Source organism: Staphylococcus lugdunensis, assembly GCF_001558775.1.
GTDB classification, from domain to species: Bacteria; Bacillota; Bacilli; order Staphylococcales; family Staphylococcaceae; genus Staphylococcus; species Staphylococcus lugdunensis.
Genome location: NZ_CP014022.1, coordinates 749,729 through 807,399, shown reverse-complemented (window position 1 = coordinate 807,399; position 57,671 = coordinate 749,729). Strand labels below are relative to the sequence as shown.

The following is a 57,671-nucleotide window of genomic DNA, read 5'->3' as shown; positions in this document are numbered from 1 at the left end:
TCATTGTCTTCCATGCTAACCAAAAGGATGATTATGTTAAACGCGTTATAGGCACACCAGGTGACAAAGTATACTATCGAGATGATCAACTTATTATAAACGGAAAAAAAGTAAAAGAACCTTATCTCGAATACAATATGAAACGTAAGCAAGGAGAGTATATTACTGGATCTTTAGATATAAAAGATTTGGCCGGTGCAAAACATAATTCTAATGTCATACCTCAACATAAATACCTCGTGTTAGGAGACAATCGTGAGGTAAGTAAAGATAGCCGTGCTTTTGGACTTATCGATGAAAAGCAAATTGTCGGTAAAGTGTCTTTAAGATTTTGGCCATTAACTGATTTTAAATTTAATTTTAACCCTGATATGAGCTAATGATATAGACAAGAGATGATTGCATTTCAATGCGCAACGTCTCTTTTTATTTATCATAAAAAGTATTTTCGATTATCTGCGAACAACCTCATAAAATCACTATATAGAAACGTATGTTCTGTGTTAAAATGAATTTAATAAAGGAGCGTGGCTATATTTATGGAATTTAATACATATATCGGAAGAGCTGGGACCGGCAAATCCTATCAAATGATTAGTGACATTAAATCAGAAATGAAACGCCAACCTCTTGGAGACCCGATTGTACTCATAGCCCCTACTCAAAGTACCTTTCAGTTGGAACAAGCTTTTGTAAGCGACCATGAATTGTATGGAAGTCTTAGAACAGAAGTACTACATTTTGAGCGATTAAGCCATCGTGTGTTTCAAGAAGTAGGTGGCTTATCAGAAGAACGCTTATCTAAATCAGCCATGGAAATGATGATTTATGATATTGTTCAAAATCACCAACAGGAATTAAAGCTTTATCATTCTCAAGCTAAATATTATGGCTTTAGTGAGAAATTAGCAGAACAAATACAAGATTTTAAGAAATATGTTGTAACGCCTGAGGATTTGCAATCGCTTGTGACACAACATTCATTACCTACACGCACGCAACATAAATTAGAAGATATTGCATTAATTTATAATGCGTTTGAGCGTCAAATTGCTGGACGTTATATCACATCAGAAGATAAGCTGAAACAATTCATTAATGTTATGCCACAGTCACAATGGTTGAAGCGTGCTGAAATTTATATAGATGGTTTCCATAACTTTTCATCATTAGAGTACGACATTATCAAACATTTAGTGAAGTATGCTAAGAAGGTAACTGTACTTCTAACAACTGATGGAAATACTGATCCATTTAGTCTATTTAGAAAGCCATCTGAAGTATTACAACATTTAGAAGAAATTGCAGCAGAATTAAATATAACTTTAAATCGCAAACATTTTAACCAACAACATCGATTTACTAATCATGATTTAGTGCACTTAGAACAAGAATTTGATGCTTTACAAATTAATCCAATCCAACAACAAGGTCACATTCAAATACTTGAAGCAGCAAGTATACGAGAAGAAGTCAATGAAGTTGCACGACAAATTATTAAAGCGACGCGTGAGCAACACTTAAGGTATCAAGACATAGCTATACTGTATCGAGATGAAAGCTATGCATATCTATTAGCATCTATCCTGCCACAATTTGACATCCCATTTCATATTGATATAAAGAAATCTATGACACATCATCCTATCATGGAAATGGTGCGTTCATTAATAGAAGTTATGCGTACAAATTGGAGTACAGATGCTATGCTGCGCTTATTTAAAACAGATATCTTAACATCCCAAATAAAAAACAGCAGTTATCTTATTGATTTATTAGAAAATTTTGTATTAGAACGCGGTATCACTGGGAAACGTTGGTTTGATGAATCTCGATTTCAAATAGAACATTTCCAGAAAATGGGGCGTAAAGAACATCAGCTTACACCTGAAGAACAAGAAACCTTTGAAAAGGTTGTGCGACTAAAAGATGATGTGGTTCATAAAATTCTCTATTTCGAACAGGCGATGAATGATGCGCATACTGTCATTGATTATGCTACGGCATTTTACGAAAGCATGGAATATTTTGAACTGCCTAATCAATTAATGACTATACGTGATACGTTAGAGGCTGATCATCGGTATGAAGAAGCAGAAGAAATTGATCAAATTTGGAATGGCATCATTCAAATTTTAGATGATTTAGTCACAGTATTTGGAACGACTGAGATGTCATTACAACGTTTTAACGAAGTACTAGATATTGGTTTAGAACAGTTAGAATTTGCCATGATTCCTCAAACGCTAGATCAAGTATCAATAGGGAGCATGGATTTAGCTAAAGTAGACAACAAGGCTAAAGTATTTATGGTTGGTATGAATGATGGCGTGATACCTCAACCGATTGCTTCTACGAGCTTAATATCTGATGAAGAAAAGAAATTTTTTGAAACACAAACTCATATTGAGTTGAGTCCAACATCAGATGTTTTGCAGATGGATGAAGCATTTGTATGTTATATAGCAATGACACGTGCGACACAACAAGTAACTTTTTCGTACAGCTTAATGGGTAATTCTGGCGATGAAAAAGAAATCAGTCCATTTTTGTCTCAAATTAAGCAGCTTTATACAAACATGCAGATAGATAATTTAAATTATGTTCATGCGCAACAACCATTATTACTCGTTGAACATGGCCATCAAACTAAAATTCATTTATTTGAAGCTTTACGTGCATGGCTTGATGATGAAATCGTTGCAGATACATGGATAGATACGTATCAAGTCATGCGAGATGATGCACAATTAAATGATGGACTTGATTATTTATTAACGTCATTAACTTATGATAATCACACTGTACAATTGAGTGATCCATTGGCACAGCAATTATATGGTAAAGCGATTAATGCCAGTGTGTCACGTTTTGAAGGATATCAACAATGTCCATTTAAACACTATGCTTCTCATGGGTTACGCTTAAATGAGCGTACGAAATATCAATTGCAAAACTTTGATCTTGGTGACATTTTTCATTCTGTATTAAAGTACATTTCTGACAGAGTTAATGGTGATTTTAAACATTTAAACGCTAAGACAATCAAACAGCTGACTTCTGAAGCACTTGAAGAAATTTTACCGAAAGTTCAATTTAATTTATTAAATTCTACAGCTTATTATCGCTATTTATCGCAGCGTATTGGCGCCATTATAGAAACGACACTTGGCGCATTAAAATACCAAAGTAGCTATTCTAAATTTAAGCCACAACGCTTTGAAACCGGATTTCGTCGCAAGCCTCATCAAGATGAACTTATGGCCGAATCACTTCAAACAACTCAAGGCATTCCGATTAATATAAGAGGACAAATTGACCGCATAGATACCTACACTGAAGATGATCAAAGTTATGTGAATATTATTGATTATAAATCGTCAAAAGAAAGTGCAAAGCTAGATTTAAAGAAGGTTTACTATGGTTTACAAATGCAGATGATGACATATATGGATATTGTCTTGCAGAACCATGAACGGTTAGGATTATCAGACACAATTAAACCAGGGGGATTGCTGTATTTTCATGTGCATGAACCTCGCATCAATTATAAACATTGGACTGATATTGATAATGTTCAGTTAGAATTAGATTTTAAAAAAGCGTTTAGAATGAGTGGATTAGTAAATAGCTCAGAAGAAGTGTTAAATGCTTTAGATTTAAGAATGGAACCAAAATTTGTGTCTGATATCATACCCGTGGGAAAAACAGCTAAAAACACTATAAATCAGCGAGGCAGTCAAGTCGCTGATGAAGCGACAATCATGAAGTTTATTGAGCATAATAAGCGTAACTTTATTGAAACCGCATCTAATATTATGGCAGGACATACAGAAGTGGCGCCATTAAAATATAAACAAACTTTACCTTGTCAATATTGTAGCTATCAGTCTGTTTGTCATGTTGATGGCATGATTGATAGTAAACGATATCGTACAGTTGATGAAACAATTAATCCTATTGAAGAAATCCAAGAGGCGGTTAAAGATGGAGGTGACGATGCATGATACCAGTCAAGCCCGAAGGGGTAATTTGGACAGATGCGCAGTGGCAAAGTATATATGCTAAAGGTCAAGATGTGTTAGTTGCGGCCGCTGCCGGCTCAGGGAAAACGGCAGTTTTAGTAGAAAGAATTATTCAACGTATCATCAGAGACAATGTTGATGTTGATCGATTATTGGTGGTTACTTTTACTAATTTAAGTGCACGTGAAATGAAACATAGGGTAGAACAACGCATTCAAGAAGCAGCACTTGAAGATCCTAATAATACGCATTTAAAGAATCAACGCATAAAGATACACCAAGCTCAAATTTCTACATTGCATAGTTTTTGTTTAAAGCTAATACAACAGCATTACGATGTGTTAGATGTTGATCCTAATTTTAGAACGAGTAGTGAAGCAGAAAACATCTTACTGTTAGAACAGACCATAGATGAAACTTTAGAACACTACTATGATGTGTTAAACAGCGATTTCATTGAACTAGCAGAGCAATTGTCTAAGGATAGAAATGACGATGACTTTAGAACAATCATTAAATCTCTTTATTACTTTAGTATTGCGAACCCCAATCCTTTTGAATGGTTAACCCAATTAGTGAAACCATACCAAAATGAAGCACAACAAGACAACTTGTTACAATTGTTGACAGATTTGTCGCGTATTTTTTTACGTGCTGCACAAGAGGCTTTAAGTAAAAGCTATGAAATATTTACTTTAGCTGAAGATACGGACAAGCAAATAGCTGTCATTGAAGATGAAATGGCTTTTATGACTAAAGCCTTTGATGGAGATATGATACAAAGTGATGTAATTGCAAATCATGAATTTGTCAGTAGATTTCCTGCATTGACTAAAAAGATAAAAGAAGTAAATGAAACTATGGGTGATGCACTTGTTGAAGCTAAAGCATATTACGATAAATATAAATCGCTTGTATCCAAAGTCCAAGCAGACTATTTCTCACGCAGTGCGCAAGATTTAAAGCGAGATATGCAAAGGTTGGCACCACGAGTAAATATATTAGCAGACATTGTTAAAGACGTTATAACTGCATTTGGTCAAAAAAAACGAAGTCGTAATATCCTAGACTTTGCTGACTATGAGCATTTTGCGTTACAAATATTAACAAATGATGATGGCTCACCTTCTCATATCGCGGAGATGTATCGCGAACAGTTTGCTGAAATATTAGTAGATGAATACCAAGATACCAATCGCGTACAAGAACAAATATTATCCTGCATTAAGACCGGTTCAGAAGCAGACGGTAATTTATTTATGGTAGGGGATGTCAAGCAATCTATTTACAAATTTAGACAAGCAGACCCAAGTCTATTTATTGAGAAATATCAACGTTTTAATGCAGAGGGTAACGGCACAGGTATACGCATTGATTTGTCGCAAAACTTCCGATCTAGAAAAGAAGTGTTAAGTACCACTAACTATTTATTTAAGCACATGATGGACGAAGAAGTTGGTGAAATTAGTTACGATGATGCTGCACAATTGTACTATGGTGCGCCATTTGATGAGGTGGATCATCCAGTAGAGCTGCGTACATTGATTGAAGCAGATAAAGAACATAGTGAACTAAATGGCTCAGAACAAGAAGCTGAATATATTGTTAAACAGGTGAAAGATATTTTAGCAAATAAGCGTATATTTGATATGAAAACGGGTCACTATCGTCAACCAACATATAAAGATATTGTTATTTTAGAACGTAGTTTTTCGCAAGCTAGAGACTTGCAACAAGCGTTTAAAGATCATGACATACCCTTTCACGTGAACAGTAGACAAGGCTATTTCGAACAAACGGAAGTGCGATTAGTTTTATCATTTTTAAGAACAATAGATAATCCTTTACAAGATATTTATTTAGTAGGATTGATGCGTTCGGTCATCTATCAATTTACCGAAGATGAATTAGCTAATATACGTGTCTTCAGTCCTAATGATGACTATTTCTATCAATCTGTTGTGAACTATATTAACCATGATTTGGCTAATAAAAAATTAGTAAAGAAACTACAAAATTTCATAGCTGATATTAAAATGTATCAGATTTATAGTCAAAGTAATCCAGTTTACCAACTCATAGATAAGTTTTACCATGACCATTATGTTATCCAATATTTCAGTGGTTTGATTGGTGGTAAAGGACGACGGGCCAATCTTTATGGATTATTTAATAAGGCTATCGAATTTGAAAATTCTAGTTTTAGAGGACTTTATCAATTTATTCGTTTTATAGATGAACTGATTGACCGCGGCCAAGATTTTGGCGAAGAAAATATCGTAGGTCCTAATGATAATGTCGTTAAAATGATGACTATTCATAGCAGTAAGGGATTAGAATTTCCATTTGTTATTTATTCAGGATTAACAAGGGAATTTAATAAGAAAGATTTACGGGAACAAGTTATCTTAAATCAAAAATATGGTTTAGGTATCGATTATTATGATATTGATAAAAACATGGCATATCCTTCACTGTCATCTGTTGCTTATAAAGCAATAACAGAAAAAGAAATGATATCAGAAGAAATGCGTTTAATTTATGTGGCATTGACACGTGCAAAGGAACAACTTATTTTAATTGGCAGACTTAAATCCACAAAAAAACTTGAAGAGTACGAAAAATTAGCTATTTCAGGTTCACATATAGCTATTAATGAGCGTTTGACGGCAGAACATCCTTTTGAACTTATTTATGGTATTTTGTCGAAGCATAAGTCCTATGAACTGACACCGGATTTAATGTTCGAAAATGATATTGCAAATTTAGCAGAAAACATAAGACCAAACGTAAATATCATTATTGATTATTTTGAAGATATTATTGAAGCTAATCATCAAGATATGAATGAGCAGCGTTCTATTTCGGATCTTAATACGTTGGATACAGGAAACGATGATATTAAGGCGAAAATTACGCAACAGCTTAAGTTTAAATATCCAAACGTGATTAATACCACTAAGCCTTCTAAGCAATCCGTATCTGAATTAAAACGACAACTGGAAACTGAAGAAAGCAATACGAACTACGATCGCGTTCGACAATATCGCATTGGTGTTGCGACATATGAACGGCCAAGATTTATGCGTCATGTTACGAAGCGTAAAGCCAACGAAGTAGGAACATTAATGCATACTGTCATGCAACATTTGCCTTTCAAACCTGAGCGTATGACAGAGGAAGCATTGGAGCAATATATTGATCATTTAATCACACAACAAATTATTGAACATGATGCTAAGAAAGACATTAAATTTCCAGAAATAATGACGTTTATTCAAAGTGATTTATATCTTGAAATCGCAGAAGCTGAACAAATTTATCGTGAATTACCTTTTGTTGTAAATCAAGCAAAAGTTGATAATATATCAGATAACCATGAAGACGTAGCGATTATTCAGGGTATGATTGATCTAATTTATAAGAAAGATAATCAATATTACTTTGTTGATTATAAGACAGATGCTTTTAATAGACGAAAAGGTATGACAGATGAAGAAATAGGAGAACAACTTAAAGAAAAATATCGCATTCAAATGCAATATTATAAAAATGCTTTAGAAACCATGCTCCATACTGAAGTAAAAGGTTCTTTATATTTCTTCCAGTTTGGTAGATTATCCATATAGTTCAGTCCAATCAAGATTTTTAAAGCGAAATTATTTGAACAAGGTTTGTCATAATGTATGAGCTAACTTTTGAAATTTTCGGACATATATATTTGTGATTTTAAGAAAATTATAGTTATAATATGAGTTAAGATATAGATGAGGAGTTGATAATGAATGAAATTCTTGTCATTCAAACATGAAGACGTCACATCTTACGGCGTGAAAGTAAAACGTGAAGATGCGGTTTGGGATTTAACAAAAGTATTTGCTGATTTTGCAGAAGGGGATTTTCATCCTAAATCATTATTAGCGGGCTTACAACAAAACCAAACGTTAGATTTTCAAGAACAAGTACGAAAAGCTGTTGTTGCTGCAGAAGATAGTGGCAGAGCAGAGGATTATAAAATAGCATTCAAAGATATTACATTTTTACCACCAGTGACACCGCCAAATAATGTTATTGCTTTTGGGAGAAATTATCAAGATCATGCGAGCGAACTTAATCATGAAGTCCAACGCCTCTATGTATTTACAAAAGCAGCTTCATCGTTAATCGGCGATAATGCTACAATTCCGAATCATAAAGATATTACAGATCAATTGGATTATGAAGGTGAACTTGGTATTGTTATTGGTAAATCAGGTGAGAAAATTCCTAAAGCTTTAGCGCTAGATTATGTCTATGGGTATACTATTATCAATGACATTACAGATCGTAAAGCGCAGGATGCTCAAGACCAAGCATTTTTATCTAAAAGCTTAACGGGTGGTTGCCCTATGGGACCATTTATTGTGACTAAAGATGAATTACCAACACCGGAAAATGTAAATATAGTGACTAAAGTAAATAATGATATCCGTCAAGATGGTAATACAGGAGAAATGATTTTAAAAATTGATGAATTAATTGAAGAAATTTCAAAATATGTCGCATTACATCCAGGTGACATTATTGCAACTGGTACACCGGCTGGGGTTGGAGCTGGAATGGAGCCACCACAATATTTACAACCTGGCGATGAAGTAAAAGTAACAATTGACAATATTGGTACGTTAACAACATATATTGCAGAATAAGTTAGTGTGTAAACATATAGTTATAGAGGTTAAGATATAAATCGTCTCTTACTTAATAACAAATCAGTCTGGGACATCATTATGTTTTAGGCTATGAAATATATATTAGCAGTCGTTGACTGGATTAAAAATACGCTTATACTAAGCTTTTTTCAATCCTAGTCAACTTGCTGGGGCGGGACTACGAATTCATTATGAATTCTGTCCCGCTCACATTTTTGTTATTGAAATTATCGTTTTAACGTGAAAAATTCATATTCTGTATTTAGTGATGAATTGTAGAATGAATGGTTCCATGAATATTATACTTTAGTCTACGATTTCAAAGGCTTGTTTCCGCTGTTGTGCAGGTGCAAGGCTTTTTTAATTATGATTTGATGCACATGTATTGTTATAAATGTAAATGATGATGAATACAGTAGAGTGGTAAATATGTTATATTTATTTAAGTAATTATTGATATTTTTTAGTGGGGGGATAAAGTTTTGTTACATGTACATATTTTAAGCTGGGTGCTTGCGATTATAATGTTTATAGTGACATATCTTAATTATTCGAAAACACAAGGTGGAACGCCTACAGCTAAACCATTACATATGGTGTTGAGGGTTGTTATTTTGCTAACGTTAATCTCTGGATTTTGGATAATTATTAAAGAATTTGCAAGTGGTGGAGGCAACCACATGTTATTGACACTCAAAATGGTATGTAGCATAGCAGTAGTTGCTTTAATGGAAGTAACGATCATAAAACGTAAAAAGCATGAATCAACACAAGGATTATTTTGGACGACAATTGCATTAATTGTGATTACAATCATTTTAGGAATTATTTTACCGCTTGGTCCATTAACTAAAATGTTTGGATTAAGTTAAATAATCATTTGATAGAAGAGATTGGTACATTATCTCTAGAAAACAGGATAGGATATAAATCTCAAGATAATAAGCACAAAGATGGTTTGAAATTCAACATCATCTTTGTGCTTATTTTTAGCTTCAATACTTCGTAATAATGGCTCGCTTTATATGCTAGATTTAATTAATCGTTGCCTAAAATTTTTAAAGATTACGTGCTTTGTAGCCCAACATATTTATTAAATCTTTGGGATGACTATATGGTGGCGCATAGGCGACTTCAAATTCGGTAAGTGCATCAATTGTTAAGTCATTCATCATGGCCATTGACAGTACGTCGATGCGTTTATCCACACCCTGTTTTCCTACTGCAGAAGCACGAATGATTTTACGATTATTTGTATCAAAATAGGCACGTAGATGCAATTTATCATTTCCTGGGTAATAGCCAGCATGTGTTCCACCAGTAATTTCAACCATTTTATAGTCAAAATACTTCAATTCATTAGGCTTTATACCTACACTGGCGAATGAATAATCAAAAAATTTAACAATATTTGAGCCTAAATAGCCCTTAAAAGTAATATTTGAATTCCCAGCAATTTGTTCAGCAATAATACTAGCCGCACGATGGGCTCCCCAAGCCAATGGGACTTGTGCAGGGAGATTTACATGGCGATAATGTGATTTTATCACATCTCCAAGCGCATAAACATTGCTAATATTTGTCTCAAATTTATCATTTACTGGAATAAAACCTTGTGTATCTAGTTGGATATTTGAAGACTCAAGGAATTTAGAATTTGGATGTGTTCCTACGCCTTCTATAACAATATCATATTGTTCAGAGTGACCTGATTTAAAGTGAACGATTGAGCCGTCAATATCATCGATTTCTTCATTAAATCGATATGGTATTTTATGTTTGTTCAGCATTTCCAAAATTGGTTGATTCATGTCGCTATCCATCAGTTTATTAATTTGTTCAGAGCGATGGATTAATGTGACATCTAAACCACGATGATATAAATTTTCAAGAATTTCTAAAGCAATATAACCCGCACCAACTATAAGTGCACGTTGTGCGTGATGTTTTTTAATATATTTGTCTATTTGGTCAGTATCTTCCATATTGCGAAGTGTAAAAACCATAGGACTATCGCTGTTGAGTTTGTTAGCATTTGCACCTGGGCTGAGAATCAATTTATCATACGCTGCTTCAAAGGTTTGATTTTTCTGTCGATCTCGGACAGTTACAATATTGCGTTGCGTATCGACGGCGACAACTTCATGGTATGTTTTAACATCAATGTTTTTATCTTCTTTAAATGAGCTTGGGGTAATAGGTAATAATTGATCTCGAGATGAAACGATTTGACCTAGATAATAGGGTAAGCCACAATTAGCAAAGCTCATATCACGATCTCGCTCAAATATTGTAATCTTACAGTCATTATCTAATCTTCTAATTTGACTTGCACAGGTAGCGCCACCAGCTACAGCACCTACTACAATCATTTTTTGCATGTCTTCATTCTCCTTAAATATAGTGTACTGAATGCATTATCCTTTATAGTTATATCCTAAATCAAAAAATTCATTTAAATAACGACCAATGCCATCGCTATTGTTGTCATGAGTAACGTGGTTTGCAACATGTTTTAATTCATCTAGTCCATTATCCATGGCAACACCAAATTTCGCATATTTAATCATTTCTAAATCATTATCTTCATCACCAAAAGCGATAATTCGAGATGTTGGCACATTCAAATAGTCTTTAACAACATCAATGCCACGTGCTTTACTTATACCCCGTTTTACTATTTCAATGACAGGGAATGGTGCACCCCAACGACGATGTTCAATATTTTCAGCATAAAAACGTGTTAACATTTGCTTAATGCGATTAATATGAATTTCCTCAGCTTCCACAAGTAGAGATGTTGGCGGTGTGTCAAGAGAATTTAATAGATTACCCGTTTTTATTTTAGGATTACCCATAGAAAAACCTTCGAATAATCGAGGATCTTCATTATTGATAAAAACATGATCTTGTACTTCGGCAATAATATTTGTTACGTTTGCTTGTTGTAGTACCTCGATGACACTTTTAGCGATGTCTAAATCTAAAACTTCATGAATTGTGTCAAATTGAGCATCTTTTGGATGATGTACGAAAGCACCATTGAAATTAACAATAGGTGTTTCTAAATTAAGTTCATGATAATAAATTTGACTTGCGCGATAGGGACGACCTGTCGCGATCATGATATGGTGTCCAGCCTTTTGCAATTCCGTTAAAATTTCCTTTGTATAAGGGCTGATTTCTTTATCATCTGTTAGTAATGTGCCGTCCAAATCGAGGCATATTAAATAAGGTTGCATATAGTTCTCCTCAAACATTTTTCATTTTATTAGTATCATAGCATTTTATTGGCGTTTTGTCGGATATTTGATATATTAGTATACAGACAAATATTGAGAGGTGATACTCGTGGAAGAAGCTTTAAAAGATAGTATCCTAGGTGCTCTTGAAATGGTAATCGACCCTGAATTAGGTATTGATATCGTGAATTTAGGTTTAGTATATAAAGTAGATGTAGATGAAGAAGGATTATGTACAGTTGAAATGACTTTAACATCGATGGGGTGTCCTTTAGGGCCACAGATTATTGATCAAATTAAAACCGTGTTAGCAGAAATTCCAGAAATCCAAGATACTGAAGTTAATATTGTATGGAATCCACCATGGAATAAAGACATGATGTCTCGCTATGCCAAGATTGCCCTTGGTGTGGGTTAATTGAGATATAAATTAAATAAAGAACACTAATTTCTTGATGTTATGAAGTTAGTGTTCTTTTTCTTTAAATACTAGTAAAACTGATATCAAACGCTACAAGCAAAAATTAAAACCAAAAAGTTGAGTGTAATAGTTGCGTAAAGGCAAAAGAGCGACTATAATATAGTTAAGGTCAAAGAAAGTCAAAGTCAAAATTTGGCCAACTCTGATAATGTAGGGGTGAAATAATTGGACATTAACCAAATGACACACGCAATTCAAGGTGCGTTACAACGTGCTGTTGAATTAAGTAAAACACATGAATTACAAAATATTGAAATAGAAGCCATTTTAAAAGGCGCATTAGAACAACCGGACAGTTTAATCAAAAGCATCTTAGAACGTGCAAATATCGATGTTGATAAGCTTGAAGCAGATTATGCTGAAAAGTTACAAAGCTATCCAAGTGTACAAGGTGACAATATACAATATGGTCAATATATTAGTGCAAAAGCCAATGAATTAATGACTAAATCTGAACATTATATGAAAGTATACGAAGATGACTATATCTCTATGGAACATCTACTCAGAGCCGCTATGGATATAGATACAATCATGCAACAAACAATAGAGAATAAACAAGATGTCATTAAAGAAATAATAAAAAAAATTAGAGGGGGAAATCACGTGACTTCTCAAAATCCTGAAGTAAATTATGAAGCATTAGAAAAATATGGTCGTGACCTTGTAGAAGAAGTTCGTCAAGGTAAAATGGATCCTGTTATTGGTAGAGATGAAGAAATTCGTAATACAATTCGAATTTTAAGTCGTAAAACTAAAAACAATCCGGTATTAATTGGTGAACCAGGGGTAGGTAAAACTGCTATTGTAGAAGGTCTTGCCCAACGAATAGTCAAAAAAGATGTACCTGAATCTTTGTTAGATAAAACGATTTTTGAGTTAGACTTAAGCGCATTAGTTGCAGGGGCAAAATATCGTGGTGAATTTGAAGAACGTCTTAAAGCTGTATTAAAAGAAGTAAAAGATTCAGATGGACGTATCATATTATTTATTGATGAGATTCATATGCTTGTTGGAGCTGGAAAAACAGATGGCGCCATGGATGCTGGTAACATGTTGAAACCAATGCTAGCTCGAGGCGAATTACACTGTATTGGTGCTACAACCTTAAATGAATATAGAGAATATATTGAGAAAGACTCAGCATTAGAACGTCGTTTCCAAAAAGTAGGCGTGAGCGAACCAGACGTAGAGGACACAATTTCTATTTTACGTGGTTTGAAAGAACGTTATGAAGTTTATCATGGTGTTAGAATCCAAGACCGTGCACTTGTAGCTGCAGCGGAATTGTCTGACCGTTATATTACAGATCGTTTCTTACCAGATAAAGCTATAGATTTAGTCGACCAAGCATGTGCAACAATTCGCACAGAGATGGGATCAAATCCGACTGAATTAGATCAAGTGAATCGCCGCGTTATGCAGTTAGAAATTGAAGAAAGTGCCTTAAAAAACGAATCTGATAACGCAAGTAAACAGCGATTGGAAGAATTACAAGAAGAATTATCAAATGAAAAAGAAAAACAAGCGTCATTACAATCACGTGTTGAACAAGAAAAAGAAAAAATTGCCAAAGTGCAAGAAAAACGTGCCGAATTAGATCGTAGTCGTCAAGCTTTAGAAGATGCACAAACTGAAGGTAATCTTGAAAAAGCTGCCGAATTACAATACGGTAAAATACCACAACTAGAAAAAGAATTACAAGAATTTGAAGATGCTTTCCAAGACGAACAAGGCGATAGCGAGCGCATGATTCGCGAGGTTGTGTCTGATGAAGAAATTGGCGATATAGTAAGTCAATGGACAGGTATACCGGTATCTAAATTAGTAGAAACAGAAAGAGAAAAATTATTAAGTTTAAGTGATATCTTGCATGAACGTGTTGTAGGTCAAGATAAAGCTGTTGATTTGGTATCAGATGCTGTTGTAAGAGCACGTGCAGGTATTAAAGATCCTAATAGACCAATTGGTAGTTTCCTTTTCTTAGGACCTACTGGTGTTGGTAAAACAGAATTAGCTAAATCACTAGCAGCATCATTATTCGACTCAGAAAAACATATGATTCGTATTGATATGAGTGAGTATATGGAGAAACATGCTGTATCTAGATTGATTGGTGCCCCTCCAGGCTATGTAGGACATGATGAAGGTGGACAATTAACAGAAGCGGTTAGACGTAATCCTTATTCAGTTATTTTATTAGATGAAGTTGAAAAAGCACATAGTGACGTCTTTAATGTGTTATTACAAATCTTAGATGAAGGTCGGTTAACTGATTCTAAAGGACGTAGCGTAGATTTTAAAAATACAATTATTATCATGACTAGTAATATTGGTTCCCAAATTCTTCTTGAAAATGTAAAAGACACAGGTAGCATTACTGAAGAAACTGAAAAAGCGGTTATGGATAGCTTGCATGCTTTCTTTAAACCAGAGATTTTAAACAGAATGGATGATATTGTATTATTTAAACCATTATCAGTTAGTGATATGAGTATGATTGTTGATAAAATCTTGACGCAATTAAACATTCGCTTAATGGATCAACGCATTTCAATCGAAGTATCAGATGCGGCTAAACAATGGTTAGGAGAAGAAGCATACGAGCCACAGTTTGGTGCTAGACCATTAAAACGATTTGTCCAACGGCAAATTGAAACACCTTTAGCACGTATGATGATTAAAGAACACATGCCGGAAGGTACAAACGTGTACGTTGATATCAATGACCAACAAGAATTAACATTCGATGTTCAACGACCAACAGATAAATAAAGAGTTAAATATTAAAGCCGAGAAAGTGAAAATTAAGTCACTTCCTCGACTTTTTTATTATAGATTTAGTTAGATGATTTGCTAGTTTTAAATAATAATGTATAAAAAAACGACAAAGTCCAGAACCTTGTCGACAATTGAGATATAACGGTATTATTTTTTTGAATGTTCTAATTCACGTGGTGCTTCATTCATAGAGCTAATAAGAATTACAAATAAAGTGAAAATAACTGCAATAATTACTGGTGTAATGAAATTTAGCGTACCACCACCATTTAAACTATTCAATACAAAATTAACCATTTGTAATAAAATTAAAGACCAAATCAATGTTACGAGGTGTCTCATGAATGTTTCTACCTCCACTCTTAATATATAATACTATTGTAGTCTATCATTGATTATTTGTATAGTGACAATCATATGATACCGTTGCATTTTTTGAATAAAATGATGTAATTTTCGATATAACGTGATAGCAATAATCGCATTTTGAATGATTTTAATATGATTTAAAAGGTATCTGCTTGAGTTTAATAGAGACAAATGTTAAATTAATACCTGGTATTAAAAAATGAAGTAAGAGGGTGTCATCCATGAACGTGGGTATCAAAGGTTTTGGGACATACTATCCTGAAAAAGTAATCGACAATGCCTATTTTGAGCAATTCTTAGAAACATCAGATGAATGGATTTCTAAAATGACAGGTATTAAAGAAAGACGTTGGGCTAGAGAAGATCAAGACACATCTGATCTAGCATATGAAGCAAGTAAAAAAGCTATTGCAGATGCAGGTTTAGAACCGTCAGATATAGATATGATTATCGTAGCTACAGCTACGGGGGATATGCCTTTTCCATCTGTAGCAAATATACTGCAAGACAAACTAGAAACAGGTAAAATACCAACTATGGATCAATTAGCTGCTTGTTCTGGTTTTATGTATTCAATGATTACCGCAAAACAATATATACAATCAGGAGATTATCATAATATCTTAGTTGTAGGTGCTGATAAGCTATCAAAAATTACTGACTTAACAGATCGTTCAACAGCTGTATTATTTGGAGATGGTGCCGGTGCTGCCGTTATTGGTGAAGTTTCTGAAGGTAGAGGCATTATCAGTTATGAAATGGGTTCAGATGGTAGCGGTGGAAAATACTTATACCTAAACCAAGAAAATGGTAAATTAGTAATGAATGGTCGTGAAGTATTTAAGTTTGCGGTTAGAATTATGGGTGAAGCGTCAAAACGTGTGGTTGAAAAAGCAGGATTAAAATCTGAAGATATTGATATGTTTGTGCCACACCAAGCAAATATTAGAATTATGGAATCAGCACGAGAACGTCTAGGTCTCGATAAAGACAAAATGAGTGTATCTGTTAATCGATTTGGTAATACTTCCGCAGCTTCCATACCTCTTAGTATTAATCAAGAATTAGAAAATGGCAGAATTAAAGACGATGATACATTAGTATTAGTTGGTTTCGGTGGCGGTCTAACTTGGGGCGCTATGGTTATCAAATGGGGAAAATAGGAGGAAATAATGTATGAGTGAGAAAAATAGAGTGGTCATCACTGGTATAGGTGCACTATCTCCAATTGGTAATGATGCACATACTTCTTGGAATAATGCACTTAAAGGGGTAAACGGTATCGATGAAATTACTCGAATTAATACCGACCCGTATAACGTGAAATTGGCTGGAGAATTAAAAGATTTTAATATAGAAGACTACTTAGATCGCAAAGAAGCGCGTCGAATGGATCGCTTCACCCAATATGCAGTTGTAGCAGCACGTCAAGCATTGGAAGATGCACAATACGAAATTAACGATGATAATGCGGCGCGTATTGGCGTATGGATTGGTTCGGGTATCGGTGGTATGGAAACGTTTGAATATGCGCATAATCAATTATTAGAAAAAGGTCCTAGACGTGTAAGCCCATTTTTCGTACCGATGCTAATTCCGGATATGGCTACTGGACAAGTTTCGATTGATACTGGTGCAAAAGGTCCTAACGGTTCAACAGTGACCGCATGTGCTACAGGTACAAACTCAATTGGTGAAGCATTCAAAATTATCCAACGTGGTGATGCAGATGCAATGATTACTGGTGGTACAGAAGCGCCAATAACTGACATGGCAATTGCAGGATTTAGCGCTAGCCGTGCATTATCAACAAATAATGATAGAGAGACTGCTTGCCGACCTTTCCAAGAAGGGCGCGATGGTTTTGTCATGGGTGAAGGTGCAGGCATTCTGTTTATTGAATCATTAGAATCTGCACAAGCGCGTGGCGCAAATATTTATGCAGAAATTGTAGGTTACGGAACAACTGGCGATGCTTACCATATTACTGCGCCAGCACCTCAAGGTGAAGGTGGATCAAGAGCAATGCAAGCTGCATTAGATGATGCAGGTATTGAAGCAAAAGATGTTCAATATTTAAATGCACATGGTACAAGTACGCCAGTAGGTGATTTGTTTGAAGTTCAGGCAATTAAAAATACCTTTGGTAACGCTGTGAACAACTTGAAAGTAAGTTCAACTAAGTCAATGACTGGACACTTATTAGGTGCTACGGGTGGCATTGAGGCAATATTCTCAGCGTTGTCTATTAGAGACTCTAAAGTTGCACCAACAATTCATGCAATGACACCTGACCCTGAATGTGATTTAGATTTTGTACCAAATGAAGCACAAGATTTAGAAATTACGCATGCTATGAGTAATAGCCTTGGATTTGGTGGCCATAATGCTGTACTTGTATTTAAAAAATTCGAAGCATAAAAATTAAAATAAAAAGCTTTCTTGTTATGAGATAATAGCAAGAAAGCTTTTTATAGTAATAACGATATAATGATTGAAATAATAATATAAATAAGGGAAATGATTAACAGAGGGACGAGCCAATCAAATATTGGGTAGTCTTCTTTTTTTACGTGCTGTGGATTGAAAAATTCATCATCTTCAATCATTGTACGCTTTTTCTTCGAAGATAATTGGTATTTTAGTCTTCTAAATCCAAAACTTGTTGCATCAAAAATGCCTTCTTGAATGATTAAGAGAAGAAATAGCGTGATAAAACATATGGTAGCAATGATGAATAAATTATTTAAATAATTGATTAGTGTGTGCTGACGACATAACCAGACAATGAATGAAATTAAAGGAATAAGTAATAGTCCCATTCCAAAAGTGTATTTTTGTTTCATCTTTTCACTCCGCTTTCGTATGTTATATCAGTTTACCGCACTTATTCACAAAGATAAATACATAATACATATTTAGAAAAGCTAACGTTATTTAAAGTTACCAGTTAAAAGATTTTCTTAATAAATTGTGAAACTATATTGCAATTATATGAAAAAAGTATATATAATGTTATTAAATATTTCTGAATATTTTGAAGGGAATGTTAATTTCGACAATTAATTAGGGGGGATTAGATGTCAAAGTATGTATTAAAACGATTAATGTATATGTTTATTGCGCTCTTTATTATTATCACGATTACCTTTTTCTTAATGAAATTAATGCCGGGTTCACCATTTAATGATGCTAAATTAAATGCTGAACAGAAGGCGATTTTAAATGAAAAATATGGTTTGAATGATCCAGTAGCGGTGCAATATTTACATTATTTAAAAAATGTTGTTACTGGCGATTTTGGCTATTCATTTCAATATCATAATCAGCCTGTATGGGATTTAATAGGGCCACGATTAATTCCATCCATGGAAATGGGGATAACAGCTATGATTATTGGTGTACTGTTAGGTCTTATTTTAGGTGTAGCCGCAGCAACAAAGCAAAATACATGGGTTGATTACACAACAACAGTTATTTCTGTTATTGCAGTATCAGTTCCTTCTTTTGTGCTGGCTGTATTACTTCAATACGTTTTTGCAGTTAGATTGCGGTGGTTTCCAGTTGCAGGCTGGGAAGGATTTTCAACAGCCGTATTACCGTCTCTTGCATTATCTGCGAGTGTGATGGCAACAGTAGCGCGCTATATTAGAGCAGAAATGATTGAAGTATTAAGCTCAGATTACATATTGTTAGCGCGAGCAAAAGGTAATTCATCTATGCGTGTGCTTTTCGGACATGCATTACGCAATGCTTTAATACCGATTATCACGATTATTGTGCCAATGTTAGCTGGGATTTTAACTGGCACACTTACAATAGAAAATATTTTTGGGGTACCTGGATTAGGGGATCAATTTGTTAGATCTATAACTACAAATGATTTCTCAGTTATTATGGCCACTACTATTCTATTTAGTACACTATTTATAGTATCAATATTTATTGTGGATATTTTATATGGAATGATAGACCCACGAATTCGTGTTCAAGGGGGTAAAAAACAATGACACAAAATATAGACAAGTCACTTGATGATCAATCTAATGCTGCTATGACGCATACGTCAGAAGGTATTATGGCCACTGATTTTGTTATGCGTGACATCGATTTGAACAAAGAACCAGAAATGCAACGCGAGAGTAAGAATTTTTGGCAAGATGCATGGGCACAGCTTAAGCGTAATAAACTTGCGATTGTAGGAATGATTGGGCTGATTCTCATTGTTATACTTGCGTTTATTGGACCGATGTTAAGTCATCATGATTATGCGGAACAAGATGTTAATCGCCGTAATCTACCAGCTAAAATTCCAGTGTTAGATAAAGTATCTTTTTTACCATTTGATGGCACAGGTTCTGACGGGTCAAATGCATATGATAAGGCAAAAGTGAACGAAAACTTTTGGTTTGGTACAGACCAACTCGGTCGTGATTTATGGACCCGCACATGGAAGGGTGCCCAAATTTCCTTGTTTATTGGGATTGTCGCTGCTATTTTAGATATTTTCATAGGCGTTGTATATGGTGCCATTTCGGGATTTTTTGGCGGTAGAGTAGATAATGTTATGCAACGTATTCTTGAAATTGTTGCTTCTATTCCTAATTTAATCGTAGTTATTTTGTTTGTATTGATTTTTGAGCCTTCTATTTGGACGATTATTTTAGCAATGTCGATTACAGGATGGCTAGGCATGAGTAGGGTTGTGCGAGGAGAATTTTTAAAATTAAAAAATCAAGAATTTGTGATGGCTTCAAGAACACTTGGTGCTTCAAAATTCAACTTAATATTCAAACATATTTTGCCTAATACATTAGGAGCTATTGTTGTTACATCAATGTTTACAGTTCCTAGTGCTATTTTCTTTGAAGCATTTTTAAGCTTTATAGGAATTGGAGTGCCTGCCCCACAAACGTCACTAGGTTCACTAGTCAATGATGGTCGTGCGATGTTGCTCATACATCCACATGAATTATTCATACCAGCCACAGTACTAAGTTTATTGATTTTATTCTTCTATTTATTCAGCGATGGATTACGTGATGCATTTGATCCTAAAATGCGTAAATAAAGGAGGCATATGAGATGTCAGAAAGAGTATTAGAAGTGAATGATTTGCATGTTTCCTTTGATATTACCGCTGGGGAAGTGCAAGCCGTTAGAGGTGTAGATTTCTATTTGAATAAGGGCGAAACTTTAGCCATCGTAGGTGAATCAGGTTCTGGAAAATCTGTGACTACAAAAGCAATTACGAAATTGTTCCAAGGGGATGCCGGAAGAATTAAACAGGGCGAAATTATTTTCTTAGGGGAAGATTTAGCACAAAAGTCAGAAAATGAGTTGATAAAATTACGAGGTAAAGATATTTCGATGATCTTTCAAGATCCAATGACATCACTGAACCCTACAATGCAAATAGGCAAACAAGTCATGGAACCACTAATTAAGCATAAGCATTTTAGTAAATCGCAGGCAAAGAAACGCGCGCTAGAAATACTCAATTTAGTTGGATTACCAAATGCAGAAAAAAGATTTAAAGCATATCCTCATCAATTTTCAGGTGGACAACGACAAAGAATTGTTATAGCTACCGCTTTAGCATGTGAGCCTAAAGTATTAATTGCCGACGAACCAACAACGGCTTTAGACGTAACAATGCAGGCTCAAATTTTAGATTTAATGAAAAAGTTACAACAGAAAATTAATACGTCAATTATATTTATTACTCATGATTTAGGTGTTGTAGCGAATATTGCTGATAGAGTTGCCGTGATGTATGGTGGTCAAATGATTGAAACTGGGGATGTGGATGAAATATTTTATGATCCTAAACATCCTTATACATGGGGGTTGTTGTCATCAATGCCAGATTTAGATACTAAAAATGATACACCATTGGTTGCAATTCCAGGCACTCCACCCGACTTATTAAATCCACCACAAGGCGATGCGTTTGCGCGTCGTAGTCAATATGCATTAGATGTTGATTTCAAAGCCGAACCACCATGGTTTAAAATTTCTCCTACGCATTTTGTGAAATCGTGGTTGTTAGATGAGCGCGCGCCTAAAGTTGAACCACCAGAAATGGTTCAGAAAAGGGCTCATAACATGCCTAATAATTACGACAAGCCACTAAAAGTAGAAAGGGTGTCGTTTAATGAAAAATAAAGATATTTTACTAGAAGTTAAACACCTTAAACAATATTTCAATGAGGGTAAACGAAATGAAGTAAGAGCCATAGAAGATATTTCATTTAATATTTATAAGGGTGAGACATTAGGGCTTGTTGGAGAATCAGGTTGTGGTAAATCAACGACTGGAAAAGCAATTATTAAATTAAATGAAATTACCAGTGGTGAAATTATGTATGATGGCGTAGATATTCAAAAAATAAAAAATAGGAAAGACTCACTACGATTCAATAAGAAAATTCAAATGATTTTTCAAGATCCATATGCATCATTAAACCCACGTTTAAAAGTTATGGATATCGTAGCAGAAGGCATAGATATTCATAAAATGGCAGTAAATAAACGTGATCGCAAGAAACGTGTCTATGATTTGCTTGAAACGGTAGGGTTAAGTAAAGAACATGCGAACAGATATCCACATGAATTCTCTGGTGGTCAACGCCAACGTATCGGCATTGCTCGTGCATTAGCAGTAGAACCAGAATTTATTATTGCCGATGAACCAATATCAGCACTGGACGTATCTATTCAAGCACAAGTCGTAAATTTAATGCTGAAGTTACAACAAGAACGAGGTATTACATTCTTATTTATTGCACATGATTTATCGATGGTTAAATATATTTCAGATCGTATTGCTGTCATGTATTTTGGGAAAATAGTTGAATTAGGACCTTCTGAAGAGATATATCATCATCCACTACACGATTACACAAAATCTTTACTTTCAGCTGTTCCTCAACCTGATCCGGAAAGTGAAAGAACAAGAGAACGTGTTGCTTATATCGCTGATGATAACCTTGATAATGATAGAACATTAATGGAAATACGGCCAGAACATTATGTTTTTGTGACAAATGAAGAAGCAGAACAGCTCAAGACACAGTCAATGGTTAGTCATACTTAAAATTAGGGGAAGGGGGAATAAGAACATGAAAAAGTTGATGTCGATACTTGCATTTTTCTTAGTTACAAGCACTGCACTTACTGGGTGTGGCAATAAAGAAAGTTTATATTCTGACAAAGGAAATGTGTTTAGAAAAGTTTTAACTCAAGATATGTCTTCACTAGATACAGGATTAATTACAGAAGAAATATCATTTGAAGTTACAGCGCAAGCCTTTGAAGGATTATATGTACTTGGACGTGGAGACAAAGCAGAATTAGGGGTAGCCCAAGATTTTCCTAAAAAATCAAACGGCGGAAAGACATTGACAGTTAAGTTGAAAAAAGATGCGAAATGGTCAAATGGAGATCCTGTCACGGCGCAAGATTTTGTTTATGCTTGGAGAAAGGTAGTTAATCCTAAAACAGGGTCAGAATTTGCGTATATTATGAATGATATCAAAAATGCATCACAGATTAATACAGGAAAAAAGCCAGTTAAAGACTTAGGGATTAAAGCTTTAGATAGTCATACTTTAAAGATAGATTTAGAAAAACCAATTCCATATATTAACCAATTGTTAGCTTTAAACACATTCGATCCACAAAATGAAAAAATTGCCAAAAAATATGGTGAAAGTTATGGAACAAAAGCTAACAAAGCAGTTTATAACGGACCTTTTAAAGTTGATCAATGGAAACCAGAAGATAAAATAATGTTGTCAAAAAATGATAAATATTGGGATAGAGATAAGGTTAAACTAGATAAAGTAAATTATAAAGTACTTAAGGATCAACAGGCTGGTGCTTCCTTATACGATACGGGTTCAATAGATGATACAACGATTACTGCTGATCAAGTTAATAAATATAAAAAATCAAGTGGTTTAAAATATCGTTTAACTTCAGGCACCTTTTTTATTAAAATGAATGAAAAAGAATTTCCAGCTTTTAAAAATAAAAATTTAAGGTTGGCTATCGCACAATCTATTAATAAACAAGGCTTTGTAGATTCAGTTAAAAACAACGGTTCTACACCTGCTAATACTTTTACTGCTAAAGGCGTTGCAAAATCCCCAAACAATAAAGATTTTGCAAGTACTATAGATTCAGAATTAAAATATAATCCAAAATCTGCTAAGTCACATTGGGATAAAGCTAAAAATGAATTAGGAAAAAATCAAATTGCTTTTTCAATGAACACAGAGGATACACCAGATGCTAAAATAGCAGCTGAATATATAAAATCACAAGTTGAAAAAAACTTGCCAGGTGTAACACTAAAAATAAAACAATTGCCATTTAAGCAAAGAGTAAATTTAGAATTAACTGAGAATTTCCAAGCATCATTAGGTGGTTGGTCTGCAGATTATCCCGATCCAACCGCATATTTAGAAATTATGACGACAGGAAACGCACAAAACAATACAGACTGGGGTAATAAAAAATATGATAGTTTGATAAAATCGGCTAAAGGTGATTTATTGCAGAAAACAAATGAAAGATATCAAGCAATGAAGCAAGCAGAAGAATTATTGTTAGATGATGCGCCAGTAGCACCAATATATCAAAAAGGAGAAGCACACTTGATGAATCCTCAAGTGAAAAACTTTTACTTCCACAAAGTTGGCCCAAACTATTCATTAAAACAAGTATATATTGATAAATCGATTGATAGAGAAACAGGTAAGAAGAAATAAATAATAGTTACCTATCATTATCTATAAATTGAAGTTCTACTAGGAAAAGTTGTGAAATTAATATGATAAAGGCGAGAATAGTCCTAATGACTAAATTATCGCCTTTTTCATATTAATTACATTATTAGCTGTAATGCCAGGTTTTAAAAGGCTATTATATCTTATTTGTTCTTTGTTATAAATTTCACTTGCTAATTCAACAAATAACTTATTTGGTGGCTGCATGTACGATGTAATTTAAATCTGATTTATGATTTTTAAATGTGATAAACATGCGTTTAAACATAGAGCGATTGTCTTTTTTTAGTGCATTTTTAATTATTTTAATTGTACCAAATATACCTTCGTCATAAATCATACCTTTTGGTGTCATTAATGTCATAGGTCCATAGTGATTATGTACGCTACTAAATCCAGCTTCTTTGTAAAGTTGTGTCCAATGCTCTGGTGTAAGCGGTGTTACATTGACATTGATTGCAGACGATAGGTGTTGAATTACTTCTTTTTCCTTATCATCATTCATAACAGCAACATCTTGAGTGAGTAATATACCTCCTGGTTTTAGCACTCGAAAGTATTCTGCTACTGCTTGTTGTTTTGCTTTCATTGGTAACATGGTAAGCATCGCTTCATTTAAAACAATATCGAATTGATTATCTTCGAAAGGAAGGCGGATAGCATTTGCTTGCTGTAGCTGTATGAGATGTTCTAAATGAGCTTTTTTAACATTTAAACGACCTTTATCAAGTGCTTTTTTATTTAAATCTACGGCTGTAATGTGGCATTGATATGTTTTGGCTAAATAAATGGAGGTCGTACACATATTACAAGCTACTTCTAACACTTGTTTTTTATAACTAAATTGTCCTTGAGTAATTAACCAGTCTGTTGCTTTTTTACCTCCGGGGCGTAAGCGTGTTTTACCTAATTTTGCTAAAAAAGTGTGTCCAGGTTCTTTTGACATGATGTATAGCCAGCTCCTTAATGATAATTACTATTAATCAAATTTTATCACGTTAATTTGATAAAGGTTATGGCTATTTAATGAAAAATAAAAGGGAGAGAGACTACGAATTCATAATGAATTCGTAGTCTCTCTCCGGCAAGATTGTTTTCAAGTACTTTGAAGCGGGTACATTACATTTAGTTATTAACGTTTACGTCCCAATCCCATAGCTTTTTCCATCTTTTTCAATGTTTTCATTGACGCTTTATGTGCTTTATCGCGACCTTTATCTAAAATAATATCTAGTTCTTCAGATTGATAAAATGCATTATATTTTTCTTGGAAAGTAGTAAGGAAATCTTTGACAATTTCCGCTAAGTCAGATTTTAATTTGCCATAACCTTCACCTTCATATTTCTGTTCAATATCTTGAATAGATTCATCTGTAAGACTGGAATATATAGATAAAAGATTAGAAATACCAGGTTTATTATCACGATCAAATTTGATAATTCCATCAGAGTCGGTAACTGCACTTTTGATTTTTTTAGCAGCAATATGAGGTTCATCTAATAATGAAATAAAGTTTTTTTGATTATCATCACTTTTGCTCATCTTTTTAGTTGGTTCTTGAAGACTCATTACTCGTCCACCTATTTTAGGCATGCGAATTTCAGGTTTAGTTAACACATCATTATAGCGACTGTTAAATCGTTCAACTAAATTACGCGTTAATTCCATATGTTGTTTTTGATCTTCACCAACAGGAACAATGTTTGTGTTATATAAAACAATGTCTGCTGCCATCAATGGAGGATAAGTTAGTAAGCCGGCTGGTATACCATCTGTGCGCTTTTGCGCTTTATCTTTGTATTGAGTCATTCGCTCTAATTCACCTACAGATGCAATTGTAGTTAGCATCCAACCTGCTTGGACGTGTGCAGGTACTTCAGATTGAATGAATAGCGTTGATTTGTCTGGGTCAATACCTGAAGCTAAGTAAATCGCAGCTAATTGTTTAATTTGTTTACGTAACTTTAAACGATCCTGAGGGACTGTTATTGCATGTTGATCAACGATACAAAAAAAACAGTCATAGTCATCTTGAACTTCTACAAATTGCTTTAAGGCTCCAATGTAGTTACCTAATGTTGGTATACCACTTGGTTGGATTCCAGAAAATAAAGTTTCCATATGTATGCCTACTTTCTAAAATAATAATTTCGTTTTTAACTATTATAACAGTATTTCTTTAAAATGAAAGTTATGTTAAACTATGTACGTACCTGATTTATAAGACGTTTCGGCATATTGAAAGAATTTAAAGATTTCTCAGAAAAATGAGGATTTTCTCATTTAATTTTAATGTTAGATGTCTATAATAAGTATTGTAAGATTAAGAGAGATAAAAAAGTGCAATATCTTAATCATTAAATTATAAAATCAATGAATAATATTCATTCTATAGGAGAGTGAGATGTATGGTAACATTATTTACTTCACCAAGTTGCACATCTTGCCGTAAAGCGAAAGCATGGTTACAAGAACATGACATTCCATATACGGAGCGTAATATTTTTTCTGAACATTTAACAATTGATGAAATTAAACAAATTTTAAAAATGACTGAAGATGGAACAGACGAAATTATTTCTACTCGTTCAAAAACATACCAAAAATTGAATGTAGATATCGATTCTTTACCATTACAAGATTTATATTCTATTATTCAAGATAATCCTGGATTGTTACGTCGCCCAATTATTTTAGATGACAAACGATTACAAGTGGGTTATAACGAAGATGAAATTAGACGTTTCTTACCAAGAAAAGTTCGTACTTTCCAATTGAAAGAAGCTCAACGTTTAGTAGATTAATATTTAAACGGTCTTAACTTATCAAAGTGTTAATTATGATATTTTAAATGTACAACAGCGCTGCGTGACGTAGTGCTGTTTTTTGTACTTAAATTAGGGAATGTGTTATTATAGGGAATCGATAGTGAGGCTTTGATCATTCAGAACAAATCAATTGTATTTTTACAGACGTTTTAATACAATATGATTACGATTCATCGACTGTAAGGAGTGAGATGATATGAGAATAGAACGCGTAGATGAAACAACTGTTAAATTGTTTATAACTTATAGTGATATTGAGGCTAGAGGTTTTAGTCGTGAAGATTTATGGACAAACCGTAAACGCGGAGAAGAATTCTTTTGGTCAATGATGGATGAAATTAATCAAGAAGAAGAATTTGTGGTCGAAGGTCCATTGTGGATTCAAGTGCATGCATTTGAAAAAGGTGTAGAAGTACTTATTTCAAAATCTAAAAATGATGAAGCCATGGATGAAGCTATGAACATGTCTGACGATGATGCAAATGATCAATTTGACCAGCAGTTAAATGAATTACTTGCAGCTAGTGCGTTAGATAAAGACCAAAAAGCAGACGATATGTTTGAACAACGTGCCAATAATAAATCTACTAATAAATCAGATACGGTCCAAAGTCAACGTGCCAATATGAGAACAATTATTGTTAAATTTGATGATTTGGAACATGTGATTGATTATGCTTATCATCATAATCAAGCGACTGACTCATATGAAGACTTGCTTTATATGCTTGATTCTAATTACTATTATGCAATTCACTTCGATGAGAAGGTTGAACAAGAAGACATCAATGATTTTTATAGTCAATTATTAGAATATGCTTATCCTACTGATAAGACTGAAGTATATTTAGATGATTATGGAAAAATTATTATGAGTTACAATGTAACTGCTCAAGTACGTCGTTATTTTCCAGATACAGCTGAATAATGAGTTGTTATAAGTTACCAAGATACGTTAGCGTGTCTTGGTTTTTTTGTTGAAGTAATTTGAAGATAATGTACGTTTAATATTTATGAGGTGTTGACATTTGTTAAGTGCATTTAATAACAAAAGACAACTGATAAAGGCAGTAGACGCAATGAATTCCGAGCATTATTACTGTCCCAGCTGTAGGGAGTTAGTGATTTTAAAGAGAGGTTATAAAGTCAAGGCACATTTTGCCCATCGTTCCCACAGTTTATGTATACATGCTAAAGGAGAATCACAATTACATTATCAAATGAAATATCACATTGCTCAATCATATCTTTTGCATGGACAGAAGGTAGAAATAGAACCTTTTTTAACTGATATTCAGCAATACCCTGATCTTTTAATAAATGACAAATTTGTTATTGAATTACAACTTTCTACAATTCCATTTAATATCATAAAGCAGCGTACAAAAGGATTAATGTCTGTAGGAAAGCATGTAATTTGGTTGCTTCAAGGTCTACAATTTAGCCGAAATCAATTGACTCTAACACAGTTTCAAAGTAGTTTTATCCATCCAGAACAGCGCACACTTTATGAATGGGATGATAGAGAAAAGTCATTTTATTGTTATCATCACATTCAACATCTTGGAGGCAAGCGCTTTAGTGCAAGGAAAACACAGACTTCTCCACTTAATATATTAAAGTTACAATCACCATGCCCGTCAGTTTCCTTTAAATTAGCTAATCATCATATAAAATATTATATTCAACAATGTCGAAGACAAAATTCAGTTTTAGAACCAACTTTAAGTGCAATATATCAATTACGACTATCAGATGATCAAGCTACTCAATTTTTAGGTTATATTTTTCCCAATCAAATTTATATCAATTCTCATCCAATCGCGTGGCAAGCACAGTTATTGTTGTATTTAACACATAAAATTAATTTTAATTACTTTAAATCAAGCGTTAAATTTAGGAATTTACTTTTTTCGAATGCAACAGAGGAAGATATTTTAAACATGTTAATTACACAATATAAACAAACATTTGATTCGATGTTTAAACGTGCAAAATAAGCTAGAACGTGAGAAAATTAGAAATATCACATTCACAAGGAGGTATATATAATGAGTCAACAACTAACTCGCGAAGAACAAGAACAACAATATCCTCAATATACTTGGGATTTAACTACTATTTTTGAAAGTGATGAAGCGTTCGAACAAGCGTTTAAATCAGTTGAAAATAAAATTGGAGAAGAGCAACGATATCAAGGACATCTTGGTGATAATGCACAAACATTATATGAGGCTTTGGCCTTTGAAGATGAACTAGGAAGTCAACTTGAAAAAGTATATGTTTATGCCCATTTAAAACAGGACCAAGATACTGCCAATGATAAATATACTGGTTTCGAGTCACGTGCGCATCAACTAATTATTAAGTTTAGCTCAGCTTGGAGCTTTTTAATTCCTGAAATTTTACAAATTGATGAAGCTAAAATTCAAACGTTCATCGATGAAAATGATAATTTAAAGCGATACGCGTTTGATTTAAAATTAATCAATGAAAAGCGTGAACATATTTTAGATGCAGATACGGAAAAATTATTAACTGAAGCTCAAGATGCATTATCAACACCGTCAAATGTCTATGGTATGTTTTCAAATGCAGATTTGGAATTTGAAGATGCAATTGATAAAGATGGTAATACACACCCATTAACACAAGGTACATTTATTAAATATCTAGAGTCAGATGACCGGAAGTTGCGTGAATCAGCATATAAAAATGTCTATAAAGCATATGGTTCTCATAATAATATGTTAGGCGCAACATTAGCTGGTGAAGTGAAAAAGAATGTATTTAATGCAAGAACGCATCATTATAAATCTGCACGTCAACGTGCATTAAGTAACAATCATATTCCAGAAGAAGTCTATGACAATTTAGTGGATACAGTTCACAAATATTTACCGTTATTACACAGATACACTAAATTACGTCAAGAATTACTAGGTTTAGATGACTTGAAAATGTACGACTTATATACACCATTAGTAAAAGATATTAAATTTGAAATGCCTTATGAAGAAGCGAAATCATGGATGCTTAAAGCACTAGAACCTATGGGCGAAGAATATTTAAATGTCGTCAAAGAAGGCTTAGAAAATCGTTGGGTAGACGTATATGAAAATAAAGGTAAACGTTCAGGTGGCTACTCTTCAGGTGCGCATTTGACGAATCCGTTTATTTTATTAAACTGGTCTGATACTATATCGGATTTGTATACATTAATTCATGAATTTGGTCATTCAGCTCATAGTTATTTTAGTCGACAAAATCAACCTTCAAATGCGAGTGATTACTCAATATTTGTGGCAGAAGTTGCTTCTACATGTAATGAAGCGCTTTTAAGTGATTATATGGATAAGCATCTTGATGACGAACGTCGTTTACTATTATTAAACCAAGAGTTAGAACGTTTTAGAGCAACATTATTCCGTCAAACGATGTTTGCAGAATTTGAACACAAGATTCATCAAATTGAAGAAGCGGGAGAACCATTGACACCTACTCGCATGAACGAAGAATATGCAGCTTTAAATAAACAATATTTTGGAGAAACTGTGGAAACAGATGAAGATATCAGTAAAGAATGGTCTAGAATTCCACATTTCTATATGAATTATTATGTTTATCAATATGCAACAGGTTATAGTGCCGCTCAAAGTTTAAGTCATCAAATATTGACAGAAGGTAAACCGGCCGTAGAACGCTATATCAATGAATTCTTGAAAAAAGGTAGTTCAAATTATCCAATTGAAATATTGAAAAATGCCGGTGTTGACATGACTTCACCAAAACCAATCGAACAAGCATGTGAAGTATTTGAACAAAAATTAGATGCATTTGAAAAATTAATAAAAGCATAGGCTGTGGTGAATGTTCGTATTGGTCACGCTTACAATTTGTCAAGTTTGTGACAAATTGAATGAAACAAGAATTTCTTATTGAAACACCTTGTTGTGCGTGTTATATTATGAACATGAAATTAATCACATAACAAACATACCCCTTTGTTTGAAGTGAAAAATTTCTCCCATCCCCTTTGTTTAGCGTCGTGTAATCAGACACGGCGTTTTTTTATACCCAAAAACAAAACATTCAAACGAGACACAAAAAATCAAACAAAGCAACCAAAAACACAAATAAAAAACGAACAGGGCCCCAGCACAAAGAAATTCCGTAAGAAATTCAACAGAAACGTGCAAGCTGGGGAACGGGGCCCCAGCACAAAGAATTTCCGTAAGAAATTCAACAGAAATGTGCAAGCTGGGGAAACAGGACCCCAACAAAGAGAAATGCCCAAGTATTTCAACAAAAACGTGCCCCAGTAAGGTATTTAAAAAACAATTATATTTTTATGTATAGAAATGGGAGTTATCAAAGTAGCAGGGCGTTAATTGATTTCTTTGTTGGCAAAAAGCCGAACATTATTATCAGTAAATACAAAAACCACACATCAACTAGTATTAGATGCGTGGTTTTATATATGTGTAGATAAAGTATAAAATCTCCTACAATTTTGGCATTTTAGATTTCCAAAAATGTCCTTCAGGATAATATAATTTTTCGATTTTTTGTTGTAAAACGAGTTTTTTCAATTCTTTATTAAGCAATTTTTCTGGCCATTCATAAATGGTTAATAATTCTTCCATCGTGACAAGTTGTTTTTTCTGGATATATATTTCCAATTTAGGTGGAAGTTGCTTTTCAATCGGAGTGCCCATTAATTCGTTAATAATATACGTATATATATGGTATGGATATAATCCTTCAACTTTCAGACCTTCTTCATGAATGTTCTCATTGAAGAATACAAGTGAAGGAGATTGTTCAATTTCCATTTCTCTAGCAATATGAAGATCTACTTTCAGACTTTCAGTTAATTTACTAGTTTGTAAATCCTCTTTGAACACTTCATAATCAAGCCCAGCATTTTTAATACAATTACAAATCATATCTTCTGTAATAATATCGCATTTAGGGACAATCTCATTTTGCATTAAATGTATAAAGCGTTCAGCTCTGAGCCGACCTTGTAATTCTGCAGCTTTATATGCTAAAGCAATATTATCAAACTCTGATGTACTTTGAGCTTGGCATTTGGTCAAGACGCGTAATGAAGGATTTAGTATATGTCTTATTCTAATGTATTGATTATATTCAATTCGAAGTTTAGAAATCAATGCAGATAATTTAAAGCAATCTGAGTCAAATGGGTCAAAAAATGAATAGATTTCAATTTTGCTTACAGGTGACAGATTTGCATCTTCACGACTCTCATTGTGCATTAATTTTAATTCTTCAGCCATGTTTTTCACCTTCAATGTCTAGTTAAGCATTTACCATATGGTTCGCAGTTAAGCGAAGTCGCTCATATAAGTATTCACCAACACCGGCTGGAAATTGTGCGGCTTGGATTGCTATATACATATTTTCCAACCATGCGTCACGTTCATATGTTGTAATTTTAAATCTTAAGTGTCGCTTCTTAAGCATTGGATGTCCATGTTCAGCTGTGTATAAATTAGGACCACCCAGAAATTGCGTTAAGAATTGCTTTTGCTTTCGACTTGTTTCTTGAAAATCTCCAGGAAATAAGTGATTAATTCTGTCGTCTTGTTCTACGAGAGTATAAAAATGATCTATCATCTTGTAAAGCGCTTCTTGACCTATAATGTCGTAAGGTGTTGATGTCATGTAATCACCTATTTCTTGTAATTATATATCTAATATAACATGAATTTTTACATTTAAAAGTATTTCGCCTTCCAGTACAACGCTTTAATATTTATATAATCATTGTGCTTTGTAATCGAAGAATCGCTGTACTTTGTTCTTAGGTTTAACATAGTCAATTGCACATTCTTGAAGAAAATTTAGAAAAATTTGCTTGCCTTGTTCGTAATCATTAACCTCAAATTCAAGTTCATAGTCTTCAGTTCCCAAGTATTCACTATGGTCAAGAACAAGAAGTTGATGTTTAAAGTATATTTCCATGCGATGTGTTGTTAGGGAACCTAAAATATTTAATTCATCATCAGTTATACCGAATTGCATCAATTGATGTTGAATATCTTCAGGAAATTGTTGTAATGTCAAAGTTTTACCAATTTCAGGTATAAGACTGGTGGAATGATTATATTCAGTTAATCCAACAGTTGCAGGTACTTTTAAAGTAAGTTCATAGCTGTCATCTTTGACACGGATGCGCAAAGCACTATGGTTAGCTTTCAGTTTAAAATCGCTAGTATCTATATAAAAATTTGTTTGTGAAAAAGGTATAACATTTTGAAAATACTTTTGACGGATATCATCATATTGTGAAGCAGTTAATAACTGTTTAAATTCAATTTCGTGATTTGTTGACATGGATTGACACTCCTTTAACACATGCTGTGATAATAACATTAATATTATGCAGTAATTCATCAAAAAGTTAAAGTAAACGTGTGCGCTGGGATATTATTAAACCACTGTGGTTTCTTTTGCAAGTACTAGTTTGAAACATGTGTTATGTATGAGATTTATGTTAAAATAGTAACGAAAATAAGGAGGAACAGGCATGCGTATTTATGTAAATGAAATTAAAGTTAAAGATGATGGCATTTATTGCTACTCAGATGACCCAACAGATGGTTTGGAAGAAGTAGGACAAATGCTTGTAGATAGTGATAATTATGGATTTGCTTACATATTAGATGATGGACAGTCCTATTCATACCTCATTTTTGTAGAAGAAACATGGTCAATGTTGCATGAAAATAGAGATAAAACCATTATTGTAAATGATGATTTGAAATTAGAACATTTTCAGGAAGAATTCGATTTTATACTAGATAATATCGTTGGCAATAATAATTATGGTAAGGAGTTTGTAGCAGCAGTAGAAAAAACTTTTGAACTAGAGTGAAGCGGAGTGAAGTAATATGAATCAATGGGATCAATTTTTAACACCTTATAAGCAAGCTGTAGATGAATTAAAAGTAAAACTTAAAGGATTACGTAAGCAATATGAAGTTGGAGAACATGCATCGCCCATTGAATTTGTCACCGGCCGTGTTAAGCCAATTACTAGTATAATCGATAAAGCGAATAAGAGAGGTATACCCTTTGATCGCTTGCAACAGGAAATGTATGATATCGCTGGATTAAGAATGATGTGTCAATTTGTAGATGACATTGATGTTGTCGTTAAGATGTTACGACAAAGACAGGATTTTAGAGTGATTGAAGAGAGTGACTATATTAATAATACAAAACAAAGTGGCTATCGTTCGTATCATGTAATTATCGAATATCCAATTGAGACATTAGATGGTCAGAAAAAGATTTTAGCTGAAATTCAAATTCGTACTTTAGCGATGAATTTCTGGGCTACGATCGAACACACATTACGTTATAAATATGATGGCGATTATCCAGATGAGATACAGCACCGATTAGAACGTGCTGCTGAAGCGGCTTATTTACTTGATGAAGAAATGTCTGAAATTAAAGAAGAAATACAAGAAGCACAAAAATATTATTCACAAAAACGAGCTAAAAAACATGATAATAATTAATGAGGTGTAAAGTAATGCGTTATACGATTCTATCCAAAGGTGACTCGAAGTCGAATGCATTAAAGCATAAAATGATTAGTCATATGAAGGACTTTCACATGACACAAAATGATGAGAATCCAGAAATAGTTATATCTGTTGGTGGAGATGGTACTTTACTTCAAGCATTTCATCAATACAGTCATATGCTTTCCCAAGTCGCTTTTGTAGGGGTGCACACTGGTCACTTAGGATTTTATGCTGATTGGTTACCTCATGAAGTGGAAAAATTAATTATAGAAATTAATAATTCTGAGTTTCAAGTCATTGAATACCCATTATTAGAAATGATTGTACGCTATAATGATAATGGTTATGAGACGCGTTACTTGGCATTGAATGAAGCAACGATGAAAACGGATAATGGCTCTACACTGGTTGTTGATGTTAATATTCGTGGTAAACATTTTGAACGCTTTAGAGGAGATGGTTTGTGTATCTCTACACCATCTGGGTCTACTGCTTATAATAAGGCGTTGGGAGGGGCATTAATTCATCCTTCCCTTGAAGCAATTCAAATTGCTGAAATTGCCTCAATCAATAATAGAGTATTCCGTACGGTCGGTTCACCACTTGTCTTGCCTAAGCACCATACATGTTATATCACACCTGTAAACCATGATACAATTCGTACAACCATTGATCATGTCAGCATTAAACATAAAAATGTCAGCGGTATTCAATATAGAGTTGCCAATGAAAAAGTAAGGTTTGCTCGTTTTAGACCTTTCCCATTTTGGAAACGTGTCCATGATTCCTTTATTGAAAGTGATGACGAACGATGAGATTCACTTATGCAATCAAATCACCTGATGTACTAAAGTCATTTTTACAACAACAAGGTTTTTCCAAGAAAACGACAAGCGCCATTAAACAAAATGGCGCTTTACTTGTTAATCATGAGCCGGTCACAGTGCGTTATCAATTGCAACCGGGAGATAAGCTCACGATTATTTTGCCTACTGAAATTCCAAGTGCTAATTTACAAGCCTTTCACCATCCACTTGATATTGTTTACGAAGATGATTATCTATTAATCGTATGTAAACCGAGTTTACAAAATTGTGCACCATCGAGGGAGCATCCACATGAAAGTTTAATTGAACAAGTGCTAGCTTATTGTCACGAGAATGATAATGATTTTACACCACATATTGTGACAAGACTGGATCGTAATACCACAGGTTTAGTGTTATTAGCTAAACATGGTCACATTCATCATCTCTTGTCACATATCAAAATAAACAAGCGTTATATAGCACTGTGTCATGGCGCAACTCAGCCAGAAGGAATTATAGAAGCGCCTATAGCCCGTGCAAATGATAGTATTATTACGCGGCAAGTTTCATCCACTGGTAAGTATGCTAAATCAACTTATCGAACGCTTAATAGCAAACAAAACGTTAGTTTATGTGAAGTTACATTACATACAGGACGCACACATCAAATCCGTGTACATTTTCAATACATTGGACATCCTTTGATAGGAGATGCGTTATATGGTGGAAATCATGGTAAGATTCACAACCATTGTTTGCAATGTACGGCATTACAATTTAAGCATCCTATTTTGCATCAAACGATATCAATAACTATTGATTATAAACAACTAATATGCCTGTATAACATGCTATAATAAACCAGTAATGGAGGTGTTCCAATTGTCTATGGAGATAGAGAAAGCGGACAATGATCAACATGCGGTATATAACCAATCACTACTAGATGAATTATTAAATAACAATGATATTGATGATTTTAGAAAAGAATTTCTCGCAATGCATTCATATGAGCAAAGCGAGTATTTTGAGGATAGCGATAATGTTATTAGACATAAAATATTTCAATTGTTATCACCTCAAGAAGTTGCTGGATTTTTCGATCAATTAGAAATAGATGATGAGGATTATGAGCAATTATTCGACACAATGAATGCACAATATGCAAGTAAAGTTTTAGAAGAAATGTCCTACGATAACGCGGTAGATATATTAAATGAGTTATCAAAACCCAAAGTAGCAAGTTTGCTGACATTGATGAATAAAGACGATGCCAATGAGATTAAGGCATTACTGCATTATGAAGAAGATACAGCCGGCGGGATTATGACGACGGAATATATATCATTAGAGGCTGAAACACCAGTTAAAGAAGCATTGATGCTTGTCAAATCACAAGCTCCTGATGCAGAGACCATCTATGTTATTTTCGCAACGAATGTAGAAGGACAATTGGTTGGTGTTCTATCATTACGTGACTTAATTGTTTCTGAAAATGATGCTTATATAGAGGACATTATGAGTGAGCGTGTAATTAGTGTGAACGTTGCAGACGACCAAGAGCATGTTGCACAAAAAATGAGAGACTATGATTTTATTGCGTTACCAGTTGTTGATTATCAGGACCATCTGCTTGGGATCATAACTATTGACGATATTTTAGATGTTATGGATGAAGAAGCTAGTGAAGACTATTCTCGTTTGGCCGGTGTTTCTGACATTGATTCAACGAATGATTCAATTGTAAAAACAGCAGCAAAACGTTTACCTTGGCTCATTATTTTAACATTTTTAGGTATGATAACAGCTACCATTTTAGGCAATTTTGAAGATACTTTATCTAAAGTTGCTTTATTAGCAGCATTTATTCCAATTATCAGCGGGATGTCAGGAAATTCAGGCACTCAATCACTAGCCGTTTCAGTTCGGAATATTTCGACAGGAGAGATTGATGAACAAAGTAAGTTTAGAGTTGCATTACGTGAAGCGGGGAGTGGCATGTTATCTGGTTCGGTTTGCGCTATCATCTTATTTCTAATTATCGTTGTTGTTTTCAAACAGCCGTTTTTAGCTTTAATTGTTGCAGCAAGTTTAACTATAGCTATGACGGTTGGTACTTTAGTAGGTTCCATGATTCCATTATTAATGAATAAAATAAACATCGATCCTGCAGTAGCAAGCGGTCCGTTTATTACTACAATTAATGACATTGTTAGTATGTTAATTTATTTCGGATTAGCAACATCATTTATGTCATATTTAACTTAGGGGGGCGCATATGGAGTTTTTCTCACTTGTAATTGTTGTCGTAGCGGCATTTTTTACGCCGATATTAGTAAATCGTTTAAATATTAGTTTTTTACCTGTTGTTGTAGCAGAAATTTTAATGGGAGTGATTATTGGGAATTCTTTTCTAAATTTAGTTGAAAAGGATAGCATGCTCAATATTTTATCAACGCTTGGCTTTATCTTTTTAATGTTTTTAAGTGGTCTTGAGATTGATTTTTCAGCCTTTAAAAAAGACACACGCAATCGTCAGGGGCAAAGTCAAGAGGATAAAAATGTGCCTAGCCATTTAAATATGGCGTTAACTGTTTTTATCTTTATTATGATTATTTCTATTGTTTTAGCTTATGCTTTTAAATGGCTAGGTTTAGTTGATGATGTGCTATTGATGATCATTATTATTTCGACCATTTCTTTAGGTGTTGTCGTGCCAACGCTAAAGGAAATGAATATTATGCGCACGACGATTGGACAGTTTATTTTATTAGTAGCAGTATTAGCAGACTTGTTTACTATGGTGTTATTGACAGTATACGGTGCATTAAATGGTCAAGGTGGCGGTTCGATATGGTTATCAGCGATTTTAGTTGTTTTTACCGCTATTTTTTATATTATTGGTATTCTGTTCAAACATATGTCCTTTTTACAAAAATTAATGTCAGGTACAACACAAATTGGAATCCGTGCGATTTTTGCATTAATTATTTTATTAGTAGCATTGGCTGAAGGCGTGGGTGCTGAATACATTTTAGGTGCGTTTTTAGCTGGTGTCGTAGTTTCATTACTTAAACCCGATGAGGAGCTTGTGCAAAAATTAGATTCATTTGGTTATGGCTTTTTTATACCGATATTTTTTATTATGGTTGGTGTAGATTTAGACATACCATCACTTATTAAGGAACCCGCTTTATTGATTATTATACCGGTATTGATAGGTGCATTTTTAATATCAAAACTCTTACCAGTATTATTTATTCGACGATGGTTTGATACGAAAACAACCATTGCGTCAGCATTTTTACTCACTTCAACATTGTCATTAGTTATTGCGGCGGCGAAGATAGCAGAACAGCTAAAAACGATATCGTCAGAGACATCTGGTATTTTAATCCTCAGTGCCGTGATTACTTGTGTCTTTGTACCTGTTGTTTTTAAAAAATTATTCCCAATTCCAGATGAAGTTAATCGACGTATTGAAGTGGCGCTCATTGGGAAAAATCAACTAACCATACCAATTGCACAAAATCTAACATCACAGCTTTACAATGTGTCTTTATATTTTAGAAAAGATTTAAGTGATCATCGTCATTTGGCTGATAGTATTACTGTACTAGAAATCAATGATTATGACGAGGCGATATTAACTCGATTAGGTTTATTTGATAATGATATTGTCGTATGTGCAACCAATGATGATGATATCAATCGTCGTGTTGCGATGATGGCAGAAGAACACGGTGTTAATCGAGTGATTTGTCGTTTAGAGACAATGACTGATGACGTGGGAATGAAAAATTCTGGCATAGAAATATTCAGCAACTTTTTAAGCAATAAAATTTTTCTTAAAGGACTTATTGAAACACCCAATATGCTTAATTTACTAAGCAATGTGGAAACATCTTTATATGAAATTGAGATGTTAAATCATAAATATGAAAATCTAGAATTGCGTAATTTCCCATTTGGTGGCGATGTTATCTTTGTACGCATAATTAGAAATAATGAGTCTATCGTGCCACATGGTGATACACAGTTGCGTTATAAAGATCGTTTAATTGTAACAGGGTCTAAGGAATATGTAGATGAACTTAAAGGCGAGTTAGAATTTTATTATTAAGGGAGTGAAAATGTTACTCAATGTGAATTTGTAGTCCTGGCCCGGCAAGGTTGACTAGGATTGAAAAAACGTGGTATCAATGTATTTTCAATCCAGTCAACTACTGCCAATATTTAGTTTTAGCTTAAAACATAATGATGTCTCAGGCTCAGGAACATACATGTTACACCACAAGTACCGAGGGCATTAAAACACTTTATTAGACACTAGAAATAGTGTTAAAATGTTGTATGATGCATAGAAGAGAGAGTTATGTATATAAAAAACGAAACAAGGAGATAGTTTAAATGTTAAATCTTGAAAATAAAACGTTTGTCATTATGGGTATTGCAAATAAACGCAGTATTGGGTTTGGCGTAGCTAAAGTATTAGATAAGTTAGGCGCAAAGTTGGTATTTACATACCGTAAAGAACGCAGCCGTAAAGAATTAGAAAAATTATTGGAACAATTAAATCAAAATGATCCAAAATTGTATCAAATTGATGTGCAAAAAGACGAAGATGTTATTAATGGTTTTGCTAAAATTGGTGAAGAAGTAGGCAATATTGATGGCGTTTATCATTCAATTGCCTTTGCAAATATCGAAGATTTACGTGGTCGCTTCTCTGAAACATCACGTGAAGGTTTCTTATTAGCTCAAGATATCAGTTCATATTCATTAACACTTGTAGCGCATGAAGCTAAAAAAATTATGCCTCATGGCGGTAGTATTGTGGCAACAACATATCTTGGTGGCGAATTTGCCGTTCAAAATTATAATGTGATGGGTGTAGCTAAAGCAAGTTTAGAAGCGAATGTTAAGTATTTAGCGCTAGACCTTGGGCAAGATAACATCCGTGTAAATGCGATTTCTGCTGGCCCAATTCGCACACTTAGTGCTAAAGGCGTAGGTGGTTTCAATACAATTTTGAAAGAGATTGAGGAACGCGCACCTTTACGTCGTAATGTAGATCAAGAAGAAGTCGGTAAGACAGCAGCATATTTACTTAGTGACTTATCTAGTGGTGTGACAGGTGAAAATATTCATGTAGATAGTGGATTCCACGCGATTAAATAATGATATTTTATTGAACACCGTTTGCATACCATAAATATATGGTAAGACACGGGGCCCCAACAAAAAGAATTTCGATAAGAAATTCCACAAGCTCAGGAAGTTGGGGTGGGCCTCAACAAAGAGATGTTTGAAATGAAAGCCAACAAACAAAGCGAGTTGGGGTAGCAAAAGAAAGCTGTTTCTTAAGAAAGCAAACCAACAATATAAAATGTTTTAAATAAGCCAGTAAATGAGTTTAAATACAACCCATTTACTGGCTATTTTTCTAGGAATGATGGTCCAGTTTCTTCTTTAGTTTGAAAACATTACACTGCTCTTATTAATCTTTAACGTCACTATTGGCTTTATCCATAATACGAGTGCGGTACTTAAAGATGTTGCTCGCGACTGTTTTCAACACTGCGTATAATGGAACTGCGATAAGTATGAGTGTAAATCCACCTAAATCGCCAGCTGCTAAAATAACGACGATAATTGTTAATGGGTGAATGCTTAACGATTTACCCATTACATTTGGTGTAATGACATTACCTTCAAGTTGTTGTGCAATTAATGTGACTATACAAACCCAGATAAATGTTGTAGGGCTATCGATAATTCCTAAAATGCCAGCTGGTGCGAATGATAACCATGGGCCTAAGAAAGGAATTAAGTTAGCAACACCAGCAAATAATACGAGTAAAGGTGTGTATGGTAATCCGATAATTGTATAACCGATATATAAGATGATTCCTAGGATAACACTAACGGTAACCTGTCCTTGGATATATGATTTTAATGTAAAGTTTAAATCCTGTAATAAACCTACAGCAAAAACTTTACGCTCTCCTTTGAAAAATTTAGCCACAGCTGGAATAAACTTTTCATGATCTTTTAACATATAAATTAAGAAGAACGGTACCATAACCAACAAGAAGATAGTAGAAATAAATGAAGTAATATAACTTAAAGAGTTGGCTAATACATCAGATACGCCATCTCCTAAAGACTTCACAGTATTATTAATACGAGTAGTCACATCACTAGGTAATTTATCCATTTGTTTTAGTGAGAAATTAATAATTCTTTCAACGTCATTTTGAATAGTTGGAATAGCATGAATTAAGCTATTAACATTTGAAATGATGATAGGTGCGATAAATGCAACAACAACTGCAACAATTGCAATCAAAGCAATAAAAATTGTCGTAATACTTGCCCATCTAGGGAAGCCAAATTTTTCCAATAATGTTTGAAATGGTAAACAAATATAAAATAGAAAACCACTTAGTATAAATGGAAGAAACACTGAACCAATGATGGTAGCAATTGGTGTGAATACGCTATGTACCTCCATAATTAATTTTATCAGTAAGAACAGAATTAATAATGCGACACCCGTTCTAAACCACACTTTATTAAGCATATGCTTAAGTCCTCCTAAATTTCATCATTCAATATATTTAAGTATATATCAAAACTTGTAACGACAAAAGTTATTTTAAATATAAACACAAATAAACAATTCAAGTTGAAGTCAAGATATTTTTTAAATGAACTTATCATTATTGTATTTTTCAAATCTTATTTTAAAAGTGAAAATCTCTTGTTACAATATGAATACGATAACTAGGGGGCCAGTCCAAATGTTAGATTTTAAGCCAGGTAAAATTAATAAACATATTTTACATAGTGATATATTACAAAGAGATATTACGTTATCTATATATTTACCCGAAACATATACTAATTTATCAAAATACGAAGTAATCATTTGCTTTGATGGGCTCGATTTTCTTAGATTTGGTCGTATTCAAAGAGACTATGAACGCTTAAGACAAAATGAACAAATCCATCCAGCCATAATCGTAGGATTTAACTATGAAGATGTAGATAAGCGACGTGCTGAGTTTCATCCACAAGGTCAACGCAGTTCACAGACGATTCAAGCTGTAGGTAAAGAGTTGTTACCGTTTATAGATCAAACATTCCCAACATATAAAGTGGGTAACGCGCGATTATTAATAGGAGATAGCTTAGCCGGAAGTATTGCATTAATGATTGGGCTTACTTATCCGACAATATTTAGTCAAGTTGCCATGTTAAGTCCGATGTATGATGACTCAATTAGAGCACGCTTTGAAGCATGTCAACAACGTGATCAGTTGACGTTATGGCAAGCAATTGGATTGGAAGAGGAAGATTTCAAGTTACCAACGACAGGAGCGCCAGCCAATTTTCTAACACCAAATCGAGAATTGTCGGCACTAATAAAGCGTTATGGTATGTCACACGAATATGTGGAATTTGATGGCGGACATAATTGGAAATCCTGGAAACCAATGTTAGAGGATATTTTGAAATATTTCTTAAAGGTCGAAGAATAAGAAGATTTATAATATGCATAGATTACCAATGGGCGTATCACAGGCAACACGATTGTTGATCAAAAAGCAGTTTGTTACAAGAAAGGTAGCGGGACTACGAATTTATTAGAATTCTGCCTCGCTCCGCGGCAAGAGTGACTAAGGTGGAAAAGCTTGATATAAGCGTATTTTTAATACAGTCTATTCATATATAGTTTAGAGCTTAAAACGTAATTATGTTTTAAGCTCTAAATAGCTAGATTCATGCCAATAAAAATAATTCATATAATGAAATAATTTTTATTGTGCATTTAAGCTTATTTTTAAAGTTTTATAAAGCTTGTGCCGTCGGACGGATGATGATTTCATTAATTGAAGTTTCCACAGGTGTATCAATTGCAAATTGAATCGTACGTGCAACTTGTTCAGGTGGAATAGCTAGATTTGAGTAGAAGTCTTTAAGATTGTCTTTAATTTCTTGATCACTACCCTGTTGTGGTAATTCAGTTTGTACAGCTCCAGGTGAAATAACAGTTACACGTATATTTGATTGTACGCTTGCTTCCTCTTGTCGTAATGCTTCACTTGCTGCCCTTACACCAAACTTAGTAGCTGAATATACACCTGTTGTTGCGCCAGATTGGTGTGCAGATAATGAAGCAATATTGATAATATGACCTGATTGTTGCTTACGCATAGTAGGTAAGGCAGCATCTATACCATATAAAGTTCCTTTTAAGTTAACATCAATTATTTGATCCCATTCTTCAACCAAACCTTTTGAAAATTCAGACAATGGCATTAGTCCTGCATTATTAATCCATACATCAATTTTTTTATAGTTTTCTAATGTCACTTGAGCTACTTTTTTACTTTCTTCTAGTTTTGATACATTTGCAGTAACATAGATGGCTTGACCACCATCATTTCTAATATCATTAACTAATTGAACCAAACGTTCCTTACGTCGCGCAGCAATTACTAAAATATTACCAGCTTTAGCTAACATTTTGGCAGTTGCTTCTCCTATACCACTACTTGCTCCTGTGATTACAATTACTTTTGACATATGTTAATCGTCTCCTTTTTCATTTTTCCTTAGGGCTACATAAGCCTCATAGCGTGCTTTTTCTGTATAACCATTTTTTTGTAGTTCTGCTAAATGTTGATGGATTTGTATCTTTTTGACTAGATATTCACGAGTAGATATAAGTTCATTAATTTGTGTATCCAATTTAGTTAAAGTGTTATTCAAAAGTTGAGTTGATAATTGATGATTGTGAAATTCTTTCATAATTTGTTTGATATCTTGTAATGACATACCAACATTTCGATAATGTGCAATCGCCATAAGCGTATCCATAGTTATTTCATTAAAAATACGAATACCTTGCTTATTTCTAGGTATATTAATTAAACCTTCTTTTTCGTAAAAACGTATAGTGTGTGGTGAAAGTCCAGTCTCATTAGATACTTCTTTGATTGTCTTCATTGAATCTCCTTTCCAACATATCTTAACCATAAACCCTTAGAGTAACTCTAAGTCAAGCTTTAAGTATAATGAAATTATAAAGGTGGTAGCGGGACTACGAAATCATTATGAATTCTGCCTCGCTCAGCGGCAAGAGTGACTAAGGTGAAAAAGCTTGATATAATCGTATTTTTAATACAGTTAACTACTGCCAATACAGAGATCAAAGCTCAAAATATAATTATGTCCCAGACTTAATAATATTATTAGTCAAAAATAATTAATTATTTATTTTTAAGTAACGGTTTTCATGTGATTTTGATATAATAGAGCTATGTAAAACAAAGGAGGGGTAACAATGATTTTAGGATTAGCATTGATTCCATCAAAATCATTTCAAGATGAGGTGAACGCATACCGTAAACGTTATGATACTCATTACGCTCAAATTAAACCTCATATCACAATCAAGGCGCAATTTCATATTAATGAAACGGAATTAGATTCAGTTAAACAAGATATTAAAGCTAGAATTAGTGATATTGCACCTATTGATGTACATGTGACAAAAGCATCAAGTTTTAAGCCAACTAATAATGTTATCTACTTTAAAGTTGCGAAAACAGATGAATTAGAAAAATTATTTAAACAATTTAATACAGATGCTTTTTATGGTATAGCTGAACATGCATTTGTCCCACACTTTACTATCGCTCAAGGTTTATCAAGCCAAGAGTTTGAAGATATTTATGGACAAGTTAAATTAGCAGGGGTAGACCATAAAGAAGTTATTGAAGCATTATCACTCTTAGAATATGACAATCAAGAAGATAAGTGGAATGTTATTGATACATTTCAATTTTAAACAATATGAATAAAAGATACTGTATGATGCACAGTCTAGTCATCATACAGTATCTTTTTTTAATGCGTATGTTTATTTGATTTAACGAAAAACGTGCCATAGAAAAATGCTAGAAATAGGAATACTATAGCTGAAAAGTAAAATGCATTATTCAAACTGTTTGTGAATTGAGTGATAAGACCGCCAAATAGTGGACCTATCATCGAACCAAAACCTTGCACACTATTAAAAACGCCCCATGTTTCTTCTTGTTCTTCGGGATTAATTTGTCCTGCCATAAACGTATTCCAAGCAGGGAGCAATAAACCATACATAAGGCCAATAAATAATGCAATTAACCACACAATCATGATGTTTGTGACTAATGACAGCCAGAAAATAAATGCTGTGTATAGTACAAAGCCAAAAATGATAATGCTATACATAAAGTTACGGCTATTATTGTCAATCATTTTAGATAAGAACAGCATAGAAAAGGCACAGGCCAATCCACCAATTACAATAGCAATGGTATATTCTATGGTTGTTACTTTGACAACTTTTGTCGCATACGTCGGTAAAATAGGAACGAGTGCTGAAACTGCTGCACCTTGGAGTAAAATACCAGGAAACAACACAAGATGTCGTTTCATAACGTTAATAATTTGACCGATTTGTTCTTTAACTGGCTTAGTATTGTAATTAGTTAATTGAATATTAACAAAGTAATACATAACCCAAGCAACAATGACAACTAAAGACATCATAAAGGCAAAGCGAGTAGGGTGCAATTTAACAAGCACATTCATAAACGCCCAACCAACGAGCAACCCAGAGAGCCATGCAAAATAAACATAACCCATTTGTTTGCCACGTTTATTTTCCTCTACACTTGATAGCATGATAACCCAGATTGGGCTAACAGCGATACCGAGCATAATCGCTGATAAGATAATGATAATAGGGTTTGCTGGAACCCAAATCACTAAAAATAAACTAATAAAAGCGAGGAAAAAGCCTGCTGTTAGCACAAGCTTTGCTCCCCATTTTTTTAGTAGAAAACCTATAACGAAATTGGTAGATGCATCTGCAATAAAATGTATGGATAAAGCTGCAGATGTTACAGCCACGGAAATCGATGTGACAGTTGGCAAATAGTTGATATAACTAAGTGTATACATACCACGTGCGAATTCCATTAAAAATAAAATAATTAGCATGATGACAAAGCTTTTCTTACTATTTGTATGACTATTTGACAAAGAATCTTGCATACAATGGAACCCTTCCGTAAACTTCTTGATATTGTGATGAGTGATTGATTAAAGATAATAAATCAGTACATAATTTATATGTAGAATAATCTACTTTTGTTTTTTTCATGCGTTGTGACATTGCTTGTAAAGCTTGTACATCATGCGTTAATTCAGATACACAGTTAATTGCATCTTCAGGTGTATCTGCAATTCTACCAAAACCTTTGTTTTCAAAATAACGCGCATTTTCTAACTCTTGTCCAGGTGCAGGGTTTAAAAAGACCATAGGAAGCGTTCTTGTTAGCGCTTCGGATATTGTGATGCCGCCTGGTTTTGTAATCATAAGTTGACTTGATGCCATCCATTCATTCATATTTTTAGTAAATCCTAGAATTAATACATTTTCTTGTTCTTTGAATTCAAAGGCTAATGATTGTTTTAAACCTTTGTTTTTGCCGCAAATCATCACAATTTGTGCGTGCGGACTCTTATCTAATATAGCTTTAATCAATTGGTCGAAACCTTTAGACACTCCGAATGCCCCTGCAGACATTAAAATCGTTGGTTTTTCTGGGTCTAATTTATGCTTTCTTAACCAAGCATCTTTATCAATCGGAGCTTCGAATTTATCTGATATTGGAATGCCTGTAACCTTAATATGAGATGCTGGGATGCCTACACTCATAAAATCAGCTTTGGTATCTTCAGTAGCTACATAATAACGCTGTGAATGCGGTGTGATCCAGTTTTTTTGCATACGATAATCTGTCATTACAGTTGCGATAGGTATGTTCATATTAAACTGTTCCGTTAAAACAGACATGACTGGTGTTGGAAAAGTCAAGAGGATCAAGTCAGGCTTTTCCTTCAACAGCAAGTTTATTAATTTATTTAAGCCATAATATTTGTAAAAACATTTATCTATCTCTTCAGGGCGACTATAGTAAAAGTTTTTGTACATATTGCGAAAATATTTAAAGCTATTGATATACCACTTTTTACAGATAGAAGTCAAAATTGGATGAGCTTCCATAAATAAGTCATGTTCAATAACACTGAGATGATCCAAATTCATTTCATTGAATTGGTTAACGATACTTTCTGTTACTTGTAAGTGTCCGTTACCAAAGGACCCAGTAATAATCAATATCTTTTTAGTTTGAGTAACCATAAATAGCCACCCTCCGTTAGTTTCAGTTTCAATTATATCTAAGCATTATAACACATTCATTCATCTTTGATAGTCGTCGTTGTCTTAATGTTACTAATCACTTAATAGTACTTTATTAATATAAAAATGTTAAATAATTAAGTCCTTACTATATTAATTGACTATATCTTTGTATATTACCATGGTAGCACGATTTTAATGAAATGTATTGTCATAATACAATTTATAGTAAATTTTTAAAATTTTTACCCTAAATTAATAAAGTTAAGCCCTAATTAATTTTTTGACTAATTAAATCGGATGTAAATGTTTTGATTGAAAAAGATAAGAATAAATTTATCATCATCTTTAAAACGTGTATAATGAAAGTATTGTAAAAAAAGTATTGTAAAAAAGGAGCGATACGTTTTGAATGCGAGCACATTATTTGAAAAAATTAGAGTAAAACAAGTAATTGGAACTTTAGATAGACACGTAACGGATATTACAACGGATTCACGTACAGCTAAATCAGGAAGTATTTTTGTAGCATCAAAAGGTTATACGGTAGACAGTCACAAATTTTGTCAAGATGTCATTAACCAAGGATGTCAAATTATTGTTGTGAAAAGTAAGCAAGAAGTCGAAGGCGATGTAACTCAAATTATTGTTAGTGAGACACTCAGAGTGGCAAGTTTGTTAGCGCATACCTTATTTGATTTTCCGAGCCATCAATTAACGACGTATGGTGTTACTGGAACAAATGGTAAAACTTCAATTGCTACCATGATTCATTTGATTTATCGTAAGTTACATAAAAATAGTGCTTATTTAGGAACAAATGGTTTCCAAATTAATGAGCAAAAGACAAAAGGTGCGAATACTACGCCTGAGACAGTGTCATTAACTAAAAAGATTAAAGAAGCCGTGGATGCTGGTGCAGAAGCGATGACAATGGAAGTGTCAAGTCATGGTTTAGCTTTAGGTCGACTTAGAGGTGTTGAATTTGATGTTGCTATATTTTCAAATTTAACACAAGATCACTTAGATTTTCATGGCACTATGGAAGCATATGGACATGCTAAATCATTACTCTTTAGTCAATTAGGAGAAGATTTATCTAAAGAAAAGTACGTAGTTTTAAACAACGATGATGCTTTTTCTGAATATTTAGCGTCAGTAACCCCATACGAAATTTTTACATACGGTATTGATAACGATGCGCAATTTAAAGCAATTCATATTAATGAATCATTACAAGGAGTAACATTTGAACTTGACACACCATTTGGTAACTATAATGTACAATCACCATATGTTGGTAAATTCAATATTTCAAACTTAATGGCAGCAATGATTGCTGTGTGGAGTAAAGGAATACCTTTTGAAACTATTGTCGAAGCAGTGAAAACGCTTGAACCGGTCGAAGGACGACTTGAAGTACTTGATCCGAATTTACCTATAGATTTGATTATTGATTACGCACATACAGCAGATGGAATGAACAAATTAATAGATGCTGTTAAACCATTCGTAAAACGAAAACTGATTTTCTTAGTAGGTATGGCGGGTGAACGTGATTTAACTAAAACGCCAGAAATGGGAACAGTAGCTTGTCGAGCAGATTATGTTATCTTTACACCAGATAACCCAGCTAATGATGATCCTAAAATGCTAACTTCAGAATTAGCTAAAGGGGCCACGCACGATAACTATGTTGAATTTGAAGATCGCGCAGAAGGCATTAGACATGCAATTGAAGTTGCCGAACCGGGGGATACAGTTGTATTAGCATCTAAAGGAAGAGAACCTTATCAAATTATGCCAGGACATGTTAAAGTTCCGCATAGGGATGATTTGATAGGCTTAGAAGCTGCCTATAAGAAATTTGGCGGTGGCCCCGTTGATCGTTAAACAACTGATTATTCATCATGAAACGGTTAATGTTTATCTATATAAGAATAAAGAAAAAAATCATTTGTTGATAGCTATTCCAGATGTTTTCTGGTCTTTCGAAATATCTTTAGCTACACATATAAATAAAATTAACGATGAATTAATGATGCAATTATTTACTTTTAATAATGAACAAGATGCAAGTACAATTGCTTCTAAATTAACTGGTTGGATTGCGGATAATTTAAAAGGAGATTTATAAATGAGTTTAAAAGATGAAGTAGAGTCAAGAAAGACGTTTGCCATCATTTCTCACCCAGATGCTGGTAAAACAACGTTAACAGAAAAACTATTATACTTTAGCGGGGCGATTCGTGAAGCAGGTACTGTTAAAGGTAAAAAGAGTGGTAAATTTGCTACAAGTGACTGGATGAAAGTTGAGCAAGAACGTGGTATTTCAGTTACAAGTTCAGTTATGCAATTTGATTACGATAATTATAAAATCAATATTCTTGATACACCAGGGCATGAAGACTTTTCAGAAGATACGTATCGTACTTTAATGGCTGTTGATAGTGCTGTCATGGTTATCGACTGTGCTAAAGGAATCGAACCACAGACATTGAAGTTATTTAAAGTTTGTAAAATGAGAGGTATTCCGATTTTTACATTTATCAATAAGTTAGATAGAGTTGGTAAAGAACCATTTGAATTATTAGATGAAATTGAAGAAACATTGAATATTGATACATATCCAATGAATTGGCCTATCGGTATGGGACAAAACTTCTTTGGCATTATTGATCGCAAAACAAAAACAATTGAGCCATTTAGAGATGAAGAAAATATATTACATCTAAACGATGATTTTGAACTGCAAGAAGCGCATGCAATCCAGAATGATAGTGCATTTAGCCAAGCAATTGAAGAAATGATGCTCGTTGATGAAGCTGGAGAGCAATTTGATGATGAGGCCTTATTAAGTGGCGATTTAACACCTGTATTCTTTGGGTCAGCATTAGCAAATTTTGGAGTGCAAAATTTCTTAAATGCTTATGTTGATTTTGCGCCAATGCCTCATGCAAGACAAACAAAAGAAGATATAGAAGTAAGTCCATTTGATGCTGATTTTTCAGGATTTATATTTAAAATTCAAGCCAATATGGATCCAAAACATAGAGATAGAATTGCCTTTATGCGTGTAGTAAGTGGTGCATTTGAGCGAGGTATGGATGTAACGTTACAGCGTACACTTAAAAAGCAAAAAATCACACGTTCTACTTCATTTATGGCAGACGATAAAGAGACGGTCAATCATGCAGTTGCTGGTGATATTATAGGTTTATATGATACGGGGAACTATCAAATTGGTGATACACTGGTTGGCGGTAAACAAAAATATAGTTTTCAAGATTTACCCCAATTTACCCCGGAAATATTTATGAAAGTATCTGCCAAAAACGTTATGAAACAAAAGCATTTTCATAAAGGTATAGAACAATTAGTACAAGAAGGTGCAATTCAATACTATAAAACATTACACACCAATCAAATTATTCTAGGTGCAGTAGGCCAGTTGCAATTTGAAGTATTTGAACACCGCATGAAGAACGAATATAACGTCGATGTTATCATGGAACCTGTAGGTAGAAAAATTGCTAGATGGATTGAAAACGAAGATGATATTAAAGATAAGATGAATACATCACGTTCTATTCTAGTTAAAGATAAATATGACCAACTTGTATTCCTTTTTGAAAATGAGTTTGCAACACGTTGGTTTGAGGAGAAATTCCCAGAAATAAAACTTTATAGCTTGTTGTAATTATATGAATCTTCAAGTTACTTATAAATTAGCCACACAATTTGTAGGCAATATATTGTACTAAGTTATCAATATATGTATAATATTGGTAACAAATGAATACCTATGACTGATGTCAGAGGGGAGTAACTTGAGATGTGGACAGGCACTTCGCTGCATTTATTAATAAAATGTCTGCATTAACACTTTATCGTCACTACGAAGGATGACTTCCGGTAAAGTGAGCGTCATCGCTTAGTGAGACCTTTGCTAATAATTTAGCATGGGTCTCTTTATTTGTATATCATGAACAAAGGAGTTGTCCGCTTTGGATCCGAGCTTAATTTTGCCTTATTTATGGGTTATACTCGTTCTTGTATTTTTGGAAGGCTTACTTGCCGCAGATAATGCAGTCGTAATGGCGGTAATGGTAAGACATTTACCACCAGAACAAAGAAAGAAAGCCTTGTTTTATGGATTATTAGGTGCTTTTATATTTAGATTTATTGCATTATTCTTAATTAGTATTATTGCGAACTTTTGGTTTATACAAGCAGCAGGGGCTGTTTACTTAATTTTTATGTCTATTAAAAATTTATGGAATTTCTTCCATAGTAAAGATGAAGCTCAACCTGAAGGTGATGATCATCATTATGATGAACACGGGGTTGAAAAGAAATTAAGCCCATTACAATTCTGGGGCACTGTATTAAAAGTTGAGTTTGCAGATATCGCATTTGCAATTGATTCTATGTTAGCCGCAATGGCAATAGCTGTAACATTACCAAAAGTTGGAATTCATTTTGGTGGTATGGATTTAGGTCAATTTTCGGTGATGTTTATTGGCGGCATGATTGGTGTTATTCTAATGCGTTTTGCAGCAACATGGTTTGTAGAGCTACTTAACAAATATCCTGGCTTAGAAGGTGCAGCATTTGCTATTGTAGGTTGGGTAGGTATCAAGTTAGTTGTGATTGTTTTAGCACATAAAGACATTGCCGTGTTACCAGAAGATTTCCCACATTCAACTTTATGGCAAACTATATTTTGGGTAGTAATGATAGGTTTAGTTTTGGTAGGTTGGTTAACATCTGTACACAATAATAAAAAACGTGAACAACAATAAAGATAGATAACTTTGTCCATGGAGCATTCATGGGCAGAGTTTTTTTATAACTATAACAAATTGCAGATTTTAGTTAGACATATTAAGATTTAAAATATAGAAGTATATAGTAAAATGCTATAAATGTTCGTTATCATCAAGCAATTATACATTGATTGTGTCATAATAATAGAGTAATAAAAGTAAGGAGTTGTCATCTTTGGATAAGGGTAAAAAACAAGTGATACCTAGAAGTCAGTATCGAAGAAAAAGACGCGAATTTTTCCATAATGAAGAAAGAGAAGCACGAATTCAACAAGAGCAACAAGAAAAATTAAAACAAGCAAAAAAAGAAGCGCAGCAATCTAAAGTTAATGAAGAGCGTGTTAAAGATAATTTAAGAAAAGCACGTATTGAGAAATTAACGCAAGAAGAAATCCATCAACAACACAGTCAAGATATAAAAGAAAATACCCCAGACACTAGTATTCAAGATAATAATCATATAAAACAACAAGTTGGAAAAGAAACAAATAGTATTGATGATGAGAAAAATACAGTAGAACATCACGCTAAAAAAACTGACGAAAAAATAAAGCAACAGAATGCGATTGACCGTGCAGATAATTATCAAAATGATGAACCTATTCAACAGAAAACATCAGAAACAAAAGAAAAGCCAAAAGAGACAGAATTACAAAATGATAGTAAAGATAATAAAGAGCAGCAACGAGATACATTAGAGAAACAGGAATCAAGACCTAAGAAAACGAAAAAAAAACGTAATAGTAAATTCAATCAGTTAACAACAAAAAAAGCCAATCAAGAAGAGCCACCTTTATACACACACCAGCAAATAAAGAAAGAAAATACACAACGTAAAAACGATACAGAGACAGTAAATTCAAAGGATGAACAAAAGCAACAAGCAGCAAATATAACAAGCGCTAAAAAGAACCATAAGCAAACACATCAAGAAAAGTCTAAAAAAACACAAACAGAACCCAATAAGGCAACTAAAGAGAATAAACAAGATAATATTAATAATGCACAGATTTTAGAAAGCATCACTAAATTCTTTAAAAAACATTGGGTTAAAGTTGTTATTGTTGTTGCAGTAATTATATTAATTTTATTATTAAGTGCAATATTTAGAAATGTAAATAACACTGGAACAAATCAAAGTGGTTTACTCAACTCTGGAAATCATGATAAGAAATATACAGCTACTATGAAAAGTGCCAATAGCGCAGTTAAATCAGTAGTTACGGTGGAAAGTGAATCACCTAAAAACAGCACCTTACCCAAAGATACTAAAGACTCAGAAAGTGAAATTGGTTCAGGTGTCGTCTACAAAAAAGTGGACGGCGCCATTTATATTATGACCAATGCACATGTAGTAGGAAATGAAAAAAAACAAAAACTTACATATGGCAATAACCAAACAATTCAAGGAAAAGTTGTAGGAAAAGATAAATGGTCTGATATTGCTGTTATCAAAGCTGAAGCACCTAAAGATGATGCATTAACACCAATTGACATTGGCGATTCTAGTAATTTAATACTCGGACAATCCATTTTAGTGGTCGGTAACCCATTAGGCGTTGATTTTAAAGGCTCAGTTTCTAAGGGGATTATTTCTGGTATGAATCGTTTTGTACCAGCTGATTTAGATAAAGATGGTAAATATGATGTTTTATCGAAAGCATTTCAAGTTGATGCACCAGTTAACCCAGGGAATTCAGGTGGTGCTGTTGTGGATGAAAATGGTGACTTAATAGGTATTGCCTCTTTAAAAATCAACATGGATAACGTAGAAGGTATGGCATTTGCCATTCCAATTAATGATGCTCAAAAAATTGCAAAACAACTAGAAGATAAAGGGAAAGTTGTTTATCCTAATACAGGCATTGATTTACAAAATGTCGGCGACTTAAATGATACTGAAAGAAAAGCAATAAAATTACCGGACAAAGTAAAAAATGGTGTTGTGATTAAACAAATCGATACAGATTCTTTAGGTGAAAAATCGGGTTTAAAAACAGATGATGTCATAGTAGAATTAGATGGTAAGCTAATTGAAGATAATTTGAGATATAGACAGATTATATTTAGTCATAGAGAAGATTTAAAAACGATTACAGCAAAAATTTATCGTGATGGTGAGCTGAAAGAAGTAAAAATTAAATTGAAATAGTGTTGAGGTGAAGTAGATGTCTATCTTCAATCAGTTACTAAAGAAAACCACTCCTCAACAGGGGATTGTACTGTATTATTTAGTAGCCATCGTCATTGCATTTTTATTATTAAATTTACCATTTGTCCATAAACCTAATGTCAATGTCAATCCAATAGATACTTTATTTGTAGCTGTATCTGGTATTAGTGTGACTGGATTATCGCCAGTTAATATTGTAGACACATATTCTACATTTGGCCAAGTCATCATTCTAATCATTCTAAATATTGGTGGCATTGGTGTGATGGCTATTGGAACCCTATTATGGGTTGTATTAGGTAAACGTATTGGGATACGTGAACGTCAACTCATTATGCTTGATAATAATAGGGAAACGATGAGTGGAACAGTTAAATTAATACTTGATATTGTAAAAACCATATTTGTTATTGAATTAGTCGGTGCATTATTACTAGCATTTTATTTTTATAGAGATAATCCAGATTTAAAAAATGCTTTAATGCAAGGTTTATTTGTGTCAATATCAGCTACTACAAATGGGGGCTTAGATATAACAGGGGAATCTCTTATTCCTTATGCAAATGATTACTTTGTCCAAACTATCGTGATGGTATTAATTATTTTAGGTTCCATTGGATTCCCAGTACTATTAGAGACAAAAGCATATATAAAAAATAGAATAACTAACTTCAGATTTTCATTATTTACAAAAATAACGACATCAACTTATTTCTTCTTATTCTTTTTTGGGATTATAGCAATTTTAGCACTAGAACATAATCATGCATTTAAAGGACTTAGTTGGCATCAGGAATTATTTTATTCATTCTTTCAGTCAGCAACTACAAGAAGTGCAGGATTACAAACGATAGATGTGACTAACTTCAGTGATGCTACAAATATTATTATGAGTTTACTCATGTTTATTGGTTCATCTCCTAGTTCTGTAGGTGGTGGAATTCGAACAACTACATTTGCTATCTTAATATTATTTGCACTTAATTTTAGTAATAATGAAGAAAAAACATCTATTAAAGTTTTCAATAGAGAATTGCATATTATGGATATACAACGATCATTTGCTGTATTTATAATGGCAAGTATTTTAACCTTTGTAAGTATGATTGTTATTGCTACAGCTGAGAATGGTAAATTAACTTTCTTACAAGTGTTTTTTGAAGTGATGTCTGCGTTTGGTACTTGCGGGTTAACACTAGGGGTAACTGATGATATTAGCAATGTGACTAAAATAGTATTAATGGTTCTTATGTTTATAGGACGTGTAGGTTTGATTTCATTTATTATAATGATTGCCGGTCGAAGAGAACCAGATAAATATCATTATCCAAAAGAGCGTATTCAAATTGGTTAATTATCACTTGTACGTTGGAATAGAAGCAAAACGATAGTTTAATAATTAATTACACAATCTTGTCGGGGCGAGACTACGAATTCATATTGAATTCTGTCTCGCGCCTTTTTTAATATTTCTTAATATGTCTAGCTGTTGATGAAGAATTTAAAAACATACAGAAACTTGTTTAACATGGATTGTTTAATATGATCGATGTTAAACTAAAGTTGACAGGAGGATGGCAATATGGAGAAAAATGAGAGAATTAGTGTTGACGTCATTACTACTACGGATATGCATAGTCAATTCTTAAATGGAAATTATGGCTCAAATATATATAGAGCAGGGCAATACGTAAAAGATATTAGAAAACGTAATAAACATGTCTTGTTACTTGATAGTGGAGGAAGTTTAGCCGGCTCGTTACCAGCTTATTACTATGCCATAGTTGCTCCATATAAGCGACATCCTATGATAAAACTAATGAATGCGATGCAATATGATGCAAGTGGTATTAGTTCAGATGAATTTAAGTTTGGTCTGTCCTTTTTAACACGCTCAGTATCACTTGCAAGGTTTCCATGGTTATCCGCAAATATAGAATATAACATGACACGTGAGCCATACTTTTCAACGCCTTATGTAATCAAACAATATCAAGATGTGAGAATTGGTATTATAGGATTAACCGCAGATGGATTAATGAAAAATGAATACGCTGAAATGGAACCAGATGTAAAAATCGAGAAAACCTTACTATCTGCTAAACGCTGGATTCGTTATATTCATGAAACTGAGAAAATTGATTTTTTAATTGTAATTTATCATGGTGGTTTAGATAAAATAAGCCAAACTACAAATAGTCGTCATAGTGAAAATGCAAATGAAGCTGAGAAATTAATACGTGAGATGGGTGTGATAGATTTAATTATTACGGCGCATCAACATCAAACGGTAATAGGTAAAGACAATGAAACGGTGTATGTACAAGCTGGACAAAACGCTGAAGAATTGGTTCATATTAATATACAGTTTAAAAAACGCACGAATAGCTATGAAATAGAACATGTCAATGCCGAAGCTATAAATTTAAATCAACATAATGAAGATGAAGCATTATTAAAGCTAACATATTATGATAGAAAAGCAGTTACACATTGGTCTAATGAAATCATTGCTGAAACCTCGTGCTCCTTACAAGTAAATAGCTTAGAAGATATGGTAGCTGGTTCACATCACTTTACACAACTGCTGCATGACAGTTTGCGGTATGCATTTAACAATAATATCACCTGTGTTAATGTGCCTAGAAATGGAGAGCAAGGGTTAAAACAGCAGATACAAAATAAAGATATTTATGAAGCATATCCTCATCCAGACAAACCCATTGATATAACGCTGTTAGGTCAACAGATCAAAGATATCTTAGAATATAGTTATGCACATTTGGAAATTGAAGATGACCATTTGAAACAAAC

Annotated in this window: 48 protein-coding genes (2 of these 48 running past the window's edge); 34 read left to right on the top strand and 14 right to left on the bottom strand. The window is 33.7% G+C overall.

What is annotated here, in order from left to right; genetic code table 11:
- The 5 genes from lepB to AL499_RS03780 all read left to right on the top strand — a co-directional run.
- A protein-coding gene (lepB, locus tag AL499_RS03800) for a signal peptidase I (protein ID WP_062248869.1) crosses the window boundary here: on the top strand, positions 1-380 show its 3' portion. Its footprint begins 190 nt before the window's first position; only the last 380 of its 570 coding nucleotides appear in the window; its start codon lies off the left edge, out of view; it ends in the stop codon at positions 378-380.
- Between the two features lie 159 nt (positions 381-539).
- Positions 540-4,007, top strand: a complete 3,468-nt coding sequence (addB, locus tag AL499_RS03795; protein ID WP_002493113.1) for a helicase-exonuclease AddAB subunit AddB — start codon at positions 540-542, stop codon at positions 4,005-4,007.
- Positions 4,004-7,654 carry a helicase-exonuclease AddAB subunit AddA gene (addA, locus tag AL499_RS03790; RefSeq protein ID WP_002493135.1) on the top strand — a complete coding sequence of 1,217 codons (3,651 nt, stop codon included), beginning with the start codon at positions 4,004-4,006 and terminating at the stop codon, positions 7,652-7,654. The genes addB and addA overlap by 4 nt, the downstream gene beginning before the upstream one ends.
- A 156-nt stretch (positions 7,655-7,810) precedes the next feature.
- On the top strand, positions 7,811-8,713 hold the full coding sequence (locus tag AL499_RS03785; protein WP_002459533.1) for a fumarylacetoacetate hydrolase family protein: 903 nt from the start codon (positions 7,811-7,813) through the stop codon (positions 8,711-8,713).
- Positions 8,714-9,198: 485 nt separating this feature from the next.
- Positions 9,199-9,588: a YisL family protein gene (locus AL499_RS03780; RefSeq protein WP_062248866.1), complete on the top strand. Its 390-nt coding sequence runs from the start codon at positions 9,199-9,201 to the stop codon at positions 9,586-9,588.
- 186 nt (positions 9,589-9,774) lie between these two features.
- Here the strand turns inward: AL499_RS03780 and AL499_RS03775 are convergent, their stop codons facing one another.
- Together AL499_RS03775 and AL499_RS03770 are read right to left on the bottom strand one after the other, a co-directional pair.
- Positions 9,775-11,097: a CoA-disulfide reductase gene (locus tag AL499_RS03775; protein ID WP_002493120.1), complete on the bottom strand. Its 1,323-nt coding sequence runs from the start codon at positions 11,095-11,097 to the stop codon at positions 9,775-9,777.
- Between the two features lie 36 nt (positions 11,098-11,133).
- The gene (locus AL499_RS03770; RefSeq protein WP_002493128.1) at positions 11,134-11,958 is read right to left on the bottom strand and encodes a Cof-type HAD-IIB family hydrolase; all 825 of its coding nucleotides are present in this window, start codon (positions 11,956-11,958) and stop codon (positions 11,134-11,136) included.
- Positions 11,959-12,067: 109 nt separating this feature from the next.
- On the opposite strand from AL499_RS03770, the gene AL499_RS03765 reads away from it, so the two are divergent.
- Together AL499_RS03765 and clpB are read left to right on the top strand one after the other, a co-directional pair.
- On the top strand, positions 12,068-12,376 hold the full coding sequence (locus AL499_RS03765) for a metal-sulfur cluster assembly factor (protein ID WP_002459529.1): 309 nt from the start codon (positions 12,068-12,070) through the stop codon (positions 12,374-12,376).
- Positions 12,377-12,604: 228 nt separating this feature from the next.
- Entirely contained in the window at positions 12,605-15,214 is a 2,610-nt protein-coding gene (gene clpB / locus AL499_RS03760; protein WP_037540861.1) for an ATP-dependent chaperone ClpB, read from the top strand.
- Positions 15,215-15,367: 153 nt separating this feature from the next.
- On the opposite strand, the gene AL499_RS03755 is transcribed toward clpB, so the two are convergent.
- Complete coding sequence (locus AL499_RS03755) at positions 15,368-15,562, bottom strand: YjzD family protein (RefSeq protein WP_002493123.1); 195 nt, start codon at positions 15,560-15,562, stop codon at positions 15,368-15,370.
- Between the two features lie 248 nt (positions 15,563-15,810).
- On the opposite strand from AL499_RS03755, the gene AL499_RS03750 reads away from it, so the two are divergent.
- A complete protein-coding gene (locus AL499_RS03750; protein ID WP_002459525.1) occupies positions 15,811-16,752 on the top strand; it encodes a beta-ketoacyl-ACP synthase III in 942 nt (313 codons plus the stop codon).
- A 13-nt stretch (positions 16,753-16,765) separates the two neighbouring features.
- Positions 16,766-18,010: a beta-ketoacyl-ACP synthase II gene (gene fabF / locus AL499_RS03745; protein ID WP_002459524.1), complete on the top strand. Its 1,245-nt coding sequence runs from the start codon at positions 16,766-16,768 to the stop codon at positions 18,008-18,010.
- A 50-nt stretch (positions 18,011-18,060) separates the two neighbouring features.
- Here the strand turns inward: fabF and AL499_RS03740 are convergent, their stop codons facing one another.
- The gene (locus AL499_RS03740; RefSeq protein WP_002459523.1) at positions 18,061-18,435 is read right to left on the bottom strand and encodes a DUF3899 domain-containing protein; all 375 of its coding nucleotides are present in this window, start codon (positions 18,433-18,435) and stop codon (positions 18,061-18,063) included.
- A gap of 234 nt (positions 18,436-18,669) precedes the next feature.
- On the opposite strand from AL499_RS03740, the gene opp3b reads away from it, so the two are divergent.
- From opp3b to AL499_RS03715, 5 genes are read left to right on the top strand one after another with little or no spacing between them, the layout of a single operon-like run.
- On the top strand, positions 18,670-19,599 hold the full coding sequence (opp3b, locus tag AL499_RS03735; protein WP_002493118.1) for an oligopeptide ABC transporter permease: 930 nt from the start codon (positions 18,670-18,672) through the stop codon (positions 19,597-19,599).
- Positions 19,596-20,660, top strand: a complete 1,065-nt coding sequence (gene opp3C, locus AL499_RS03730; RefSeq protein WP_002459521.1) for an oligopeptide ABC transporter permease — start codon at positions 19,596-19,598, stop codon at positions 20,658-20,660. Before opp3b ends, opp3C begins: the two co-directional genes overlap by 4 nt.
- 14 nt (positions 20,661-20,674) lie before the next feature.
- On the top strand, positions 20,675-21,757 hold the full coding sequence (locus AL499_RS03725; protein WP_002493134.1) for an ABC transporter ATP-binding protein: 1,083 nt from the start codon (positions 20,675-20,677) through the stop codon (positions 21,755-21,757).
- Positions 21,747-22,688 (top strand): ABC transporter ATP-binding protein, encoded by a 942-nt coding sequence (locus AL499_RS03720; RefSeq protein ID WP_002459519.1) that lies wholly within the window; start codon positions 21,747-21,749, stop codon positions 22,686-22,688. Before AL499_RS03725 ends, AL499_RS03720 begins: the two co-directional genes overlap by 11 nt.
- A gap of 25 nt (positions 22,689-22,713) precedes the next feature.
- A complete protein-coding gene (locus AL499_RS03715) occupies positions 22,714-24,366 on the top strand; it encodes a peptide ABC transporter substrate-binding protein (RefSeq protein WP_002478423.1) in 1,653 nt (550 codons plus the stop codon).
- A 208-nt stretch (positions 24,367-24,574) separates the two neighbouring features.
- On the opposite strand, the gene AL499_RS03710 is transcribed toward AL499_RS03715, so the two are convergent.
- Both AL499_RS03710 and trpS read right to left on the bottom strand, forming a co-directional pair.
- Positions 24,575-25,330, bottom strand: coding sequence for a class I SAM-dependent methyltransferase (locus AL499_RS03710; RefSeq protein WP_002493114.1), 756 nt, complete (start codon positions 25,328-25,330; stop codon positions 24,575-24,577).
- A gap of 186 nt (positions 25,331-25,516) precedes the next feature.
- A complete protein-coding gene (gene trpS, locus AL499_RS03705) occupies positions 25,517-26,506 on the bottom strand; it encodes a tryptophan--tRNA ligase (RefSeq protein WP_002459515.1) in 990 nt (329 codons plus the stop codon).
- Positions 26,507-26,793: 287 nt separating this feature from the next.
- Between trpS and spxA the strand changes: the two genes are divergently transcribed.
- The 4 genes from spxA (at position 26,794) to pepF (ending at position 31,073) form a co-directional block, all read left to right on the top strand.
- Positions 26,794-27,189 (top strand): transcriptional regulator SpxA, encoded by a 396-nt coding sequence (spxA, locus tag AL499_RS03700; protein WP_002459514.1) that lies wholly within the window; start codon positions 26,794-26,796, stop codon positions 27,187-27,189.
- Positions 27,190-27,409: 220 nt separating this feature from the next.
- Entirely contained in the window at positions 27,410-28,141 is a 732-nt protein-coding gene (gene mecA, locus AL499_RS03695) for an adaptor protein MecA (RefSeq protein ID WP_002493121.1), read from the top strand.
- A 193-nt stretch (positions 28,142-28,334) separates the two neighbouring features.
- Positions 28,335-29,213 carry a competence protein CoiA gene (locus AL499_RS03690; protein WP_230579469.1) on the top strand — a complete coding sequence of 293 codons (879 nt, stop codon included), beginning with the start codon at positions 28,335-28,337 and terminating at the stop codon, positions 29,211-29,213.
- Positions 29,214-29,264: 51 nt separating this feature from the next.
- Positions 29,265-31,073: an oligoendopeptidase F gene (gene pepF / locus AL499_RS03685; RefSeq protein ID WP_002459511.1), complete on the top strand. Its 1,809-nt coding sequence runs from the start codon at positions 29,265-29,267 to the stop codon at positions 31,071-31,073.
- A gap of 645 nt (positions 31,074-31,718) precedes the next feature.
- Here pepF and yjbH read toward each other — a convergent pair.
- The 3 genes from yjbH to AL499_RS03670 all read right to left on the bottom strand — a co-directional run bounded on the left by yjbH (position 31,719) and on the right by AL499_RS03670 (position 33,576).
- A complete protein-coding gene (gene yjbH, locus AL499_RS03680) occupies positions 31,719-32,516 on the bottom strand; it encodes a protease adaptor protein YjbH (RefSeq protein WP_002459509.1) in 798 nt (265 codons plus the stop codon).
- Positions 32,517-32,538: 22 nt separating this feature from the next.
- On the bottom strand, positions 32,539-32,904 hold the full coding sequence (locus tag AL499_RS03675) for a truncated hemoglobin YjbI (protein ID WP_002459508.1): 366 nt from the start codon (positions 32,902-32,904) through the stop codon (positions 32,539-32,541).
- Between the two features lie 99 nt (positions 32,905-33,003).
- On the bottom strand, positions 33,004-33,576 hold the full coding sequence (locus AL499_RS03670; protein WP_002493112.1) for a CYTH domain-containing protein: 573 nt from the start codon (positions 33,574-33,576) through the stop codon (positions 33,004-33,006).
- 193 nt (positions 33,577-33,769) lie between these two features.
- Here AL499_RS03670 and AL499_RS03665 point away from each other — a divergent pair, with 193 nt between their 5' ends.
- The 7 genes from AL499_RS03665 to fabI all read left to right on the top strand — a co-directional run bounded on the left by AL499_RS03665 (position 33,770) and on the right by fabI (position 40,768).
- Positions 33,770-34,117 (top strand): UPF0738 family protein, encoded by a 348-nt coding sequence (locus tag AL499_RS03665; protein WP_002459506.1) that lies wholly within the window; start codon positions 33,770-33,772, stop codon positions 34,115-34,117.
- A 16-nt stretch (positions 34,118-34,133) separates the two neighbouring features.
- Positions 34,134-34,769, top strand: a complete 636-nt coding sequence (yjbM, locus tag AL499_RS03660) for a GTP diphosphokinase (protein WP_037540865.1) — start codon at positions 34,134-34,136, stop codon at positions 34,767-34,769.
- Positions 34,770-34,783: 14 nt separating this feature from the next.
- Positions 34,784-35,593 carry an NAD kinase gene (locus AL499_RS03655; protein ID WP_002478415.1) on the top strand — a complete coding sequence of 270 codons (810 nt, stop codon included), beginning with the start codon at positions 34,784-34,786 and terminating at the stop codon, positions 35,591-35,593.
- The gene (locus AL499_RS03650; protein WP_062248863.1) at positions 35,590-36,444 is read left to right on the top strand and encodes an RluA family pseudouridine synthase; all 855 of its coding nucleotides are present in this window, start codon (positions 35,590-35,592) and stop codon (positions 36,442-36,444) included. Before AL499_RS03655 ends, AL499_RS03650 begins: the two co-directional genes overlap by 4 nt.
- A gap of 31 nt (positions 36,445-36,475) precedes the next feature.
- Positions 36,476-37,855 carry a magnesium transporter gene (gene mgtE, locus AL499_RS03645; RefSeq protein WP_371089513.1) on the top strand — a complete coding sequence of 460 codons (1,380 nt, stop codon included), beginning with the start codon at positions 36,476-36,478 and terminating at the stop codon, positions 37,853-37,855.
- 10 nt (positions 37,856-37,865) lie between these two features.
- Entirely contained in the window at positions 37,866-39,710 is a 1,845-nt protein-coding gene (locus tag AL499_RS03640) for a monovalent cation:proton antiporter family protein (RefSeq protein WP_002459501.1), read from the top strand.
- A 287-nt stretch (positions 39,711-39,997) separates the two neighbouring features.
- Positions 39,998-40,768, top strand: a complete 771-nt coding sequence (gene fabI / locus AL499_RS03635) for an enoyl-ACP reductase FabI (RefSeq protein ID WP_002459500.1) — start codon at positions 39,998-40,000, stop codon at positions 40,766-40,768.
- A 319-nt stretch (positions 40,769-41,087) separates the two neighbouring features.
- On the opposite strand, the gene cozEa is transcribed toward fabI, so the two are convergent.
- Positions 41,088-42,173, bottom strand: coding sequence for a lipoteichoic acid biosynthesis protein CozEa (gene cozEa, locus AL499_RS03630; protein WP_002459499.1), 1,086 nt, complete (start codon positions 42,171-42,173; stop codon positions 41,088-41,090).
- 220 nt (positions 42,174-42,393) lie between these two features.
- On the opposite strand from cozEa, the gene AL499_RS03625 reads away from it, so the two are divergent.
- Positions 42,394-43,134 (top strand): esterase family protein, encoded by a 741-nt coding sequence (locus AL499_RS03625; protein WP_037540867.1) that lies wholly within the window; start codon positions 42,394-42,396, stop codon positions 43,132-43,134.
- Positions 43,135-43,444: 310 nt separating this feature from the next.
- Here AL499_RS03625 and AL499_RS03620 read toward each other — a convergent pair whose 3' ends face one another.
- Together AL499_RS03620 and AL499_RS03615 are read right to left on the bottom strand one after the other, a co-directional pair.
- Positions 43,445-44,182, bottom strand: coding sequence for an SDR family oxidoreductase (locus AL499_RS03620; RefSeq protein ID WP_002492859.1), 738 nt, complete (start codon positions 44,180-44,182; stop codon positions 43,445-43,447).
- A gap of 3 nt (positions 44,183-44,185) precedes the next feature.
- Positions 44,186-44,605 carry a MerR family transcriptional regulator gene (locus tag AL499_RS03615; RefSeq protein ID WP_002492861.1) on the bottom strand — a complete coding sequence of 140 codons (420 nt, stop codon included), beginning with the start codon at positions 44,603-44,605 and terminating at the stop codon, positions 44,186-44,188.
- Between the two features lie 337 nt (positions 44,606-44,942).
- Between AL499_RS03615 and AL499_RS03610 the strand changes: the two genes are divergently transcribed.
- Positions 44,943-45,449, top strand: a complete 507-nt coding sequence (locus AL499_RS03610; RefSeq protein WP_002478410.1) for a YjcG family protein — start codon at positions 44,943-44,945, stop codon at positions 45,447-45,449.
- 59 nt (positions 45,450-45,508) lie between these two features.
- On the opposite strand, the gene ltaA is transcribed toward AL499_RS03610, so the two are convergent.
- Positions 45,509-46,702 (bottom strand): lipoteichoic acid biosynthesis MFS flippase LtaA, encoded by a 1,194-nt coding sequence (gene ltaA / locus AL499_RS03605; protein ID WP_002492863.1) that lies wholly within the window; start codon positions 46,700-46,702, stop codon positions 45,509-45,511.
- Positions 46,680-47,855 (bottom strand): diglucosyl diacylglycerol synthase, encoded by a 1,176-nt coding sequence (locus AL499_RS03600; RefSeq protein WP_002478409.1) that lies wholly within the window; start codon positions 47,853-47,855, stop codon positions 46,680-46,682. The genes ltaA and AL499_RS03600 overlap by 23 nt, the downstream gene beginning before the upstream one ends.
- 408 nt (positions 47,856-48,263) lie before the next feature.
- On the opposite strand from AL499_RS03600, the gene AL499_RS03595 reads away from it, so the two are divergent.
- The 7 genes from AL499_RS03595 to AL499_RS03565 form a co-directional block, all read left to right on the top strand.
- Positions 48,264-49,748: a UDP-N-acetylmuramoyl-L-alanyl-D-glutamate--L-lysine ligase gene (locus AL499_RS03595; RefSeq protein WP_002478408.1), complete on the top strand. Its 1,485-nt coding sequence runs from the start codon at positions 48,264-48,266 to the stop codon at positions 49,746-49,748.
- Complete coding sequence (locus AL499_RS03590) at positions 49,738-49,992, top strand: YueH family protein (protein WP_002492860.1); 255 nt, start codon at positions 49,738-49,740, stop codon at positions 49,990-49,992. The genes AL499_RS03595 and AL499_RS03590 overlap by 11 nt, the downstream gene beginning before the upstream one ends.
- Positions 49,993-51,555 carry a peptide chain release factor 3 gene (locus tag AL499_RS03585; protein WP_002492862.1) on the top strand — a complete coding sequence of 521 codons (1,563 nt, stop codon included), beginning with the start codon at positions 49,993-49,995 and terminating at the stop codon, positions 51,553-51,555.
- A 307-nt stretch (positions 51,556-51,862) separates the two neighbouring features.
- Positions 51,863-52,660: a TerC family protein gene (locus AL499_RS03580; RefSeq protein ID WP_002492869.1), complete on the top strand. Its 798-nt coding sequence runs from the start codon at positions 51,863-51,865 to the stop codon at positions 52,658-52,660.
- A gap of 199 nt (positions 52,661-52,859) precedes the next feature.
- The gene (locus AL499_RS03575) at positions 52,860-54,836 is read left to right on the top strand and encodes a S1C family serine protease (RefSeq protein WP_037540868.1); all 1,977 of its coding nucleotides are present in this window, start codon (positions 52,860-52,862) and stop codon (positions 54,834-54,836) included.
- A gap of 16 nt (positions 54,837-54,852) precedes the next feature.
- Complete coding sequence (locus AL499_RS03570) at positions 54,853-56,211, top strand: TrkH family potassium uptake protein (RefSeq protein WP_002459487.1); 1,359 nt, start codon at positions 54,853-54,855, stop codon at positions 56,209-56,211.
- A gap of 228 nt (positions 56,212-56,439) precedes the next feature.
- Positions 56,440-57,671, top strand: partial view of a bifunctional metallophosphatase/5'-nucleotidase gene (locus tag AL499_RS03565; RefSeq protein ID WP_002478405.1) — the 5' portion only. 283 nt of this gene lie beyond the right edge of the window; the window shows 1,232 of its 1,515 coding nt (coding positions 1-1,232); its start codon is at positions 56,440-56,442; the stop codon falls past the right edge of the window.

What these genes read in the sequence shown, in the direction of transcription:
- trpS (WP_002459515.1), bottom strand. Translation starts at nt 26,506, where the DNA reads ATGGAAACTTTATTTTCTGGAATCCAACCAAGTGGTATACCAACATTA.
- AL499_RS03770 (WP_002493128.1), bottom strand. Translation starts at nt 11,958, where the DNA reads ATGCAACCTTATTTAATATGCCTCGATTTGGACGGCACATTACTAACA.
- AL499_RS03665 (WP_002459506.1), top strand. Translation starts at nt 33,770, where the DNA reads ATGCGTATTTATGTAAATGAAATTAAAGTTAAAGATGATGGCATTTAT.
- AL499_RS03755 (WP_002493123.1), bottom strand. Translation starts at nt 15,562, where the DNA reads ATGAGACACCTCGTAACATTGATTTGGTCTTTAATTTTATTACAAATG.
- mecA (WP_002493121.1), top strand. Translation starts at nt 27,410, where the DNA reads ATGAGAATAGAACGCGTAGATGAAACAACTGTTAAATTGTTTATAACT.
- AL499_RS03670 (WP_002493112.1), bottom strand. Translation starts at nt 33,576, where the DNA reads ATGTCAACAAATCACGAAATTGAATTTAAACAGTTATTAACTGCTTCA.
- AL499_RS03610 (WP_002478410.1), top strand. Translation starts at nt 44,943, where the DNA reads ATGATTTTAGGATTAGCATTGATTCCATCAAAATCATTTCAAGATGAG.
- yjbH (WP_002459509.1), bottom strand. Translation starts at nt 32,516, where the DNA reads ATGGCTGAAGAATTAAAATTAATGCACAATGAGAGTCGTGAAGATGCA.
- cozEa (WP_002459499.1), bottom strand. Translation starts at nt 42,173, where the DNA reads ATGCTTAATAAAGTGTGGTTTAGAACGGGTGTCGCATTATTAATTCTG.
- AL499_RS03615 (WP_002492861.1), bottom strand. Translation starts at nt 44,605, where the DNA reads ATGAAGACAATCAAAGAAGTATCTAATGAGACTGGACTTTCACCACAC.
- AL499_RS03625 (WP_037540867.1), top strand. Translation starts at nt 42,394, where the DNA reads ATGTTAGATTTTAAGCCAGGTAAAATTAATAAACATATTTTACATAGT.
- AL499_RS03570 (WP_002459487.1), top strand. Translation starts at nt 54,853, where the DNA reads ATGTCTATCTTCAATCAGTTACTAAAGAAAACCACTCCTCAACAGGGG.
- opp3C (WP_002459521.1), top strand. Translation starts at nt 19,596, where the DNA reads ATGACACAAAATATAGACAAGTCACTTGATGATCAATCTAATGCTGCT.
- opp3b (WP_002493118.1), top strand. Translation starts at nt 18,670, where the DNA reads ATGTCAAAGTATGTATTAAAACGATTAATGTATATGTTTATTGCGCTC.
- AL499_RS03720 (WP_002459519.1), top strand. Translation starts at nt 21,747, where the DNA reads ATGAAAAATAAAGATATTTTACTAGAAGTTAAACACCTTAAACAATAT.
- AL499_RS03600 (WP_002478409.1), bottom strand. Translation starts at nt 47,855, where the DNA reads ATGGTTACTCAAACTAAAAAGATATTGATTATTACTGGGTCCTTTGGT.
- AL499_RS03710 (WP_002493114.1), bottom strand. Translation starts at nt 25,330, where the DNA reads ATGTCAAAAGAACCTGGACACACTTTTTTAGCAAAATTAGGTAAAACA.
- AL499_RS03715 (WP_002478423.1), top strand. Translation starts at nt 22,714, where the DNA reads ATGAAAAAGTTGATGTCGATACTTGCATTTTTCTTAGTTACAAGCACT.
- AL499_RS03620 (WP_002492859.1), bottom strand. Translation starts at nt 44,182, where the DNA reads ATGTCAAAAGTAATTGTAATCACAGGAGCAAGTAGTGGTATAGGAGAA.
- AL499_RS03585 (WP_002492862.1), top strand. Translation starts at nt 49,993, where the DNA reads ATGAGTTTAAAAGATGAAGTAGAGTCAAGAAAGACGTTTGCCATCATT.
- AL499_RS03675 (WP_002459508.1), bottom strand. Translation starts at nt 32,904, where the DNA reads ATGACATCAACACCTTACGACATTATAGGTCAAGAAGCGCTTTACAAG.
- AL499_RS03740 (WP_002459523.1), bottom strand. Translation starts at nt 18,435, where the DNA reads ATGAAACAAAAATACACTTTTGGAATGGGACTATTACTTATTCCTTTA.
- AL499_RS03775 (WP_002493120.1), bottom strand. Translation starts at nt 11,097, where the DNA reads ATGCAAAAAATGATTGTAGTAGGTGCTGTAGCTGGTGGCGCTACCTGT.
- yjbM (WP_037540865.1), top strand. Translation starts at nt 34,134, where the DNA reads ATGAATCAATGGGATCAATTTTTAACACCTTATAAGCAAGCTGTAGAT.
- AL499_RS03640 (WP_002459501.1), top strand. Translation starts at nt 37,866, where the DNA reads ATGGAGTTTTTCTCACTTGTAATTGTTGTCGTAGCGGCATTTTTTACG.
- fabI (WP_002459500.1), top strand. Translation starts at nt 39,998, where the DNA reads ATGTTAAATCTTGAAAATAAAACGTTTGTCATTATGGGTATTGCAAAT.
- spxA (WP_002459514.1), top strand. Translation starts at nt 26,794, where the DNA reads ATGGTAACATTATTTACTTCACCAAGTTGCACATCTTGCCGTAAAGCG.
- AL499_RS03750 (WP_002459525.1), top strand. Translation starts at nt 15,811, where the DNA reads ATGAACGTGGGTATCAAAGGTTTTGGGACATACTATCCTGAAAAAGTA.
- AL499_RS03650 (WP_062248863.1), top strand. Translation starts at nt 35,590, where the DNA reads ATGAGATTCACTTATGCAATCAAATCACCTGATGTACTAAAGTCATTT.
- AL499_RS03785 (WP_002459533.1), top strand. Translation starts at nt 7,811, where the DNA reads ATGAAATTCTTGTCATTCAAACATGAAGACGTCACATCTTACGGCGTG.
- pepF (WP_002459511.1), top strand. Translation starts at nt 29,265, where the DNA reads ATGAGTCAACAACTAACTCGCGAAGAACAAGAACAACAATATCCTCAA.
- ltaA (WP_002492863.1), bottom strand. Translation starts at nt 46,702, where the DNA reads ATGCAAGATTCTTTGTCAAATAGTCATACAAATAGTAAGAAAAGCTTT.
- fabF (WP_002459524.1), top strand. Translation starts at nt 16,766, where the DNA reads ATGAGTGAGAAAAATAGAGTGGTCATCACTGGTATAGGTGCACTATCT.
- addB (WP_002493113.1), top strand. Translation starts at nt 540, where the DNA reads ATGGAATTTAATACATATATCGGAAGAGCTGGGACCGGCAAATCCTAT.
- addA (WP_002493135.1), top strand. Translation starts at nt 4,004, where the DNA reads ATGATACCAGTCAAGCCCGAAGGGGTAATTTGGACAGATGCGCAGTGG.
- mgtE (WP_371089513.1), top strand. Translation starts at nt 36,476, where the DNA reads ATGGAGATAGAGAAAGCGGACAATGATCAACATGCGGTATATAACCAA.
- AL499_RS03655 (WP_002478415.1), top strand. Translation starts at nt 34,784, where the DNA reads ATGCGTTATACGATTCTATCCAAAGGTGACTCGAAGTCGAATGCATTA.
- AL499_RS03725 (WP_002493134.1), top strand. Translation starts at nt 20,675, where the DNA reads ATGTCAGAAAGAGTATTAGAAGTGAATGATTTGCATGTTTCCTTTGAT.